The organism is Eikenella sp. NML070372, assembly GCF_001648415.1.
GTDB classification, from domain to species: Bacteria; Pseudomonadota; Gammaproteobacteria; order Burkholderiales; family Neisseriaceae; genus Eikenella; species Eikenella exigua.
In genome coordinates this window covers 167,293-224,507 of the sequence record NZ_LXSN01000003.1, presented here as the reverse complement: position 1 = coordinate 224,507, position 57,215 = coordinate 167,293, and the positions used below count along the sequence as shown (strand labels likewise).

Sequence of the window (57,215 nt, the reverse complement as noted above, 5' to 3'; positions counted from 1 at the left end):
ACCGTTATCGCCATAGCCAACCAAAAAGGCGGCGTGGGCAAAACCACCACCGCCGTCAATCTGGCCGCTTCCCTGGCCGAACGCAAACAGCGCGTGCTGGTGGTCGATCTCGACCCGCAGGGCAACGCCACCACCGGCAGCGGTATCGACAAAAGCAGCCTGCGCAGCGGCACCTATCAAGTGTTGCTCGAGCAGGCCGCAGCCGCCGACTCCCGCCTCAAAAGCCCGCACGGCCGCTACCACATCCTCGGCACCAACCGTTCCTTGGCCGGCGCCGAAGTGGAGCTGATTCAGGAGATCGCCCGCGAGATGCGCCTCAAAACCGCCATCAAGCCGCTTTTACCGGAATACGACTACATCCTCATCGACTGCCCGCCCACCCTCACCCTGCTCACCCTCAACGGCCTCGTGGCCGCCGACCGCCTCATCGTACCCATGGTGTGCGAATACTATGCCCTCGAAGGCATTTCCGACCTCATCGCCACCGTGCGCAAAATCCGCAAAGCCATCAATCCCAAGCTCGACATCCTCGGCATCGTGCGCACCATGTACAACCCGCAAAGCCGCCTGTCGCTGGAAGTGGGCGAGCAGCTGGAAAAACACTTCTCCCGCCTCGTGTTCAACACCATCATCCCACGCAATGTGCGCCTGGCCGAAGCCCCCAGCCACGGCATGCCCGCCCTGGCCTACGACCCCAAAGCCAAAGGCAGCATCGCCTATCTGGAACTGGCCGACGAAGTCATCGCCCGCTGCAAAGCGGCCTAAAGCCAGTGGGAAAGGCTATCTGAAACCCCGTTGGCCGAGTTTGCCACCCCCGACTCTCCCAACAAACCGCTACGCCCGCCACGCCGCTGCGCTGGCCGGCCGCCCATTCCGCCTCACTGCCCGCACCGAACAGCCCTACTACTGCACCATCCTCCTGCTCGACGCCGTGCGCACCCAAGCGCCCGCCTTCAATCCGCCCTGGCAAAATATCGACCTGGCCGTATTTCGCGGCGAATACCTCTTCCCCGAAGCCTTCGCCCAAAGCGACATCGAATGGCTCGCCGTCATCCCCGCCGATGCCAGCTAAAGCAGAAACCTGGCTACCAAATGTTTTCAGGTAGCCTCATCCCTCTTTGAGGCTACCTAAAAAATTGAAATCCGCGCCGCTGCCCTAATCTGCCGCCTATTCCCAACCGTTTCAAAAAGGAAGCACCATGCAGCAATTCGACGGCACCACCATCGTTTCCGTGCGCCGGGGCGGCCAAGTCGCCATCGGCGGCGACGGCCAGGTCAGCCTGGGCAACACCATCATCAAAGCCACCGCGCGCAAAGTGCGCAAACTGTATAACAACACCGTTTTGGCCGGATTTGCCGGCGGTACGGCCGATGCGTTTACCCTGATCGAGCTTTTCGAAGCCAAATTGCAGAAACACCAAGGCCGGCTCACCGTATCCGCCATCGAGCTGGCCAAAGAATGGCGCACCGACCGCGCCCTGCGCCGCCTCGAAGCCATGCTGATTGTGGCCGACAAAGACAACACCCTCATCATCACCGGCAACGGCGACGTGCTCGAACCGGAAGGCGGCATCGCCGCCATCGGCAGCGGCGGCTCCTATGCCCAGGCCGCCGCCCGCGCACTGGTGGAAAACACCGAGCTGCCGCCCGAAACCGTGGTGAAGAAAGCATTGGAAATCGCCGGCAGTATCTGCATCTACACTAACGACCAGCACACGGTGGAAACGCTCTAAGCACCGGCCGAATGTAAGAAAGGCTACCTGAAAACGGTTCAAACCGGTTTTCAGGTAGCCTTTGCCGCCAGACCAACTATTTACTTTCCTTTTTTCCTTTTCTCTGGCTCGTTGCTCCACCAGCGCCATAGCAGGCGGCCGAATTTGGGCAGCAGTTGGCGTTGTTTGGGAGCGGGCAGAACGGCGGCTTGCCACAACAGCATGGCCAAGGGCAGGCTGTCGGCCAGTTTGAACCAGTCGATGGGCTTGTTGGCGCGGTTTCGGCCTTGTTGGCGCAGCTGTTCGCTGCGGATTTTCAGGCGGGCGAGTTCGGCCTGCAGAGCGAGCAGTTCGCGCTGCTGCGCCTTGCTGAGCGGCTGCTGGGGCTGAGGCTGGGCGTTCATTCGGGCTGCTCCGGCGTGATGTTGGCAGGCCGGGTGCTTGCACTGGCGGTATGGCCGCGCAGGGTATCGAGGTCGCGGCGCATATCGGCGAGGGTGGAGGCTACCTGAACGCCGGCCTGCCGCCAGCCGGACAGGGCGCGGGCGAGCAAGAACCAAGCGATAAGCAGGAGCAACACGGGCAGGCCGAAAAACACCCAGATTTTGATGTGTACGGGCAAGACGGCATCGAGGCCGAAGAAGAGGCTGACCAGGGCGGCGAGCAGCAACACGCTGCCCGCGAACAGGGCGGCGGTGATTTTGATGAAGCTGGTGGCTTGGCCGGAAAGGTCGATACCGAGGATTTGCAGGCGCAGCAGCAAGAGGTCCGCGCCTTGGTTGATGAGGAAGCGGATGTGGTTGATGTTGTGTTTGAGGCTCATGCGGCGCTCCCGTTCGGATGGGGATAGAGGTGCCAAATAGGCGGGTAACGCTATGCCCTGCCTATTTGGCGCAACGATCAAACGCCCGCCTGCACAGGGCGGGGCGGGCGGCCGGGTGGCAAGCATTAACGGCGGTTAAGCAGCACGCCCACGACCAAACCGGCGAGGGCGGCGAAGCCCATGGCGTAGTAGGGTTTGTCTTGCACCAGTTGGTCGGCCTGGCGGGCGGTGTGTTTCACGCGCTCGGCAGCCACTTCTTCAAAATCACCCAATTTGCGCCGGGCAACCTGCAATTTGCGCTGCAGCTTGCCGCGCAGCTGCTCAGCTTCTTTGCTGCCTTCTTCAACGCCGCTGTGGTACAGCTCTTCCACGTCGTCGAGCACGGCGCGCACTTCTTGCAAGAGTTCTTCTTTCTGCTGGTCAAAATCTTTACTCATGTTTTAATCTCCTGATTGGGTTGGGGGAGAGCGGCATTCTGTCTGCCGCTTGGGTTTATATAAGGCGGAAGGTCGGCTTATCAAGGCTGAAACCTTTACAAAATTCCATCTTCAAGTACATTTCTTCGCGCCTCGCTTCTCGAATGCCTGAAAATATTCCAATCTTATCTGCGTATTCCGTAAGCCAATAGAGTGGATTGATTTCAATTTTGCCACAACTTTGCCACAACGTTGGGCTGCAGTTCGCCGATTGGTATCGATAGGGTAGTTAATTCATTATATAATCACACTTTTCTGTATTCACTCCCCGGGTGTTTGTGTCTGACTTGAGCAAAGGCGTGGTGTTGTGGCTGCTGTCGCAGTTGCTGTTTAGCGTGCTGTATCTCTGTTTAGCCATTGGATGCAGCCGATTAGCGGCACGGATGTGTCTGCGCTGCGCATGGTGATGACAGCGGCAGGGTTGTGGCTGATAATGACGTGGACGCTCGGTCTGGCGGCAATGCCGCGTTTTGTGCAACAGTTTCTCACCAGCCCGCGCCGTTGGCTGCTGTTGCCGCTGTTGGGCGGATTGAGCGCGGTATCGATGTCGCTGAACATGAAATCGGGGCTGCTGCCAGTCAACCTGTTTGGCATGTTCAGCTATGTGGAACCGGCTTTGCTGTTTTTGCTGGCGGTGTTGGTGTTGAAAACGCCGGTGCAGCCCTCGGCCTACATCACCTACGGCCTGATTTGGGCGGGGCTGCTGCTTTTGGTGGCCAACGGCTGGCGGGGCATGCAGAAATCGCACCATAAACAAGTTTAATCAAACCATGCTGCATGAATAGCATAAAATAATTCTTTTATCTCACACACCGAGGAATACCATGACCGAATCCCACACTCGCCAGCTGCCCGCGCACGAATTGGTGATGTCTGAACTGATGATGCCCAACGCTGCCAATTTCAGCGGCAATGTACACGGCGGCGAGCTTTTGCGCCTGCTCGACCAGGTGGCATATTCCTGCGCCAGCCGCTATAGCGGGCACTACTGCGTTACCCTGTCTGTGGACAAAGTATTGTTTAAAGAGCCGATTCATGTGGGCGAACTGGTTACGTTATACGCCAGCGTCAACTACACCGGCCGCACTTCTATGGAAATCGGCATCCGCGTGGAAGCACAAAACATCCGCACCGGCCAAGTACGCCACACCAACAGCTGCTATTTCACCATGGTGGCCATGGAAAACGGCAAACCCGTGCCCGTGCCGCCGCTGCAAATCACCGGCGAACGCCAGCGCTGCCGCCACGAAAAAGCGCTGCAGCGTAAACAACTCAGCCTGCAAGCTTCTGCTTCCCTGCCCTGCGGCTGCGGAGCAGAATAAGGCTGCCTGAAACTTGCAGGCCGGGCAGAAATGCCCGGCAAACCGGCATGAGCGGAAAGAGGCTACCTGAAAATAACCGGCAGCCTTCAGCCCGCGCACCGCTTGCGATAAAATACCGCTTTTTTCCAGGATTCCCGATATGTTCCGAACTTTGCTGGGCGGCAAAATCCACCGCGCCACCGTTACCCGCGCCGATTTAAACTACGTAGGCAGCATCACTGTGGATTTGGATCTGCTTGATGCGGCTGGCATCTGCGTAAACGAGAAAGTGCAGATTGTGAACAACAACAACGGCGAGCGGCTGGAAACCTACACTATCGCCGGCGAGCGCGGCAGCGGCGAAATCTGCCTCAACGGCGCGGCGGCACGGCTGGTGCAGCCGGGCGACGTGGTAATCATCATGTCGTACGTTTTGCTCTCCGAGCCGGAAATCGCCGCACACCGGCCGAAAGTGGTGCTGGTGGACGCGCAAAACAAAATCCGCGACGTAATCGACTATGAGCCGGCCAATACTGTTTTGTAAACACTAAAGGCTACCTGAAAGCGATGCCTTGGCGCAGCCAAGGTTGAATTATTGTGTAGCCAAAGCGGCCGCTTCAACAGAGCCCAAATCCCAAACCGAGTTTCAGGTAGCCCGCTGCCCCGTTGGCAGGCTACCTGAAACCCCAAACCACCCTTTCTCAGGCAGCCACAAGCCAACCATGAATATCCTCATCAGCAACGACGACGGCTACCAAGCCGAAGGCCTCGCCATCCTCGCCCGGGTGGCCGCCGAATTTGCCAACGTGCGCGTGGTCGCCCCCGAGCGCAACCGCAGCGGCGCCAGCAATTCGCTTACGCTCGACCGCCCGCTGCGCATTCAGGAAGCCGCCAACGGCTTCTATTTTGTGGACGGCACGCCCACCGACTGCATCCACCTCGCCCTGCACAGCCTGCCCGATTTCCAGCCCGACTGGGTATTTTCCGGCATCAACCACGGCGCCAATATGGGCGACGACACTCTCTACTCCGGCACCGTAGCCGCCGCCACTGAAGCCTATCTGCTCGGCATTCCCGCGATTGCTTTTTCGCTCAACGACAAAAGCGGCCGCTATTGGCGCACCGCCGAACAGGCCGTGTGGCGGCTGCTCACCCATCTGTTCGCCGCGCCTAAGCCCGCCGCGCCCGTACTGTGGAACGTCAACATCCCCGCCGTGCCGGAAAACCAAATCCAAGGCATCACCACCGTGCGCCTGGGGCGGCGTCATCATCAGCAAAGCGTGGTGGCCGCCCGCAGCCCGCGCGGTGAGAATGTGTATTGGATTGGCGCAGCCGGCGAAGTGCTTGGCCGCGAAGAAGACACCGATTTCGCGCAAAACGAAGCCGGCATGATTACGGTTACCCCGCTCTCCGTGGATCTAACCGACCACGCGGGTTTAGGCGGCGTGGCGCAATTCTGGCAGGATACCGCACTATGAACGCAGCACACTCTAGCGGCAGCTTCGATTGGCGGCGGCGCAATATGGTGCAGCGGTTGGCCAAAATGGGCATCAGCCGCGCCGACGTGCTCGCCGCCATGGGCAACGTGCCGCGCCATGTGTTTGTGGAAGAAGCACTGCGCTCGCGCGCCTATGACGATATGTCGCTGCCCTTGGGGCTGGGGCAAACCATTTCCCAGCCTTACACCGTGGCCGTGATGACCCAGCTCATGCTCGGCAACGAAACAACGGAAAACTTCGGCCCGGCGCTGGAAATCGGCACTGGCTGCGGCTACCAAACCGCCGTGCTGCAAGCCGTGGGGCTCAAGCAGATTTATTCGGTGGAGCGGCTGCAGGCACTGCACGAAAAAGCCAAACACAACCTGCGCACCGCCCGTTTGCTCGGCGGCACGCGGCTGGTGTGCGGCGACGGCTATCTCGGCCTGCCCGAAGTTGCCCCCTTCCGGGGCATCATCGTGACTGCCGCGCCCGCCGAAGTGCCGCTGCCCCTGCTGCAACAGCTCGCCGTGGGCGGCCGTATGGTGATTCCGCTGGATGAAGGCGGGCAGCAATACCTGTGGCTCATCGAAAAAACCGCCCACGGCTTCCACGAAACCTGCGTGCATGAAGCCCGCTTTGTACCGCTGATTAACGGAACTTAACCGCGATAAACGCCGCCCAACCTTGCATGAAACCGCACGGATTGCTTATGATTGCGCTGTTTCCGTGCACAGAAAGCCCGCATCCCCATGAATCAATTGTTTACCTTCCGCACCCTCCCCCTCGCCCTCACCGCTTTCCTCGGCGCTTGCGCCCTCACCCAGCCGCCCGCCCCGGTGGTGTCCGGCAACGGTGCCGGCTACGGCAACAACTACGGCGGCAACACCGCCGCGGCCGACAACAATCCCTATGGCGCGCAGCCCTACAGCCCGCCTGCCGCCACCCAAGCCGCTAATACCACCCCCTACTCTCCTCCGGCTGCTGCGCCCGCTCCCTATACCCCGCCCGCAGCCAGCACCGCTCCTGCCGGCGGCAGCGGCTACACTCCGTCTTACGCCCCGGTGGACGTAAACGCCGCCCAGCACACCGTAGTGCGCGGTGACACCGTGTATAACATCGCCCTGCGCTACCGCATCAGCCAAGACAATCTGCGCGCTTGGAACAATCTGTCCGACAACAACATCAGCGTCGGCCAAGTGTTGCGCGTGAAACCCGCAGGCTATACTCCGCCCGCCACCGCGCAAACCCCGCCGCCCGCCACCGCGCAAACCCCGCCGCCAGCCACCCCGCCACGCACCACCCCAACACCCACGCCCGCCCCGTCGTCCAACACCGCGGCCACCCCAGCCGCCACGCCTTCCGTATCCGGCAGCACCCGCAGCACCGCCGGCATCACCTGGCAGCGCCCCACCGCTGGCAACATCCTCACCCGCTTCGGCGGCAGTGAAAAAGGCATCAACATCGGCGGCACCGCCGGCCAGCCCGTTGTGGCCGCTGCCGACGGCAAAGTGGTGTACAGCGGTTCCGGCCTACGCGGCTACGGCAACCTCATCATCGTGCAGCACAACCAAACCTACCTCACCGCCTACGGCCACAACCAGCGCCTGCTCGTGCGCGAAGGCCAAACCGTGCGGCGCGGCCAAAGCATCGCCACCATGGGCAACAGCGACAGCCAGCGCGTGCAGCTGCACTTCGAGCTGCGCAAAAACGGCCAGCCGGTAGACCCGCTGCAATATATTCCGAACTAATCCCTCGGGTGAAACAAAGGCTACCTGAAAACCACAAGCCGGTTTTCAGGTAGCCTTTTGAGTGCGCCGACAAAATAAAGCCGTTTATCTCCGTGTATAGCGGAACACTGCCCAAACCAAGGGCAAGCCAAGACCGTCAAAGCGTGTTGGCTATACCGCCTTCCGCCCGATGCTTACCCTATCCAGCCCGGCCAAATCGCGCAGGGTTTCCACCTGCTGCCAGCCGTGTTCGGCCAACATGCCGCGCACAGCTTCGCCTTGGTTCCAGCCGTGTTCCAGCAGCAGCCAGCCGCCGGGTTTCAGGTAGCCTTGGGCTTGGGCGGCGAGGGTGCGGATATGGCTGAGGCCGTCGGCAAAATCGGTGAGCGCGGCGGCGGGCTCGAAGCGCAGGTCGCCTTGCTGCAAATGCTCGTCTCCGGCTTCGATGTAGGGCGGATTGCTGGCGATGATGTCGAACAGGCCTTCTGCCGCAGGCCGGGCCGCAAACCATGAGCCTTGCGCCCATTCAATACTTGCGCCCAGCGCGGCGGCATTGGCTTGCGCCACGGCCAGCGCATCGGGGCTGATGTCGGAAGCACGCACGGCGGCATCGGGGCGCTCCAGCGCCACGGTGATGCCGATGATGCCGCTGCCGCAGCCCAAATCCCACAGCCGCCCGCCCGGGGGCAGGCGTGCAAGCGCGGCTTCCACCAAAAGCTCGGTTTCGGGGCGCGGAATCAGCACGGCGGGCGACACACGGAAACTTCTGCCGTAAAACTCGCGGCTGCCAAGCAAATAAGCCATCGGCTCGCCCCGGCGGCGGCGCGCCGCCAGCATATCGAGCACGGCACGTTGCGGCTGCGGCATCTCGCCGCCGCCGCGGCTGATGAGCCGCACATGAGTGATGCGGCACACAGCCTCCACCAGCAGCCGCGCCTCCAGGCGGGGAAGGCGGCAGGTATCCAGCCATTGTTGGAAAGTCATGATTGCTTCTTTGTTAAATCAAACGGCGGCTATGGTAGCCGAAACGACGGCGCGGCAAAAGGCTACCTGAAAGCATCGGCTCGGATGCAGTTTCTAGCCAAGCTATAGTGAATTAACAAAACCAGTACAGCGTTGGCCCGCCTTGCCGTAACGTGTGTACTGTCTGCGGCTCGCCGCCTCGTCCTGATTTTTGTTAATCCACTATAAAAATGATGATCGCCATTGCAGCGGCATTTTCAGGTAGCCTCCTGCCCTGCCCAACAGGCCATTTTTGCCGTCGTCATTGAGTGGTGCAGCAATGCGGAAGGCTACCTGAAACTTGCTCGGCTGCTCGTGCGGGAACAGCATCGCCTCCAAGCTGTCCGCCCATCTGCCGCAGGCAATAATCTGCCAAAAAAACGCGGCTATCGCAGCTTTATTCCTTACCCACAAAAGCTGTGGAAAACTTTGTGGAAAACCCTGTTGGAAGCGTAAGATTTCCTGATAAATCAGGCCTTGGCTTAGGTTGCATAAAAAATGGCCAATTTTTTAAAATTTATAAATATCATCGTGTTATATGAAAGCAAAACTTGTCAAGCGGTAAATTCGAGCCTTCATACCACTCTGCAAGCGGTACTTTTAGCCCCTTGTGGGAAAACCAAAAAAATTTCCGCTAAAACGCTTGACAGGGCGCATAGCTAACGTAAATTGCCGTCCTGTCTGAAAATTTGCCCAGCGAAAGATTTATCGTGCCATCCAACCCATTTTTTCCACCCAAACATACCGACACCCCGCCCGCCGCCTGGTTATTTTGCCGCGTGATCGACAACTACGGCGACATCGGCGTTTCCCTGCGGCTGGCACGCCGGCTGAACGAAGCCGGTTTTCAGGTAGCCCTCTGGCACGACAATCCCGCCACACTGGCCAAACTGCTCGGTGATGCCCCGCCGCCTGCCGCGATTCGGGCGCACCATTGGCAGGGCGATGCGGCCGAAAGCATCGCGGCCGAATTGGCCGCAGTTGCGCCCGCCGTGGTGATCGAAACCTTCGGCTGCGATTTGCCTCCCGCCGCGCTTGCCGCTGTCCGCACACACCGCCCGCTGTGGCTCAATTGGGAATATCTCAGCGCCGAGCCTTGGGCGGAAGCCATGCACGGCAAGCCTTCGCTGCAAGCCGACGGCACGGAAAAATATTTTTGGCTGATGGGTTTTAGCGAAACCAGTGGCGGCCTCCTGCACGAAGCAGGCTACCTGAAAAAACAGCAGGCTTTTCTTGCCAACCCCGCCGCCCAAGCCGCCTTACGCCGCCGCTTGGGGCTACCTGAAACCCCGCGCCGCGCCGTGCAATGTTTCTGCTTCGGCTATGCCGGCGCACAATGGGCAGATTGGCTCGCCGCCTGGCAGGCAGCGGGCGAAGCCTTAGACGTATGGCTGGCCGACCGGCAAATTATCCGCAGCCTGCACCAAGCCGGCGCGATTCCCGAACATGCCCTGCATGAGCCCGGCAGCGTGTGGCAGGCCGGTGCGGTACGGCTTATCCGAATTGGTTTTGTGCTGCAGGCCAAATTTGATGCCGTGCTGTGGCTGGCCGATATGGCCATCGTGCGCGGCGAAGACAGCTTCGTGCGCGCCCAGCTCGCCGGCAAACCCCTGCTGTGGCACATCTATCCGCAGGCCGAGCAGGCACACCTGCCCAAGCTGCACGCCTTCTGGCGTAAAGCCGCCGCGTTTACCCCGCTGCCCGTTGCCCACCAAGCCCTTTCCGACGACTTGAACCACGCCGCCGTGCTCACTCCAGCCGCCCGCACAGAAAGCTGGCGGCAGTTGCTGCAACAGCTGCCGCAATGGCGGCAGGCTGCGGAAAAATGGCAGGGTAAATTGCTGCGCCAATCCGATGCTGTAGAGCGCGTATTGGCACGCTGGCCGGGGCTGTTGGGCTGAAAAATACATTGCTGCTGCCCAAACAGTTTCAGGTAGCCTTTACAAAGGCTACCTGAAAGCCAATCCGGACGATAAATGACATTTACACGCCACAAAAGCCCGCCTGCACAGATTTCGGTATAATGCGCCCCTGTTTTTAACCATCTTAATGAGAACAAACAAATGAAGCACACCCTCTCCGCTATCTTGCTGGCCGCACTGCTGCCCCTAGCTGCCTGCAATGCCCAGCCCGCCGTGCAGCAAAACGCCTCCGGGGCTGCCGCTGCGGCCGCCTCCGCGCCTGCCGGCAGCCCCGAAGCCGTTATCCGCAGCAAGCTCACCCAAACCTACGGCAACCAAGGCCTGGAAGTGCTGAGCGTTACCCCTGCTCCCGTAGGCAACCTATATGAAGTGTTCCTTTCCGGCAATCAGCTGGTGTACATGACTGGCGACGGCAACTATATGTTTACCGGCGATTTGATCGATGTGAACAAACGCAGCAACCTTTCCGAAACCCGCCGCGAAGAGCTCAACCGCATCGACTTCGCCGCCCTGCCGCTTGATTCCGCCATTAAAGAAGTGCGCGGCAACGGCAGGCTGAAAGTGGCCGTGTTCTCCGACCCCGACTGCCCCTTCTGCCGCCGTTTGGAAAAAGAATTCGAACAGATGACCGACATCACCATCTACAATTTCATGATGCCCATCCCCGATCTGCACCCCGCTGCAGAAGCCAAAGCTGTGCGCATTTGGTGCAGCTCCGACCGCACCGCCGCCTGGATCAATTGGATGCGCAAAGGTACCGTGCCGCCCGAATCCGCCGGCTGCGCAAACCCGGTGAAAGAAACCATGGCGCTGGGCAACCGCTACGGCTTCAACGGCACCCCCACCATAGTGTTCCCCAACGGCAAAGTGGTGCCCGGCTATATGCCGAAAGATGCTTTGCAGCAAGCGTTGGAAGCCAACCAGAAATAAGGCATATGCCCAAACAAAGGCTACCTGAAACTTTCAGGTAGCCTTTGTTTATTCATCGGTTGCTGCCAGGTCGAAACGAAAGCGGTTTTGCGGATCGAGCTCGTGGGTGGCGGCGCGCAGCCAGATCCAGGATAGGTCGTATTGCTGCTGGAAGGCATTCCACAGGGCGTCTTCGCTCATGATGCTGTATTCGCCTTCGGTGGCCAGGGAAACGGGCAGGCCGTTTTCGATGGCTTGGTGCAGCGACATGTATTCGCGGTCGTAAAAATCGGACATTTCGCGCATCAGCTGCATGGCGTGTTGCCATTGCTCCTGGGCAGCCTCCAGCTCGGGCAGCAGGCGCTCCCATTCGCGGTAGAGGGCTTGGATGCGGTTGATGCGCTCTTGGGCGGCTTCGGGAGTGATGGGGTGCGACATATGGCCTCCGGTGTGGGATGGAGTGATGGGTGGTGGTGTGTGGCTGATATGGGCGGTTAGCGGGCAGAAGCGTTGAGGCTACCTGAAAGCGTCAGCTTCAACGCAGTTAAAATGAGCGAAGCAAATTTCTGCGCAGCTAAAGCGTAAGCTGCAACGAAGTAGCCCTACAGCCCGAATTCTTGCAGGAAGCGGGCATCGTCTGCCCAGCCGGATTTCACTTTCACCCAAACTTTGAGGAATACTTTGGTTTCAAACAGTTTTTCCATATCCAGCCGGGCTTCGGTGGAGATTTTTTTCAGTTTTTCGCCGCCTTTGCCGATGATGATGGCTTTTTGGCCGTCTTTGTCTACCAACACGGCGATGTAGATGCGGTATAGCCCATCTTCTTCTTCAAACTGCTCCACTGCCACGTTGGCGGCATAGGGCAGCTCTTCGCCGAGGTGGCGAAACAATTTTTCGCGCACGATTTCGGCGGCGAGGAAGCGGGCGGAGCGGTCGGTGACCGCGTCTTCGGGATAGAGCGGCACACCCTCGGGCAGATGGGGGCGCAGCCGGGCGAGCAGCTCGCCGATGCGCAGCCCATGTTTGGCACTCACAGCCTCTACGCCGGCAAAATTAAATTCTTGCTGCAGCTGTTGGATAAAGTCGTCGAGCTCGGCTTTGCTTTTGGCGCGGTCGATTTTGTTTACCACAAGGATGACGGGCAGGTGTTTGGGCAGCAGGCGGATCACGGCGCGGTCGGCTTCGCTGAAACGCATGGCTTCCACCACGAAAGCCACCACATCTACGCCGCCGATGGCTTCGGTAACGTTTTGGTTGAGCCGGTCATTGAGTGCGTTGCGGTGGCGGGTTTGGAAGCCGGGGGTGTCCACGAACACGAATTGGGTGTCGGTATCGGTGTAGATGCCGGTGATTCTGTGGCGGGTGGTTTGGGCCTTTTTGCTGGTGATGCTGATTTTCTGGCCGATGAGGTGGTTCATCAGCGTGGATTTGCCTACGTTTGGCCGGCCAACGATGGCCACGAAGCCGCAGCGGAAGGCGGTTGGGTGTTTGGTGTTGGAATAATTCATGTTGTTCATATGGATATATTTTCAGGTAGCCTGTGCGGGATGCTCAATAGGCTACCTGAAAACGTGGGCTTCAACAAAGCTAAAATATAGCGGCTTAGTTTTTAATGCGAACTTTGTCTTCTGGGTTGCCGAACACGATTTCGGGCAGATTCCACTGTGCCATGAGTTTGTTCAGCGCTTTGATTTTCACCATGCGCACGGGTTTGCCGGCCAGAATGGGGGCGTTGATGGCGAAGCGGTTGATACCGAGCAGGAAGTTGATGCACTCCTGCACCAACATATCGTTGCCTTCAAAGCGGATTTCGGTGGCGCTGGTGAGCATGCCGGTGCCTTTGGCCCACACGCCTTTGTCGTTCAGTTTATAGCCGTTCTCCTGTGCCCAAGCCTGCCATTCGGGTGAGTTTTCCGCACCTTCTGGCACATGGATGCGCAGCTCGGGATAGTCTTTTACCGCGTTTTTGGAGGAGAACCATAAGAAGAAGATGCCGATAAATGCGCCGAATAAGACGCTGAACACAAAAACCATGATTGAATCCTTTATTAAGTTGAAAATGAGTGGCTAATATATAGCATGCCGTTTTCTGTCGGTAAATCCTGCCTGCAAGGCTTGTTTGCATTAGCTCAAACATTATTGGCCTGAATGATGGCGGCATCAGCAGCGATTCAGGCACGGGATTTGCGGTGTTTTTTGTTTTTGCCGGGCAGCGGATGCTGCTCTTGCAGCCAATCCAGCGCCTCTTTGGCCGCAACCTGTTCGGCGGCGCGGCGGCTGGCGGCTTGGGCGCGGGTGATGTGGGCGAGTTCGCCCAGGTCGCAGGCGATGTCGAAACGGGCATCGCAGCCTTCGCCGGATTGGTGTTCGATGCGGTATTTGGGTAGTGGCAGGCGGCGGGCTTGCAGGGCTTCTTGAAGCAGGGTTTTCGGGTCTTTGCCCTGGTTGCTCAAGTCGATGTTGGCGATGCGCTGGGCAAACAGGCGGCGCACGGTTTGCTCGGCGACGGCAAAATCGGCATCGAAGCTGATGGCGGCTAATAGGGCTTCCACGGCATCGGCCAGGATGGAGGGGCGGTCGAAACCGCCGCTTTTGAGCTCGCCCACGCCCAAATACAGCGCGTCGCCCACGCCCATGCTGCGGGCGATTTCGGCGAGCACGTCTTGGTTGACCAAATTGGCGCGCAGGCGGGAGAGTTCGCCTTCGCTATAGCCGGGGAAGGCATCGAACAGCATTTTGGCCACGCTGTAATCGAGAATGGCGTCGCCGACAAACTCGAAGCGTTCGTTGTTTTGGGCGCTGTAGCTGCGGTGGGTAAGCGCCTGCTCGAAGAGGCGTGGATTCTGGAAGCTGTGGCCGAGGTGGCGTTGCAGTTCTTCGCCGGCCCGGGCACGGCGCGGATCGGGCTTCGGGAGCTTGCGGGGTTTGGCGGTGGGTTTGCTCATGATGGCGGGATTATATCGGGTTTGGCGGCGCGGCGCAGGCAATAGATGGTTTTCAGGTAGCCTCTATGTGGTTTGCGGAAGGCTACCTGAAAAGTGGCGGATTATGGTGTATTAAAAAGAATGCCTCTGCATTGGCTCGCCTTGCCATATCGGCTGGCTTGCCTGCGGCTCGCTGCTTAGCCCATTCGTTTTTATCCATTCTGTTTTGCCTGCCTGGCGGCTTGTGCTTTCAGGTAGCCTTTGTTTGCCGGATAAAGGCTACCTGAAACCTTGTTTACACGGTTTGCAAATACTTGGCGGCTGTGTCGCGGGAGCGCAGATGGCGATTGAACATCATGGCGATGTTGCAGATGAGGAAATGGTCTTTTGGGGTAACGCTCAGGCTGGTTTCATTTAGCTCAACCAAGCCTTCGGCGACAAAGTACTGGGACAGAGAGCTGTCGACATTCGGCGGAGCAGCAAGTCATTTTCGTTGAGCAAGTAGCCTCGGAAGAAGGAGCATACAACCTTCACGCAAGATTATAGAGAGTTCGTCTTTAGGTTTGGCAAAGTGGTGTGTCCACGCCGATAAAAATGTAGTCTTCACTGGCCAGTGCTGCACGATTTGCTGGAACATGTCTAGCTTGGTGTTGCTATCGGGCACGATGTTGGTGTCAATGCGGCATTGGTGGCAGATGGTGTCGCGGAAGGGAATGTGGATTAATAGAGCGAGAGGAGGCTAGGGGAAACTTTGCACGGCTCGGATGTAGTATTAGCAGTGAAGCTGTTGTAGAGGTGGTCAGCGGTGGAGATAGGGATGTAGTATGAATCATTGGCGGGTAGGGGGTGATAAGCTAGCGGTCGAAGATAATTTCTTGAGTGTGGTCGGTAAGCATGGTTGTATTTATGTTGCTGTTACTATTTGATAAATATGCAGTATAGGTTTTGTTTGTGAAATCGGGTAAAATGCCAGTGTTCGGCAATCTGCCCCAAATATTGCAAGGTGGCAAGTATAAACGATAATTGCCGCCGCTTCATAGGCTCTTCTTGCTTAGAAAGTTAGCACACACATGAAAGCCATGCCCCACTCCACAACTTGCTCGCGGTGCGTTTTTAAAGAACTATGCCAGCCCAATGCCGCGATTGCGGTGGCAGTGGAACGTGTTGATGCGGTTATCAAACGCAGCCGTCGCCTGAAAAAAGGTGATTTCCTGTTCCGTAATGGTGACGGGTTCGATTCGCTGTTTGTGGTACGCACCGGTTTCCTGAAAACGGTTATAGCCAACCAAGACGGGCGGGATCAAGTTACTGGTTTTTTTATGTCGGGCGAACTGGTGGGCATGGACGGCATCTGTAACCAAATACACTACTGCGATACGGTGGCGCTGGAAGATACGGAAGTGTGCGAGTTGCCCTATGCTAATATGGAAGAACTGTGCGCGGCGGTACCCGAATTGCAGTTGCATTTCTACCGCCTGTTCAGCCAAGAAATCGTGCGTGACCAAAATGTGATGCTGCTTTTGGGCAATATGCGTGCCGAAGAGCGGCTGGCGGCATTTTTGCTGAATTTGTCACAACGATTGAAAAAACGTGGCCTATCGGCCAACGATTTTATTTTGCGTATGTCGCGCGAGGAAATCGGCAGCTATTTGGGGCTGAAGCTGGAAACAGTGAGCCGAACACTCTCCAAATTCAGCCAAGAAGGGCTGATTGAAGTGGAATACAAACACATCCGCTTGCTCAAACCTGAGCGGCTCAAGCAACTAGTTTCTGGCATTCAGCCCGCTATGGTTTAAAGCGGCCTATCGCATTTACCTTTACTTCTTAACCCTTTGGCAGGCTACCTGAAACTTTAGCCGCCAAGTCTAATCTTCCAATATGAAAATCCTCATCTTAGGTAGCGGCCAAGTAGGCACTGCCGTAGCACAGAATCTGGTGGAAATCCCCAACCACGACGTTACCATCATCGACAATGATCCCGAAGCCCTGCACAACATTGGCAGTAAGCTCGATGTGCAAACCCTGCTGGGCAACGGCTCCTCACCAGCCATGATGGCCGAAGGCGGCGCCTACGACACTGATCTGCTGCTTGCTCTCACCCGCCACGATGAAACCAATCTAGCCGCCTGCAAACTGGCTTCCAGCCTGTTCAACATTCCTAACCGCATCGCCCGCGTGCGCCTTTCCGATTATTTGGAATTCACCGGCTGCGATGCCGAAGAAGATAACGCTGGCCGCGGCACGCTCGATTTATTCGGCGTGAGCGAATCCATCTGCCCCGAACAGCTGGTTACCGAGCGGCTGGCCGATTTGCTCTGCCACCCCAGCGCCCTGCAGGTGCTCACCTTTGCCGAAGATAAAGTGCGCATGCTCGTGGTGCGTGCGCAAAGCGGCGGCCGGCTGTTGGGACAGCCGATCCACACCATCCACGAACACCTGCCCGAAGGCACCGACTGTCAAATCTGCGCCATCTACCGCAACAACAAGCTGATTATGCCCACGCCGCAAACCGTAATTCAGCCGGGCGACGAAGTATTCGTGGCCGCCGCCACTTCTCAAGTGACCGAAGTATTGCGCGAATTACGCCCGCAGCAGCAGCCCACACGGCGTGTGATGATCGCCGGCGGCGGCCAAATCGGCTTCCGCCTCAGCCGCCAGCTGGAAGACCGCTTCGATGTGAAAATCATCGAAATCAACGAAAAACGTGCCGAATGGCTTTCTGAAAACCTCAACAGCACTCTCGTGCTACACGGTTCTGCCGCAGACGAAAGCCTGCTTGAAGGCGAATACATCGACGAAATCGATGTGTTCTGCGCACTCACCAACGATGACGAAAACAACATCATGGCCGGTATGCTGGCCAAAAGCCTCGGTGCCAAACGCGTTATCGCCATCGTCAACCGCTCCAGCTACGTGGATTTGCTGCAAGGTAACACCATCGACATCGCCGTGTCGCCCCACTTGGTGACCATCGGTTCAATTTTGGCGCATATCCGGCGCGGCGACGTGGAAGCTGTACACCCCCTGCGCGGCGGCAATTCCGAAGCCATCGAAATCGTGGCGCACGGCGACAAAGACACTTCCAAGCTGGTCGGTCGCCGCGTGAGCGCCGTGCGCTGGCCCAACGGCTGCCACGTTGCTGCCGTAGTGCGCGATGAAGAAGTGTTTATGGGACACCAAGACGTGCAGCTGGCCGACGGCGACCACATCATCTTGTTCGTGGCCCGCCGCCGCGTGGTGAGCGAATTGGAGAAACTGATTCAAGTGCGCATGGGTTTCTTTGGCTAGCAACAACAGCCTGGATTTACAAAAAGGCTACCTGAAAAATTTAGCTTCGCAGAAACTTTGCTGTGCTGCGTTTTAACTGCATTGAAGCTTCGCTTTCAGGTAGCCTTTTCATCATTCGCTAAAGCGGACAATACTTATTTGTCATCTTTCACTTCTTCAAACTCGGCATCTACCACATCATCGCCTTTTTTCGGCTGCTCGCTATCGGCAGACTGACCAGTTTGGGCTTCCTGAGCCTGTTTCTGGGCATCGGCATACAGCATTTCGCCCAGTTTCTGGCTGGCTTTGCCCAGCTCTTCGGCTTTGGCATCGATAGCGGCTTTGTCGTCGCCTTTCACGGCTTCTTCGGCTTCTTTCAGCGCGGCTTCGATTTTTTCTTTCTCGGCTGCGTCGAGTTTGTCGCCGTAGTCGGCCAGTGATTTTTTCACGGAGTGAATCAAGGCTTCGGCCTGGTTGCGGCTCTGCACCAGTTCGTGCAGTTTTTTATCCTCTTCGGCGTTGGCTTCGGCGTCTTTCACCATGCGTTCGATTTCTTCCTCGCTCAAGCCGGAAGAGCCTTGGATGGTGATGTTGGCAGCTTTGCCGGTACCTTTGTCTTTGGCAGACACGTGCAGGATGCCGTTGGCGTCGATATCGAAGGCAACTTCAATCTGCGGCATGCCACGCGGAGCGGGGGCAATATCGCCGAGGTTGAATTGGCCGAGTGATTTGTTGGCAGAAGCGCGTTCGCGTTCGCCCTGCAACACATGGATGGTTACGGCGCTCTGGTTGTCTTCGGCGGTGGAGAACACTTGCGAAGCCTTGGTGGGGATAGTGGTGTTTTTGTTGATGAGTTTGGTCATCACACCGCCCATGGTTTCGATGCCCAAAGACAGCGGGGTAACGTCGAGCAGCAATACGTCGCTGCGGCCGCCACCCAACACTTCGCCCTGAATGGCGGCACCCAAGGCCACGGCTTCATCGGGGTTCACGTCTTTGCGCGGTTCTTTGCCGAAGAATTCTTTCACGGTTTCCTGAACTTTGGGCATACGGCTCTGGCCGCCCACCAAAATCACGTCGTCGATGTCGTTCACGCTCAAGCCGGCATCTTTGATGGCAGTGCGGCAGGGAACGATAGAACGCTCGATCAGGTCTTCCACCAGGCTTTCAAACTTGGCGCGGGTAATCTTCATGGCCAAGTGTTTGGGGCCGGTGGCGTCCATGGTGATGTAGGGCAGGTTCACTTCGGTCTGCTGGCTGCTGGAAAGCTCGATTTTGGCTTTTTCGGCGGCTTCTTTCAGGCGCTGCAAAGCCATCACATCGGTTTTCAGGTCGATGCCCTGGTCTTTTTTGAATTCAGAAATGATGTAGTCGATCAGGCGTTGGTCGAAGTCTTCGCCGCCGAGGAAGGTGTCGCCGTTGGTGGAGAGCACTTCAAACTGTTTTTCGCCGTCCAAATCGGCAATTTCGATGATGGAAATATCGAATGTACCGCCGCCCAAGTCGTACACGGCGATTTTGCGGTCGCCTTTGCTGCCTTTGTCCATGCCGAAAGCCAGTGCGGCCGCGGTGGGCTCGTTGATGATGCGTTTCACATCCAAACCGGCGATGCGGCCGGCGTCTTTAGTGGCCTGGCGCTGGCTATCGTTGAAATAGGCCGGCACGGTAATCACCGCTTCGGTTACTTTTTCGCCCAAATAGGCTTCGGCGGCTTCTTTCATTTTGCGCAGCACTTCGGCGGAAATCTGCGGCGGAGAAAGCTCTTTGCCCTGCGCCTCTACCCAAGCGTCGCCGTTTTTGGCTTTCACTATTTTAAAAGGCATCAGGTCAATGTCTTTCTGCACTTCTTTATCTTCAAATTTGTGACCGATCAGGCGCTTTACCGCGTAGATGGTGTTTTTCGCGTTGGTAACCGCTTGGCGTTTGGCCGGTGCACCCACAAGGATTTCGCCGCCGTCCAGATAGGCGATAACAGAAGGGGTAGTGCGTGCGCCTTCAGTGTTTTCGATCACTTTGGTCTGACCGTTTTCGGAAATGGCCAGGCAGGAATTGGTGGTACCCAAATCGATACCGATAACTTTTGCCATAATGGATTGCTCCTTGAGATTAGTAGAATTCAGGCAGCGCCTTGCTGGCGCTTTAACTTGCTCAGTAAATGGGTTTGCCTGTTTTTTTTTCAAGGGAAAAGGCTATTTTCATTTTAATAGATTGATTTTTATTGAATTAAATAGTTTCAGGTAGCCTTTGGCAACAAATTTCCGCCAAGCCTATTGAATTTTTGCCGCCAGCCCTAATAAGAATAAATGTTGTTTCCCATATATATGCACCACTAGGCGTAAGCGAGATATTTATAGCTCAAAGCAATTCGTATTATTTGAACTATAAATTATACAAATCGCCTGGCGGCAGCTAGAATGCCGCCCTGTCGATACACCGTATCTCGCAAATTCATCCGCATTATTTTTGACACCCTAGATATAAGGAGCCCGATATGTCCATCAACATCAAAAACCGCGACCAACTGGTTGGCCAGCAAGTTCCGAAAGTAACCTTCCACACCCGCGTGGCCGACTCTTGGAAAGACGTCACCACCGACGACTTGTTCAAAGGCAAAAAAGTAGTGGTATTCGCCCTGCCCGGCGCATTCACCCCCACCTGCTCTTCCAGCCACCTGCCGCGCTACAACGAGCTGGCTCCTGCATTTAAAGAAAACGGTATCAACGACATCCTGTGCGTATCCGTAAACGACACCTTCGTGATGAATGCCTGGGCGGCCGACGAAGAAGCCCACAACATCACCATGGTTCCCGACGGCAACGGCGAATTCACCCGCGGCATGGGCATGGAAGTGAGCGATGAAGACATCGGCTTCGGCAAACGCTCTTGGCGCTACTCCATGCTGGTGGACGATGGCAAAATCGTAGAAGCCTTCATCGAGCCGATCAAAGAAGGCGACCCCTTTGAAGTTTCCGATGCCGACACCATGCTGAAATTCGTGGCTCCGAACTGGAAACCGCAAGAATCCATCGCCATCTTCACCAAACCCGGCTGCCCCTTCTGCGCCAAAGCCAAAGCCGCTTTGAAAGAAAAAGGCTTGGCCTACGAAGAAATCGTGTTGGGCAAAGACGCCAGCATCGTTTCCGTACGCGCCATCACCGGCAAAGTAACCGCCCCGCAAGTGTTCATCGGCGGCAAATACATCGGCGGCAGCGAAGACTTGGACGCATACTTGGCCAAACGCGCCTAATTTTCCAGCTATCCAGTTGCCAATACAGTAGATAGCTTTGCGAGCCGCCCGAATAGGGCGGCTCTTTTCCCAAGACCTTTCAGGTAACCTGTTACCCCACAGCAGCCGATATTTTTCAGGTAGCCTTTTGCCAACCATACAGGCTACCTGAAAGGTCTTCCCACATAAGGAAAGCAAACATGAAACACCTCACCGCAGACGTTGTCGTTATCGGCGGCGGCACCGCCGGCATGGGCGCCTTCCGCAATGCCCGCCTCTACACCGAAAACGTTTATCTCATCGAAAGCCACGTTTTCGGCACCACCTGCGCCCGCGTCGGCTGCATGCCCTCCAAGCTCTTGATTGCCGCCGCAGAAGCCCGCCACCACGCCCTGCACACCGATCCCTTCGGCGTGCATCTGGATAAATCCAGCATCAGTGTAAACGGCGAAGAAGTAATGAGCCGCGTCAAATCCGAGCGCGACCGCTTCGTCGGCTTCGTGCTGGAGGACGTAGAAGCCTGGCCCGCCGAGCGCCGCATCATGGGGCAGGCCAAATTCATCGACGAGCACACCGTGCAAATCGACGACCACACCCAAATCCGCGCCGAACGCATCGTAATCGCCACTGGCTCCCGCCCCATCGTACTGCCGCAATGGCAGACACTGGGCGACCGTCTCGTCATCAATGATGACGTATTCTCATGGGACACCCTGCCCGAGAGCGTGGCCGTATTCGGTACCGGCGTGATCGGCCTCGAGCTTGGCCAAGCCTTGAGCCGCCTCGGCGTACGCGTGGAAATGTTCGGCCTGGGCGGCCTCATCGGCGGTATTTCCGACCCTGTGGTGCTGGAAGATGCCAGAGCCATCTTCGGCCAGGAAATTCCGCTCCACCTCAACGCCCAAACCGAAACCCGGCTCAACGATAAAGGCCAAGTAGAAGTGGCATGGACGCAAGACGGCGAAAGCGGCGTATTCACCGCCGACTGCTTGCTCGCCGCCATCGGTCGCCGCCCCAATGTGGACAACATCGGGCTGGAAAACCTCAATATCGAGAAAGATGCACGTGGCGTGCCCGTAGCCAACCCGCGCACCATGCAAACCAGCATCCCGCACATCTTCATCGCCGGCGACGCCTCCAACCAGCTGCCCTTGCTACACGAAGCCGCCGACCAAGGCAAAATCGCCGGTGAAAACGCCGGCCGCTACCCCGATGTACGGGACGGCCTGCGCCGCAGCATGATCGGCGTAGTATTCTCCAATCCGCAGATCATCAGCGTGGGTGCCCGCTTTACCCAGCTGGAAAAAGAATACGGCAGTAAGCTCGTGGCTGGCCAAGTATCCTTCCGCAACCAAGGCCGCAGCCGCGTGATGCTGGTAAACCAAGGCAGCCTGCGGGTGTATGCCGACCGCGAAACCGGCCGCTTCCTCGGCGCCGAAGGCATCGGCCCCGCACTGGAACACATCGCCCACCTCCTCGCCTGGGCGCACCAGCAGCACATGACTGTGCCGCAAATGCTAAACATGCCCTTCTACCACCCCGTAATCGAAGAAGGCCTGCGCACTGCCCTGCGCGACGTAGCTGCCAAACTGGCCTAAAGGCTACAGAAAAACATTTTCAGGTAGCCTACCTAGTAACGTGAGGCTACCTGAAAAGGGAATTTGAATCATTTGGGTGTTGGATAATTCATATAGGTTGAGTTAAATTGAAATTCATAACCCAATCTTACGCTAAATAACTTAATTTTATACAACGCTATTCAATTCTTTTAAATCTTTCGCCTGTATTACGAAGAATCATTTCTCCAGTAGTTTGGTCAATAGCAAATTCAGTATTTCATTTACTATTCAGTGTGTCATTCAGCAATTTGCCCTCTAGTGTATGAGTATCTAAAGGATTACTCCCCTGTGATTTAACAACTAAAGGCATCTTCATTTTGTTTAATTTCATATTGATAGTTATTTAATTGGGCTCTGCTACTTTCCCACAAACTCTGCCCCCGGCTTGTCACCACAACCGGCCAGCAGTAAGGTCAGCTCCAATACCAATACGGAAAACAGTTTTTCATCGCTTGCTCCCCTCATCCAAAAACTATCGGTCAAATTGAGCTGCCCGCCTCGTTCACCACTCGCGCCGCTGTGCAGCATATACGAGCAAGAGAAGACGGTAGCACACATATGGCAAGGTAAAGGCTACCTGAAACTGAAGACAAACGGTTTCAGGTAGCCTTTACCTTGCTTCAACAGTGATTTGGTTTATTCGATGCTGGCTAGATGGGCGGTATCTTGGGCAATCATCAACTCTTCATTGGTGGGGATAACCATGACTAGCGAGGTGCTGCCAGCTTGACTAATGATACCACCTTCGCCGAACCGGGCGGCAAGATTGGCTTTCTCATCTACGGTGAGGCCAAGGAAGCCCAGGTAGCCGATGGTTTTACTGCGGATGGTACTGGAATTTTCGCCGATACCACCAGTAAAAACGAGTGCGTCCAGGCCGCCTGCAGCTACACTCATGGAGGCAACGTATTTAGCCAAACGGTAGGAAAATACTTCCAACGCAAGCTTGGCGCCTTCGTGTCCTTTGCCGGCAGCTTCTTCTATTTCGCGGCAGTCGTTGGAAAGCTCGGAAATGCCAAGCAGGCCGCTTTGTTTATGCAGCAAGTCGGTGATCTGCTCAATATTCAGGCCGACGTTGTTGTGTAGAAAGGGGAACACGTTGGCGTCGATATCACCGCTGCGGGTGCCCATCACTAGGCCTTCAAGCGGGGTGAGTCCCATGCTGGTATCGCAGCATTTACCGCTATTGGAAGCAGCAATAGAAGCACCGTTACCAAGGTGGGCAATCACGAGGCGCAGGCCTTCTTCGCTACGGCCGAGCAAGCGGGCAGCTTCGATGGCCACGAAGCGATAGCTGGTGCCGTGGGCTCCGTAGCGGCGCAAGCCGTATTGGCGATAAAGCTCGCGCGGCACGGCGTAGGTGTAGGCGTACTCGGGCATAGATTGGTGGAAGGCAGTATCAAACACAACAGCATGCGGCACGTGACTGAAAATACTCATGGCAGCACGGATACCGAGCAGGTTGGCAGGATTGTGTAGCGGGGCAAGCATGATGCACTCTTCAATGCCTTTAATCACTTCATCGTTAATCAGGCAAGATTCTTTGAAGCGTTCACCACCATGTACCACGCGGTGACCGACTGCGCCAATGCGTTTGTCAAGCTTACGTGCTTCCAATTCACTCATCAAGGCTTCAACAGCGCCGGTGTGATCGGGCTTCCCAGCGAGGCTTACGGTACGTTTTTCACCGTTTGCTTTAAAAATAATGCGCGCGTCGGACAGGTGGAGTTTTTCGGCCAGGCAGCTCAGCAGAACTTCGCCGTTGGTGCTGTCTAATACGGCGCCTTTAACAGAGGAGCTGCCACAGTTTAATACCAGAATCAGTTTATCAGACATGATGTCCCTTTATATGTAAATTATACAAAAACGGCGGTGCCGCCGGCTGCTTGTTTTTTCTTGCGAATACAATGAAATTGCTAAGAAAACCAGCGGCTATTGTAACAAAACTACTCTATCTTCTCCATGCCTGCAGCCAATCTTGTACGGGCAGGGCATAAACTATGCTTTCAGGTAGCCTTCAGATATTGGCAGGCTGCCTGAAACTCGCCGCGCACAGCTTAATTCACCTATCTAACAAAAACGTGATTCCAGTTGGAACCACGTTTTTGTTTCAATATTTAGTCGTTTCAAATAGGCATGAAACAATGCCTTGGGGCGATTATATCTCAGCGCAAAGCCTTATCGGCAATATCATGGCGATACTGCACGCCGGGAAAATTAATCTCGGACACGGCTTGGTAGGCCTGCTGCTTGGCGGCCGCCATATTATCGCCCAAGCCTACCACACACAAGACACGACCGCCGTTGGTAACGGTGTGACCAGCCTCTGTGGCTGTACCGGCATGAAAAACTTTACTGATGCGGTTAGCCGCTTCGATGCCTTCGATGATGCCACCTTTGCTGGAGCGTTCGGGATAACCTGCGGAAGCCAGCACCACGCCCACGGCGCTTTGCGCTTTCCATTCGGCTTTAACCGTATCCAGTTTCCGATCCAACGCAGCTTGGATCAAATCCACCAAATCACTGTCCAAACGGCTCATAATCGGCTGGGTTTCCGGGTCGCCGAAACGGCAGTTGAATTCCACGGTATAAGGCGCACCATCGGCACCAATCATTAGGCCGGCATAGAGGAACCCTGTGAATTCATGACCTTCTTCGCGCATGCCGCGCACGGTGGGCAGGATGATTTCTTCCATGGCACGCTGATACACCTCGGGCGTAACGATGGGCGCGGGGCTGTATGCACCCATGCCGCCGGTATTCGGGCCAAGGTCGCCGTCGAGCAGGCGTTTATGGTCTTGGCTGGTGGCCATCGGCAGCACGTTTGCGCCGTCCACCATCACGATAAAGCTGGCTTCCTCACCCTGCAAAAAGTCTTCAATCACCACGCGCGCGCCGGCATTGCCCATCTTATTGTCGAGCAGCATTTGGTCGATGGCTTGATGTGCCTGTTCTTCGGTTTGTGCCACCACTACGCCTTTACCAGCAGCCAAACCGTCTGCCTTAATCACAATCGGCGCACCTTTGGCAGCCACATAATTATGTGCGGCGTCGGCATCGGCAAAGGTTTGATATTGCGCGGTGGGAATACCGTGCCGTGCCATAAAGGCCTTGGCGAAATCTTTGGAACTTTCCAGCTGAGCGGCAGTGCGGGTAGGGCCGAACACGGGCAGACCGGCGGCGCGGAAATCGTCCACTATGCCAGCTGCCAGCGGCGCTTCGGGGCCGACCACAGTGAAGACAATCTGCTCATGGCGGCAAAAATCAATCAGTTCCTGATGTGTTTTCAAAGGCAGGTTTTGCAGCCTAGGTTCCTGCGCCGTACCGGCATTACCCGGCGCAACAAATACGGTTTGCACTTTGGGTGACTGCGCCAGCTTCCACGCCAGCGCGTGTTCACGCCCACCGCTGCCGATAACGAGTAATTTCATTAGAGTGTCCTTTTAAAGTAAGGTGTAATTTGTAATAAAGGCTACCTGAAACTCAGAAACGGGTTTTCAGGTAGCCTCTTCGTTGCTTTGCGTATCTTCTAAAATTTCCACCGCACGTGTTTTCTGCCAGGCATCAATACAAGCAGCATAATTGGCCAGCGGCACGGCGCAATGCAGACAGCAATCCAGTTGCAAATCCTGCTGCAACACTTCCACGCCGTGTTGTTTGGCCAGCCGTAAAACCTCGCTCAAATGCGGGTAGTCGCAGCGCAGGGTTGCCCTTTTTTCAATATTTTTTTCCACCTGCGCGGTTTGCTGTAATACCATTTGGGTGGCGGTTTTGTAGGCATGAATCAGGCCGGGCACGCCCAGCAGCGTGCCGCCGAAATAGCGCACCACTACTACCAAAACATCGGTCAGCCCAGTCGAATCAATCTGGCCCAAAATCGGCCGGCCGGCGCTGCCGGAAGGCTCGCCGTCGTCGTTGGCGCGAAACCGCAGACCGTCCGTACCCAAACGGTAGGCATAGCACCAATGCCGCGCCTTGTGGTGTTCCTGCCGTAGTGCGTCCACATGGTTTTTCACTTCTGCTGTCGTACGCACGGGATAGGTAAAGGCGATAAAGCGGCTGCCTTTGTCTTTAAACTCGGCCTGGCCGGGTTCGGCCAAGGTGCGGTAGGTGCAGGGAATATCAGAAGTTGACATAGCAATGGTGGTATCAGGAAATAAGCTGATTATATAAGAAACAGGCTACCTGAAAGCAAATTGTTTTCAGGTAGCCTGCTGTGTTTCACGTGAAACACAAACACATGAAACGCTTAATTACCCAATGCCGCAGTCAGCTCAGGCACGGCTTCAAACAGGTCGGCCACCAAGCCGTAGTCGGCAATATTGAAAATCGCCGCTTCCGGATCTTTGTTGATGGCCACAATCACCTTGCTGTCCTGCATGCCGGCGGTGTGCTGGATGGCGCCGGAAATGCCGATGGCAATATACAGCTCCGGTGCCACCACTTTGCCGGTTTGGCCCACTTGGTAATCATTGGGCACATAGTCGGCATCCACCGCCGCGCGTGAAGCACCAATAGCGGCGCCGAGTTTGTCGGCCAGAGGCAGCAGCAATTCGTTGAACTGCTCCACGCTGCCCAAGGCACGACCACCGGATACCACCACTCTAGCCTGCGTGAGCTCTGGACGGTCAGATTTTACCAACTCGCGGCTGATAAAACGGCTTAAACCCTGAGCCGGTGTGGCTTCTGCCTGCACCACTTCAGCCTGCCCGCCGCTGGCAGCAGCTTCGGCAAAGGCAGTGGTTCGGAAGGTAAGCACCAAAGTTTCCGCATCGCTGGAAACGGTGGCGAAGGCGTTACCAGCATGAATTGGACGCACAAAAGTTTTGCCGTCTACGATTTCGGTTAAATCGGAAACCTGCGGGCAATCCAGCAGGGCGGCCACACGCGGCAGCAGGTTTTTGCCGAAGGTGCTGGCGGCGGCGGCAACGTAGCGGTAATCCGCCGCCAGTTTCACCACCAAAGGCGCCAGTTCTTCGGCCAGCCCGCCAGCATAATGTTCGGCATCGGCCAGCAATACTTTGGCCACCCCGGCCACTTGTTTGGCCTGCTCGGCCACCGCTGCCGCGCCGCTACCGGCCACCAATACATGCACTTCGCCCAGCTTGCTGCCGGCAGTAACGGCATGCCGCGTGGCAGCGGCCAAATGTTGGTTGTCATGTTCGGCAATAATCAATACAGTCATGGCATTATCCTCAAATTACTTTGGCTTCGTTTTTCAATTTGGCTACCAGTTCGGCCACGCTTTGCACCTTCACGCCGCCGCTGCGCGGTTTGGGCTCGGCCACTTTCAGCCGCTGCAATTTGGGCGCGATGTCCACGCCCAATTCTTCCACCGTAAGCTTTTCCAGTGGTTTTTTCTTGGCCTGCATAATGTTTGGCAGCTTCACATAACGCGGCTCGTTCAAACGCAAATCGGCGCTGACCACTGCCGGCAGCTTCAGGGCCACGGTTTCCAAACCGCCATCCACTTCGCGCACCACGGTTACTTCGTTTTCACCCAATTCCACCTTGCTGGCAAACGTACCCTGCGGCGCATTGAGCAAGGCAGCCAGCATTTGCGCGGTTTGGTTGGCATCATCATCAATCGCCTGTTTACCCAGCAAAATCAGCTGCGGCTGCTCGCGCTCGGCGATTTTTCGCAATAGCTTGGCTACGGCCAAAGGCTCTAAACAATCATCGGTTTGCACATGAATAGCGCGATCACCACCCATGGCCAGCGCAGTACGCAGCGTTTCTTCGCACTGCTTCACGCCCAGCGATACCACCACGATTTCGCTGATCTTTCCGGCTTCTTTCAGGCGCACCGCCTCTTCCACGGCAATTTCGTCAAACGGGTTCATCGACATTTTCACATTGCCGATGTCCACATCCGAACCGTCGGCCTTCACCCGCACCTTCACGTTGTAATCCACCACCCGCTTTACGGCAACCAGTGCTTTCATGAAATTTCCTTTTCCTTCTATCTGTTTAGTGATTCACTTATCCAGCAAAACGGACTGATTGTGCCGATTTGGCGGAAATAATGCAAGTATGACCCAGACCCAGCTGCAAACGCTTGAGGTTACCCGAAAACCTTCCGCCTATTTTGATATAGCAAATCAACACGCTTTCGATACAAAGCGGCGAGCCAACTTCGTAGCAAAAGTTAAGTTAATTGGCCATAGGCCTGCTCCAGCAGAAGCAACCGTTTCAACACTTCATCCGGCTGCGGCGGGCAACCGATACCGCCCATATTTTCCGCCCAAGCGGAGGGTTGCACGCCGGTTTTTACTGGATCGCTGTCGGTATAAATGCCGATCAGCGGCTTATCCAGCGCATTAGCCAAATGCAGCAAGCCGGTATCCACGCCGATAACACTGCGTGCACCGCGCAACACATAGGCTGCCTGCAACAGGCTGAGCTTTTCGTCTGGCACCTGCGCCGCCTCTATCTGATCCGCCAACGTCAATGCGCGCTGCCGTTCCGCATCGCTGCCCCACGGCAGCCACACCGCTGCACCATCTACTGCATGCAGCCGATTCAACAATTCCACCCAATATTCGTCCGGCCACAATTTGCTCTCATGGCTGGTGGCGTGCAAAGCCACACGGTAGTTTTCAGGTAGCCCCTGCACCGCCGCATCTTCCGGCACACGCACGCCGAAATCCGCCGTGCCGTCAAACCGATAACCGAACACTTGGGCAAACAGCTCGCGGTTGCGCCACACCGCATCACGCCCTTTGGCTACCTGAAAACCTTGTGCATAAAACGCCGCCGCCCAGCCCTCGCGCGCACTGTGTTTGTCCAAACCCTTCACTGGCACGCCCGCCTGACGGGCAAACCACGCACTTTTTATCAGGCCTTGGCTGTCGAGCACGAAATCATAGCCGCCACCAGCCAACTCCTGCTTCAGCGCGCGCATCTGCCGCTGCGTATCCGCCGCAAACAGCCGCTTGCGCCACTGCCGCCAGCGCATCGGAATCACCTTGGCCACAAACGGATGCAGCCGCGCAATATCGGCAAACCCGGCCTCGGCCAGCCAATGCAGCTCCAACTGCGGGCAATGCCGTGCCAAATCCTGCACCGCCGGCAGGGTGTGGATAAGATCGCCCATGCTGGAAAGGCGCACCAGTAAAATCTTCATCGGAAGGAAAACCTGTGGTTGGAATGGGTGGAATTATAGTGGATTAAAATAAAATGATACCAGGCGGCGAGCCGCAGACAGTACAAGGTAGTACATCAAAGCGAGCCAACGCCGTAGCATGGCGATTTTAATCCACTATACAAGATGAAGCTTGGTAAATAGGCCACATTACGTTTTCAGGTGGCTCCAAGGGAAAAGGCTACCTGAAAACAAACCATAGCCGAATTTAATCGGAAAGACAGGCAAACATATTTCCCGTATGATGGCGGTTGCCTTATGCAGATTTTCCGGAGTTTTTATGAAACAGCGCACCCTAGCCCAATCCGTTCAAGCCACTGGCGTCGGCCTGCATTCCGGCGAGCGGGTTTTGCTCACCCTGTATCCGGCTGCCGAAAACAGCGGCATCGTATTCCGCCGCACCGATTTGGTCGGCGAACAGAGCCGCCCGATCAAGCTCGTGCCCGAACTGATCAACGACACCCGCCTCTCCTCCACCATCGTTACCGAAGACGGCGTGCGGGTGGGCACGATCGAGCATTTAATGTCGGCACTGGCTGCCTACGGCATCGATAACGTGCTGATTGAATTGAATGCACCGGAAATCCCGATTATGGACGGCTCCAGCCTGCCTTTTTTGTATCTGTTGCAGGATGCGGGCATCGTGGATCAAAAAGCCGAAAAACGCTTCCTGCGTATTTTGAAGCCGGTGGAAGTGCAGGAGCCAGGCAAATGGGTGCGCTTCACCCCGTATGACGGCTTTAAAGTCAGCCTCACCATCAATTTCAACCACCCCGTGTTCAACCGCAGCAACCCCACCTTTGAAATCGATTTTGCCAGCGCATCGTATGTGGAAGAAATCGCCCGCGCCCGCACCTTCGGCTTCATGCAGGAAGTGGAAATGATGCGCGCACACGGCCTGGGTTTGGGCGGCAACTTGAGCAATGCCGTGGTGATTGACGACAACGACGTGCTCAATCCGGAAGGCCTGCGCTACCCCGACGAATTCGTACGCCACAAAATCCTTGATGCCGTGGGCGATTTATATGTCATCGGCGCGCCGATAATCGGCGCATTCGAAGGCCACAAATCCGGCCACGCTATCAATAACGCCTTATTACGCGCCATTCTCGCCGACCCGGGAAGCTACGAATGGGCCACCTTCCCGCACAACCAAAACCTGCCCGCCGCTTTCCACGCCCTGCTGGCTGCAGCATAAACCGGCAAGCAGATATAGTGGATTAAAATCGCCATGCTACGGCGTTGGTTCGCCTTGACGTACTACCTGTACGCTTTGCGGCTCGCCGCCTTGCCTCATTTTTATTTTAATCCAAAATTAAAGGCTACCTGAAAACCAACAAACAGTTTTCAGGTAGCCTCAAACATTGTAGGCGGTGGAAGCCGTATCGCCGCCGGTGCCTGTCCAGTTGGTGTGGAAAAACTCGCCTCCCGGCCGATCGATGCGCTCATAGGTGCGGGCGCCGAAGTAGTCGCGTTGCGCCTGCAACAGGTTGGCGGGCAAGCGGCCGCAGGTGTAGCTGTCGAGGAAGGAGAGGGCGGATACGGTGCAGGGCATCGGCAAACCGTGCTGCATCGCAGCAGCGGCTACTTTACGCCAGCCCGGCAGGGCCTGCTGCAACAGGTTTTTGAAATAGGCATCGCTGCCAAGGAACACCAAATCCGGATTGGCGGCGTAGGCGTCGCGGATGTTGCCTAAAAACGCGCTGCGGATGATGCAGCCTTCGCGCCATAACAAAGCGGTATTCCCGTAATCCAAATCCCAGCCGTAATGCTCGCTGGCCTGACGCATCAGCATAAAGCCTTGGGCATAAGAAATAATTTTGGAAGCCAGCAATGTTTGGCGCAAAGCAGTCAGCCATTTTTCCCGATTTCTGGCCACCGGCTCAATTTTATGCCCAAAAGCTGTTTCAGCTTGCATCTGTTGGGTTTTTAGGGCGGAAATACAGCGGGCAAATACCGCTTCGGTAATCAACGTGAGCGGCGTGCCGTCTGCGTCGTTTGTGCCCAAAATATCGGCAGTGATTTAAACCAGATAGCTGTTGAGCTCGGTCTTGTTCCATTCGGCAAAGGCGGCTCGCATTTCGGCATGGCTCAGCCGTCTTTCATACACTGGTAAGCTTCGCAGATAAACTGCATATCGCCGTATTCGATGCCGTTGTGCACCATTTTCACAAAATGGCCGGCGCCATTTTTTCTCACCCAGTGGCAACATACCTCATCACTGGTCGTTTTAGCGACTACTGCCTGCAAAATCGGCTTTACTGCCGGCCACGCTTCCAGATTGCCGCTGGGCATAATAGACGGCCCATGGCGCGCACCTTCTTCACCGCTGGAAATACCGGTGCCAATAAATAAAATACTTTGTGCAGCCAGCTCGGCGGTACGCCGTTCGGTATCGGGATAATGGGCATTGCCGCCATCAATAATAATGTCTCCCTTATCCAAGAGCGGCACCAGCTGCGCAATCAACTCATCTACCGCCTGCCCAGCCTGTACCATCAGCATCACCTTGCGCGGCTGCTTTAATTGACCGATTAGTTCTTCCAAATTGTAAGCGCCGATAATTTTTGTGCCTTTGGCCAGGCCGTTAAGAAATTGCTCGGTTTTGGCCGCCGTGCGGTTGTAGGCGCTCACTTGGAAGCCGTGATCGTTCATGTTCAGAATCAGGTTCTGCCCCATAACAGCAATGTCGCTTTTATTGTGAGTAGAGTTTCACATGATATTTTTAGATTACGAAGTTTAAGATTTAGTATTGGGTTAGATTGAACTATTGAACTAAGTAGGTTTTTTATATCTGGTTTTCTAATTTATTTTTGTTGTTTATGTTGAAGCGGTACAGAAATAGTGGATTATCCAGAAAATTCATTAAAACTATTTAGATAGGCTAAGTAAACCTTGTTGTTTGGTTGTCGTTCAATTGTGGATTGTTGTGGAATAATGGCTGGGTTAATTGCCTGTTTGTGGATAAATCGATTATTTGCCTGCTTTGTCCGCAGAGAATAGTGAAAATAAGCCGTTGTTGTACTGAGCCAGTACCCTATCATTTAGGCAGCTGGTTCAGCCGGCAATACATTTAAATATTTCAAAGACAATAGCTGCTGCTCGGCATCCAACTGAGTAATGGCCAGTTTCATGCGGGTTTTAGGCTGAATATCAATCGGTATACCGTGCACGCGGTTGACCAGTGGCAAACCATCAATACGCACCAGATCTTCTTTCAGCAATACAGCGGTCAGCTCGCAGCATTGTTCTTGTTCCAGATATATTAAGCTCCAGTAAGCTTCCATTTGGCGTTGGAAGTCAGCATAAGCAGTATAGGTTGCGTCGAAGTCGCGCAGGGCGGCAAGCAGGTTGCTATCGTTTTTTTGGAAACGCGGCGATAGGTTGGGATCAATCAGGCTGAGCAGTTGGAGTTGGTTGATGCAGTCGGCGGCACGACGCAACGGCGAGGTGAACCAGCCATAATGCGCCACGCCCATGCCGATGTGCGGCTCGGATTGGGTACTCATGCGTACTTTGCCGCTGGTTTGTACACGAAATAAACCGGGCAGGCTGTTTTCATCCAGCATTTGCGCCCAGGTACTGTTGGCCAGAATCATCATTTCAGACACCAACGTATCTATGGGTGAACCGCGCTCGCGGCGGTTGATGCGCACGCTGCTGTCGGGATTGAATTCAATGCCGTAATCGTATTGCGGAGCGCGGTTTTCTTCGTAACGGTCACGCTGTTTTTGGCGTTCGACGGCGAAGCGGTACAGCCAGCGCAGTTGCGCTTGGCAGGGGAATTGTATTGGATCGTTCTCGGAAAGGCCGATATTGGCATTAAAATGTGGCTCGATGTCTTGAATGCGCAGGTTATGTTTGATAGTTAAGTTTTCGAGGTGGGTTTGCGGTGTGGAGACTACCTGAAAATTGGCGTCTACTTCTACATATAGGCTCAATACTGGTCGTTTGCCCTCATCTAGGCTGAAGGTTTGAATCCAGTCGTCCGGCAGCATGATGATTTTGCCGCCGGGGTAGTAGGCGGTGCTTTGCCGTTGTTTAATAAGGGTTTCAATCGGGCTGCCGTTGGCAATGGCCAGTGTGGGTATGGCGATGTGAATACCGACACGTTTGCCGCCGTTGGGCAAATCTTGCACCGATAAGGCATCGTCGATTTCGCTGGTTTCGGCATCATCAATGGAGAATGTGAGCAAATCAGCGGCATCTGGCAGTTCGGGGATAGCAGGTACGGCGATTTCCGGTGCGGCGGTGCCTTGCGGGAAGTGTTTGCAGCAGAAACCATCAAGCAGGTATTGCGGCAATGAGTTGACACCGCCGGTTTGCCGAGCCAGCTGATAGGCGGAAATTTTCAGTTCGGCAGCGGCTTTGGTGAAAGCTTTGTAGGTGAGTGATTGTTTGTCTGGGTTGTGCAGGATGGTGCGCAAATCGGCGGCAATTTCGGCAGGTAGGAGGCCTTGTGCCAATTCTTCCGTCCAAGCGGCTATTTGTGCATCTTGCTGTTTTTTGCGCTCGATGGCGGCCAGTGCCTGCTTCAGGGTGTCTTCCGGTGCTGCTTTAAATACGCCTTTGCCTTTTTTATAGAAATACATTGGTGCGGCATAGAGCGCAATCAGGGTGGCGGCCAGTTCGTGCTGGCTTGGGGTATGGCCGAAGTAGTCGGCGGCGATGTTTTGGACGGTGAATTCGTCTTCGCCGCAAAATTCCCACAATAAGTCGGTATCAATTTGTGCGGCTTCGGCTTGGGCGCGTTCGAGGAAAGCGTCCATCGGCTCGGTGAATTCCACGAAAACGTTGTTGGCTTTGATTTTGGTGCGTTTACCATGCTGGGTGGTAGCCTGATAAGTGCTATTGTTTTTCTGCACCACGGCGGCCACTTTGAATTGGCCACTTTTTTCGTAGAATATATTCATTTAAAAGGGGAAACCGCTTTGTAGGGTTGAAATATTGAGGGGGGCGGATTTTAACATAGAAACAGGCAGTTTCTCAGGAAGGCTACCTGAAAGCGAAGTGAGAACGTAGCGGAGTTTCCGCAAAGCCAAAACTTTAACTTTTCAGGTAGCCTTTTCTGTTCAGCCGAACAACATGCCGATGGCGGCATATACGCTCAACACGGCTATCAGTGAATCCACACGGTCGAACACGCCCCCGTGACCAGGAAGCAAGTTGCTGCTGTCTTTCACGCCGGCAGCCCGTTTAAACCAGCTCTCCAGAAGGTCGCCGCCGATGCCTACGAAGGTAAGTACAGTGGCAGTGAGCATGATGCCGAGCCAGGATATATTGAAGCCAAACCAGCTGGCAGCGCGCGCCAATGAGGCGTACACCAGTACGCACAACAGCCCGCCAAACACGCCTTCCCAACTTTTACCGGGGCTGATGGTGGGTGCTAGTTTGTGTTTGCCCCATAGCCGGCCGAATACATAGGCAAACACATCGGCAATCCACACTAGCATCATCACGGCCAAGAGATGGGGCGCGGATTGGCTGTTGGGGCGCAGTTCCAGCAGGGCAAACCAGAAAGGCAGCATCAGCAGCCAGCCGGCGGCCATGCTTTTCCAATCGGCCTGCAAGCGCCATTTGAAACACAGCCAAGCAGGCATGCCGAGCAACCAGAAGGCGAGTACGATTGCCCACGCCGCTGCAGGCAGCTGCCAACCGCCGCTCCATGCCAGCGTCATAAACAGCGCGGTGCCGGCCAAATAGGGCTGCTGCACTTGTTCCGGCATACTGCACAGCTGGCTGTATTCCCACAGAGCGAGCAGAGCAATTAAGCCGGAAAACAGTGCCCACAGCCCGCTGTTGGCGATAAATAGCATACCGAGCATCATTGGTAGTAAAACCAAGGCGGTGAGGATTCGTTGTTTGAGCATGGTTGGGTTCTTTCAGGTAGCCTTTGGCATATTTGTTTTGACTGCAGGATTATAAGCGAAACTGCTGTACATATAGCTAAGAAGTAAGCCAACGTAGTAGGAAGTGAAGACTTTAGTCATAGAAAAAGGCTACCTGAAAAACCGGATAAAGGTTTCAGGTAGCCTTTACGTAATGCGGCAAGGCCTTACATCCGTGCCATAGTGGCTACATGGATAGCAGCTATTTGGTTTAGCAATTCGTGCAACTGTTCCAGGTTTTCTTTGGAAAGCTGGGTTTCGATGTCGTCGTAGCAGGCATCGATTTTACCGACAAAGTTGTTGAAGGTACGCTCGCCTTCTTCGGTGAGTTTGAGGTAAACACGGCGGTGGTCATTGGCTGGGCGCAGACGCACCACCAGTTTCATTTTTTCCAAGCGGGTGAGAATGCCGGTGAGGCTGGGGCGCAGGATGCAGGCACTGCGGGCTAAGTCTTGGAAATCCATCGTACCGTTTTCGGCCAAAAGGCGCAGGATACGCCATTGCTGGTCGGTGAGGCCGATTTCGTTGAGTAGTGGGCGAAAATGTGTCATCAATGCTTCGCGTGCCTGTATCAGCGCAATATTTAGCGAAGAATATTTGGAATATTTGATCATTGTGATCTCCCTTGGTTTAAATGAAGTAATGAAATAGTTGGAAACTTTTTCGTGTGGTTTTTATAATTGATTCTCTATTAACAATCAGAGTATTGTTTTAGTTTATTATATAACTCAATCCAATAGTTATAGTGTGCGGATAATTGATTTTCTTGATTAAAGTCAAAATATTGGATACAACCAATCAAGTTATCTGTTCAATAAGGCGCGTATTGCCTACAAAATTAAAATAAATACATCATCTGGTGTATTTTTAAAGAGCTATTGTTACTAGGATAATAGTGGGCTGGGTAATTATCAAGGCTATCTGAAAAAATTGGCAGAAACTTTACAAACGATGTTGTATGTTTTGCCTCATTATTAGGTGAACAGAATCAGATGAACAAATATTGTATGCTGAAGTTGCCGTTTTTTATACCAGAAAAACCCATAATAAAAACAGCCAAACCAGTTTAAGGTTCGGCTGTTTTTAAGTAGGCCTCTACATGCAGCTGAAAATCAGGGTGGCATTGGTGCCGCCGAAGCCGAAGCTGTTCGACATTACGGCGTCAAGCTTTTTGCCGATGTTTCCGCGTACAATCGGCAAATTGGCGGCTTTTTCGTCTAAATTTAGAACATTGGCACTGGCGCATACGAAATCGTTGAGCATCATCAGAATAGAGTAAATTGCCTCATTCGAGCCGGCGGCACCGAGGGCGTGGCCAGAGAGGGATTTGGTGGAGCTGATGAGCGGCACTTTTTTGCCTTCAAAGGTTTCGCGGATGGCGCCGAGTTCTTTGGTGTCGCCCACCGGGGTGGACGTGCCGTGGGCATTGATGTAGTCCACGCTGCCGCCGTGCTGGGCAAGTGCCATCTGCATGCAGCGCACTGCACCTTCGCCGGACGGCTGCACCATATCATGGCCGTCGGAAGTAGCACCGTAGCCGGTAAGTTCGCACAAAATGTTGGCACCGCGCGCTTTGGCGTGTTCGTATTCTTCCATCACCAAAATGCTGCCGCCGCCGGAAATCACGAAGCCGTCGCGGTCGGCATCGTAGGCACGGCTGGCTTGTTCGGGCGTGTCGTTGTATTTGCTCGATAACGCGCCCATTGCATCAAACAGGGAACTCATCTGCCAAGATACTTCTTCGCCGCCGCCGGCAAACACGATGTCTTGTTTGCCAAGTTGAATTAGTTCTGCGGCGTGGCCGATACAGTGGGCAGAAGTTGAGCAAGCAGAGCTGATGGAATAGTTCACGCCTTTGATTTTAAACGGGGTAGCCAAGCAGGCGGCCACGGTGGAAGCCATGGTTTTGGTTACGCCGTAGGGGCCGATGCGCTTCACGCCGCTCTCGCGCAAGGTGTCGGCAGCTTCCACTTGCGAGGCGGAAGAGGCACCGCCGCTGCCGGCCACGATGCCGGTGCGTATGTTCGATACTTGCTCTTCAGTAAGCCCGGCGTGGGCGATGGCTTCTTTCATGGCGATATAGGCATAGGCTGCAGCGTTGCCCATAAAGCGCAGGATTTTGCGGTCGATGTGCTCTTTGGTATCGATATTGATGTTGCCGGCCACGTGTGAGCGCAAGCCCATTTCGCGGTAGCTTTCATCAAAAGCGATGCCGGATTTGAGCTGGCGCAGCGATTCGAGCACTTCGCGGCAGTTGTTGCCCAAGCTGGACACGATGCCGATACCGGTTACGACTACTCGTTTCATAATAATGAACTCCGTTAGGAAAGTAGGTTACCTGAAAAGTAAATGCAGAAGCTTTTGTTGAATTAAAGCCAGCGTTTTCAGGTAGCCCGTTGGCTAGAAATCGTCTGTGCTGGTAAACAAACCTACGCGCAGGCCGTTTCCTTCGTAAATCTTATGGCCGTCCACGCTCATTTCCGCGTCGGCAATGCCCAACACCAGCTTGCTGTTCATCACGCGTTTCATGTGAATGTGGTAAGTGATTTTCTTGTGTTTGGGCAATACTTGGCCGGTGAATTTCACTTCGGCGCAGCCCAAGGCGCGGCCGCGGCCGGGCGCACCCGTCCAGCCCAGGAAGAAGCCCACTAATTGCCACATGGCGTCCAAACCCAAGCAGCCGGGCATCACCGGATCGCCGATGAAGTGGCAGCCGAAGAACCACAAATCGGGGTGGATATCCAATTCGGCGATGATTTCGCCCTTGCCGTATTTGCCGCCGGTGGAGTTGATTTCAACAATGCGGTCGATCATCAACATATTGGGCACCGGCAGCTGCGCGTTGCCGGCGCCGAAAAGTTCGCCGCGGCCGCAGGCCAAGAGTTCTTCTTTGGAGTAGCTGTTTTGTGGAACGAAATTGCTCATGGGTATCCTTAATGCTGCCAAAGGCAGCTTGATATAGTGGGAGAAAAACCAGAATTGTTGGTTAGCGAAGCGCTTACGGCACAATTTAGGTTTTAGCTCTAGATTAAGCATTCTATTTGATTATGCCGTGCCGCGCAATCTGGCCGATATCTTTGCTAGCGGCATTTTAATCCTATCGGAGCAGCTTGTATAACAGAGGGCTACCTGAAATGGTTTTTTAGGTAGCCTTCTTCAAGCACAGGAGAAGTTTACTCTTTCAACTTCGCCAAAGCGTTTTGCAGCTTGGCCATCTTCTCTTCCAACTCCGCCAAATCGGCTTTGTCTTTTTCCACCAGATGTGCGGGGGCTTTTTCGGTGTAGCCAGGTTTGGAGAGTTTGGCGTTGAGTTTGTCCAAGGCTTTTTGCAGCTTCTCGGCTTCTTTGCTCAAGCGGGCGGTTTCGGCGGCTTTGTCGATTTCGACTTTCAGCATCAGGCGTGCGCCGTTGCAGACGGCGACGGGCGCATCTTCGCTTTCGGGCAGCGCGGCGACTTGCTGTGCTTCGGTCAGTCGGGTCATCATCGGCAGGTATTTGAGGTAGTCCGCCAAGTCGTCCGCGCTTTCGACAAACAGCGGGGCTTTCACGTTGGGCTGGATGCCCATTTCGCCGCGCAGGTTGCGGACGGCGCCAATCAAATCCTGCAACACGGTCATTTGCTCGAAGGTCGTCTGAACGATTTGTTCGCGGTCGGCTTCGGGGAAGCGGGCGAGCATGATGCTGTCGGCGGTTTTGGCGTCGCACATGGGGGCGACGGTTTGCCACAATTCTTCGGTGATGAAGGGGATAATCGGATGCAGCAGGCGCAGGGCGGCTTCGAGTACGCGCAATAAGGTATGGCGTGTGGCGCGTTGGCGGCTAGCGCAGCCGGTTTGAAGCTGTACTTTGGCGAGTTCCAAATACCAGTCGCAATAGTCGTTCCATACGAAGCTGTACATGGTTTCCGCAGCCAAATCAAAGCGGTAGGTTTCGTAGGCTTGCGTTACTTGCTCGATGGTCTGATTCAGACGACCTATGATCCACATATCGGGGAAGGAGTAGCCGCGCGGTTCGGTGGCGGTTGTACTGTAGCCGCAGTCTTGATTTTTGGTGTTCGTCAAGACGAAATTGGTGGCGTTCCAGATTTTGTTGCAGAAGTTGCGGTAGCCTTCAGCGCGTTTGAAGTCGAAGTTGACCGAACGACCCAAGCTGGCGTAGCTCGCCATAGTGAAACGCAATGCGTCCGCGCCCATGCCGGGGATGCCTTCGGGGAAGAGTTTGCATGTCGCCTCTTCCACTTTCGGCGCGGTTTCGGGTTTGCGCAGACCGGTCGTGCGTTTCACCAACAGCTTGTCCAAGTCGATGCCGTCAATCAAATCCACGGGGTCGATGACGTTGCCTTCGGATTTGGACATTTTTTTGCCTTCGTGATCGCGCACGATGCCGTGGATGTACACGTCTTTAAATGGTACTTTGCCGGTGAAGTGGGTGGTCATCATAATCATGCGTGCCACCCAGAAGAAGATGATTTCGTATCCGGTGACCAAGACGTTGGACGGCAGGAAGGCTTTGAGTTCGTCGGTTTCAGACGGCCAGCCGAGCGTGGAGAACGGCACGAGCGCGGAGGAGAACCATGTGTCCAATACGTCTTCTTCGCGGGTCAAGCCTGTTTTGCCGGCTTGTTTTTCGGCTTCCGCCTGATTGCGGGCGACGTAAACATTGCCTGCTTCGTCGTACCACGCGGGGATTTGATGACCCCACCACAGTTGGCGTGAGATACACCAGTCTTGGATGTTATTCATCCATTGGTTGTAGGTGTTGACCCAGTTTTCAGGGATGAAGCGCACTGCGCCGCTATCGACGGCTTTTTTGGCTTTGTCGGCGAGGCTCAAGCCTTTGTATTCGCTGTCAGGCTCGCCGTCGTTTGGCGTCGCGGACATGGCGACAAACCATTGGCTGGTCAGCATCGGTTCAATCACCGAACCTGTGCGGTCGCCTTTCGGCGTCATCAGCGTGTGCGCTTTGATTTCGACCAACAAGCCTTGTTCCTGCAAATCGGCAACCATTTGTTTGCGCGCGGCAAAGCGGTCTAAGCCTGCGTATTTTTCAGGCAGGGCAAAGCCTTGTTGCGCTTCGCCTTTGAAGTTGAACACTTCGGCGTTTGCCAGCACTTTGGCTTCCAAATCGAACACATTAACCAGGCGCGTGTCGTGGCGTTTGCCGACTTCGTAGTCGTTGAAGTCGTGCGCAGGCGTGATTTTCACGCAGCCGGTACCGAAGTCTTTTTCGACGTATTCGTCAGCAATCACGGGAATGGTGCGGCCGGTCAGCGGCAGGATTAATTCTTTGCCAATCAAATGAGTATAACGTTCGTCTTCGGGATTGACGGCAACGGCCACGTCGCCCAGCAGCGTTTCAGGGCGGGTAGTCGCCACGATAACGGCTTCGGCGGGATTGTCCGCCAGCGGATAGCGGATGTGCCACATAGAGCCTTGTTCTTCCACGCTTTCCACTTCCAAATCCGATACCGCCGTGCCAAGCACGGGATCCCAGTTCACCAAGCGTTTGCCGCGGTAAATTAAGCCTTGTTCAAACAGGCGCACGAACACTTCGGTCACGGTTTCGGCACGCACGTCGTCCATCGTGAAATACTCGCGCGTCCAGTCGGCAGAGCAGCCCATGCGGCGCATCTGCTGCGTAATCGTGCCGCCGGAAACTTCTTTCCATTCCCACACTTTTTCCAAAAATTTTTCACGACCCAAGTCATGACGGGAAACATTTTGCGCGGCAAGCTGACGCTCGACCACGATTTGCGTGGCGATGCCGGCATGGTCGGTGCCGGGAATCCAAGCGGTGTTGCAGCCTTTCATGCGGTAGTAGCGGGTCAGGCCGTCCATGATGGTTTGGTTGAAGGCATGACCCATGTGCAGCGTGCCAGTTACGTTGGGCGGCGGCAGTTGGATGGAAAAAGACGGTTTGGTCAAATCCATATCGGGCTGGAAATAACCTTGGGTTTCCCAGTTTTGATAGTGTCTGGATTCGATTTCAGCGGGATTGTATTTGTCGAGCATCGGAGGCTACCTGAAAATTATTGGCGTAAAGAGCGAATTATAGTGGAAGCAGATGGTTTTCAGGTAGCCTGATGCGGGGATGAAGGCTAGCTGAAAACATAAACACCCAATAAAGCTAAAGCTATCTATTTTGACTTCCACTCCACGCCGCCGCTATCCTTTGTTTTTTCCCACACCTTTATTCAGGAGACCGCCATGCCCCACACCAAACAAACCGTCCTCAAAGCCTTTCACCGCCGCTATGCCTGCAAAAAATATGACCCGGCTAAAAAAAATCAGCCGAAAAGATTTTGAATTTATTTTGGAAACCGGCCGCCTTTCGCCTAGTTCCTTCGGGCTGGAGCCGTGGCGTTTTCTCGTGATCCAAAACCTTGCGCTGCGTGCCGAGCTCAAACCGCTGGCTTGGGGTACGGCGGATAAAATCATGGATTGCAGTCACTTTGTTGTGATCCTTGCCCGCACCCAGGCCGCGATGCAGTCGGATTACCGGCACAAAATGTGGAGCGGGGTGCACCACATCCCGCCGCATATCGTGGAAATACGCGAAGGTTTCTTCAAGCAGTTTGCCGAACACAACTTCTGTATCACCGAAAGCCCGCGCGCCTTCTACGATTGGGCCAGCAAACAAACCTATATCGCCCTGGCCAATATGATGACCGCCGCCGCCTTTATCGGCATCGACTCCACCCCGATCGAGGGCTTCCGGCAGGAAGAAGTTAATGCCTTCTTGGCCGCAAAAGGCCTGTTCAACCCCGCCGAATACCGCGTCAGCATCATGGCCGCCTTCGGCTACCGCGACGAAGAGCCGCGCGCCAAAACCCGCCTGCCGATGGAAGAGATTGTGCAGTGGGTGGAATAAACCTTTGATTATCAAGTTTCAGGTAGCCTGTATCCCGCACAGAGGCTACCCGAAAACCCAGTTTCATCACTATTAAACCAAGCCCCATGTATATCGGACGCTTCGCCCCCAGCCCTACCGGCCTTTTGCACATCGGCTCGCTGCTCACCGCCCTGGCTTCCTACGCCGATGCCCGTGCGCAGGGCGGGCGCTGGCTGGTGCGGATGGAAGACCTCGATCCGCCGCGCGAAATGCCCGGCGCCGCCGCCCATATACTGCGCACCCTCGAAGCATTCGGCTTCGAATGGGACGGCGAAGTGGCCTACCAAAGCCGCCGCCACCATCTCTACCGCGCCGCCCTGCAAAGCCTGCAGCAAAGCGGCCTCGCCTATCCCTGCTATTGCAGCCGCAAACAATGGCACGCCCAAGCGCGGCAGGGCGCGGACGGCTTCGTTTACAACGGTGCCTGCGTACAGCTTGCCGCCCCACCGCCCGAAGCCGCCGGCAGAATGCCCGCCTGGCGGCTGCGTGTGCCCGATGAAACCGTCGCCTTCACCGACGGTATCGTCGGCCGTTATGCGCAAAACCTCGCCCGCGACATCGGCGATTTCGTCCTCCTGCGTGCCGACGGCCTGTGGGCCTACCAGCTCGCCGTGGTGGCCGACGACGCCGAACAGGGCATCACCCACGTTGTGCGCGGACAGGACTTGCTCGTGTCCACCCCGCGCCAAATCTGGCTGCAACGCTGCCTCGGCCTCCCCACCCCGCACTACGCCCACCTGCCCCTGCTCACCAATGCCGAAGGGCAGAAATGGTCGAAACGAACCCTCGCCCCCGCGCTGGATTTACAGCGCAAAGAAGCCCTGCTGCGCCAAGTGATGGATTACCTGAAACTGCCGCCCGCGCCCGAAGTGAGTAAACCGCAAGAGCTGCTCGACTGGGCCGTAAAACATTGGTACCTGCAAGCCGTATCTACCCGGCCAATAGTGGCCGAGGTAAAGGCGGATGGTGCTACCTGAAAATCAAGCAGCGGAGTAGCTATGCTACCGTGTCTTCCGCTGTGGAAGCGCACATCCCAGCCTATCAGTGTTAGATACAGGAAAGGCTACCTGAAATTTTCAGGTAGCCTCTTTTCAAACATCTAAGCCTGCCATCAACCCGCCGCACGTTTTTCCAGCACGGCCACGCCGGGCAGTTGTTTGCCTTCTAGGAACTCCAAGAACGCGCCGCCGCCGGTGGAGATGTAGCTGATTTTGTCGGCGATGCCAAATTTGGCGATGGCGGCCAGGGTGTCGCCGCCGCTGGCGATAGAGAAGGCGCGGCTTTCGGCGATGGCTTCGGCCATCACGCGCGTTCCTTCGGCGAAACGGTCAAACTCAAACACGCCCACCGGGCCGTTCCACACAATCGTGCCGGCTTCGCGCAGCAGGGCGGCAAGCGAGGCGGCAGATTGCGGGCCGATGTCGAGAATCATATCGTCTGCGGCCACCTCGGCCACGGCTTTGGTTGCGGCGGCGGCATCGGCGGCAAAGGCTTTGGCGCACACCACGTCTTGCGGTATCGGCACGGCGTCGCCTTTGGCTGCCATTTTTTCGGCCACGGCGCGGGCTTCGGCTGCCAAGTCGGCTTCGGCCAAGGAGTTGCCGATAGGCTGCCCGGCGGCGAGCAGGAAGGTGTTGGCGATGCCGCCGCCCACGATCAGCTGGTCTACTTTATCGGCCAGGCTGTTGAGAATGGTGAGTTTGGTGGACACTTTGCTGCCGGCCACAATCGCCACCAGCGGGCGGGCGGGGTTTTTCAGTGCCTTGCCCAGCGCGTCCAATTCGGCGGCCAGCAAAATGCCGGCGCAGGCAACGGGTGCGGCTTCGGCCACGGCCACCAGCGAGGCTTCGGCGCGGTGCGCGGTGCCGAAGGCATCGTTCACATAAATATCACACAACGCAGCATAGGCCTGGCCGAGCTCGGCGTTGTTTTTCTTCTCGCCTTTGTTCACGCGCACGTTTTGCAGCATCACCACTTCGCCAGGCTGCGGGCGCGGCGGATTGTGCTGCCAATCGCTGCTCACGGGCACGCTAAGGCCGAGCAGGCTGCCCAAATGCGCGGCCACGGGCGCGAGGTCGTCTTCGGGCTTGAACTCGCCTTCGGTGGGTCGGCCGAGGTGGCTCATCAGGATAACGGCCGCGCCGTTTTCCAGGCAGTAACGTACGGAGGCGAGCGAAGCGCGGATGCGGGTGTCGTCGCCGATTTTGCCGTCTTTAATCGGCACGTTCAGGTCGGCACGGATCAGCACGGTTTTGCCGCGCACGTTTTGTTCGGTGAGCTTGAGGAAAGACATAGTTACCTTTTAGTTTCAGTTATTTGGTTGGAAAAATCGAGCGACTGCGCCAGCCGCGTAAAACGCCGCCATTATCTTATAAACGGTTGGGCGGTGCAAACGGGAAAAATGGTTTGGGCCGCGCTAAAGTTTGCGTTTTCAGGTAGCCTTTCACAAATTCTCCCTTGTAAAAAAGCAGGCTGAAAAGCCTGCTTTATCTATACCCAATCGGGCGGTTCAACGTTTATTCAACACTCAGCTTACCGCTGGGTTCAACGCGGTGCTGCTGTTTTTTCTCTTTGTGTTTGAGTACGGCGCGGTCGAGTTTGTCTACCAAGAGGTCGATGGCGGCATACATGTCTTTGTCGGTTTGATCGAGGTGCAGATCTTTGCCGGCCATATGCCAATCCACTTCTGCTTTCTGTACCAGTTTGTCCACCGACAGGGTAACGGTGGCGGAAATCACGTTGTCGCTGTGGCGGACGATGCGCTCGAGTTTACCGTTGATATAGCCTCTCAGAGCATCGGTCACTTCGATGTTGATTCCGTTGATTTTCAGGTTCATAGCTCACTCCTTTACAGGTGGGTTGGCTGCGCGCGGCAGCAAGCTAGGCTTTCTGCTTGCGTTGGTGCGCAGGCGGGAAATTGAGTTCTTCGCGGTATTTGGCCACGGTGCGCCTGGCGAGTATGATACCTTGCAAAGCGAGCCTCTCGGACATGGCTTGGTCGGAGAGCGGTTTGCGTTTGTCTTCGCCGGCAATCAGGCTCTCAATCAGGGCTTTCACTGCGTTGGCGCTGATGCCGTCGCCGTCTTCTTCGCTGCTGTAGGCGGCTGCCTGGCTGAAAAAATAGCGTAGCGGAAATACGCCTTGCGGGCAAGCCAAATATTTTTGGTTCACGGCGCGGGACACGGTACTCTCGGCCAGGCCGAGGTTGGCGGCGGTTTCTTTAATGGTGAGTGGCACGAGGCCGATGGCGCCGAAGGAGAAAAAATCGGCCTGACGTTCCAAAATGGTTTCGGCCAGCCGCAACACGGTGCTTTTGCGCTGCTCCAGCGAGCTTAGCAATACTTTAGCCTCATTGAGCTTTTGTTTCAACTCCGGCGCTTCGCTACCGTATTCGGCGAGCAGGTCGGAATATTCCTGATTGAGCTGCACCTGCGGCCAGGCCTGGCGGTACATGCCCACCATCCATTTGCCGGTTTCGGGATCGGGGCGGATCCACACGTCGGGATCGACGTATTCGGTGTGGCCGGAGCCGGAAAGGCCGTAGGCGGGGAAGGGATTGAGGGAGGCGACGAGGGCTTGGGCGGCTTCGATGGTGGCGGCGCTGTATTGGGGGAATTTTTTGCGCACTTGCGGCGGCAGGCTGCTTTTGGCGATGTCGGGCAGGAAGTGTTTCACCAGCTGCACGGCGCAGAATACGGTGTCGTCCGGCTGCTGCCGCGCCAGCTGGAGCAATAATGATTCGCCCAAATCACGCGCGCCTACGCCGGGTGGGTCGAACTGCTGCAAATGGCGCAGGGCTTCGGCCATGTCTTCTTCATCGAGCATCCATTCCAGCGGAGAGTTTTCCACGATGTCGGTGAGGCTGTCGTTCAGGTAGCCTTGATCATCAAGGTAGTCGATGAGCAAATGCACGCGGGCGGCCTGGTCTTCGTCTAGCGGGTGTTCGCACACCTGCTCGTGCAACATGCGGCGAAAATCGGCTTCGTCGGCCACGGTTTCCCACACGTCGCTCTCTTCCATGCTGTTGGTTTTGCGGGTAACCGGTATGGCGGCGGAATAATGGGGTTCGGGCTCGCCGCTGTAGGCCAGATCGTGTTCCGGCCGTTCGAGTAGGGGGTTGTCGGCCAGCCAGCTTTCCACTTCTTCGGCCAATTCCAGCGACGACATATGCAAAATGCGCAAAGATTGCTGCTGCTTCTGGTTGAGCTGCTGGGTTTGGCGCAGTTTGAGTTTGACGGATTGCTGGGTCATTTGAGGCTACCTGAAACCTTAGTAATCGAAGTTTTCGCCCAGATACACGGCACGTACTTCTTCGTTGCCCACCAATTCTTCGGGGCGGCCGCTGGCCAGCACGGCGCCGTTGTTGATGATATAGGCCCGGTCGCAGATGCGCAGGGTTTCGCGCACGTTGTGGTCGGTAATCAGCACGCCGATGCCGCGCTGTTTGAGGAAGTTGATGATGTTTTGAATGTCGATAACGGCAATCGGATCAACGCCGGCGAAGGGTTCGTCCAACAGGATGAAACGCGGGCTCATGGCCAGCACACGGGCAATTTCCACGCGGCGCCGTTCGCCGCCGGAGAGGGCGGGAGCGGGGCTTTGCCGCAAGTGGGTGATGTTCAGGTCGGCCAGCAGGTCGTTGAGGTGCGATTCGATGGTATGGCGGTCGGTTTCGTGCAATTGCAGGATGGCACGAATATTTTCTTCTACCGTCATCTTGCGGAAAATCGAGGCTTCCTGCGGCAGATAGCCCAGGCCTAAGCGAGCACGCTGATACACGGTCATGTGGCGCAGCTCGTGCTCGTCCAGCCGGATGGTGCCGTGATCGGCAGCCGCCAGGCCGACAATCATGTAAAAGCTGGTGGTTTTGCCCGCGCCGTTGGGGCCGAGCAGGCCAACTACTTCGCCGCTTTCGATATCGAGCGAGAAATCCTGCACCACTTGGCGCTGTTTGAAGCTTTTGCGCAGCTGTTTAACGCTGAGGCGGCTGTGCGGTGTGGTCATGGTTTGGTTTTCCCTTGTGTTTGTTGGGTATCACGGGCAGCGCTGAGGCTACCTGAAAAATAGGGCTGCCATACGCGGGTTCAATGTGCGGCAGGGTTTTGCAGCTGCATTATTTGGTCGCGCCGCACCTGTAACACGCCTGGTACGCGCTCCAAGCGGCGCACGGTCTGAAGCAGCGGCTCCGAGCCGACGGCGGGGTCGTATAACACAATCAGCACGCGGTTGGCAGCTTGCTGTTCCGGCTGGGCGCCGGACATGCTTGGTGCGGCAGTGGTGGCAGGCTGCGGGGCGGTGCAGGCGGTAAGCATGGCCAAGCAGGCGAGGAGGAGGGCACGGATATTCATGGTTGCTTGGTTTTCGGTTTCAGGTAGCCTGTGCGGTGTGGGGCTACCTTAAACATCCTGTTCAGCGATGCAAAAAGCGTTTTATTTTTTCAGGTAGCCTCAAATGCGGGCTGCCCGAAACCGTTTGAGGCTACCTGAAACCGGTATTGCAGGCTTTCAGGTAGCCTGTTTCCTGATCTTGGCTTTGCCTTGCGTGAGGCGGAAGCTGTCGTCGATCAGTTGGCGGATCAGCGCGTCGTCGGCCTGTTCCAATTCGATGCTCAGCCAGTGTTCTTTGCTCATGTGATAGGCGGGCAGGATGCCGGCTTGGGCGCGCATGGCGCCAATGTGTTCGGGGCGGCATTTCACATTGAGTAGGGGCACGGTACGGCCGGGGGTGCGCCCGAGTTTTTCCGCCGGCACGGGCAGGTACACGCCAAACCATTTGCGGCTGCCGCTGTGGCGGAATACGGCGTATTCGGGGAAGCGGGAAAAGGGATGGTCGGGCACGGCACGATAGCGTTCGGCTATTTCGGCAAACAGGGTTTCGGCCTTCATCCCGCCTCCGTTATTTCTGCTGCGGCTGGATGGTAATGCTCACGCGGCCTTTGTTGGCGTTGCTGCGGCTGCCGCCCAGCACAGTATAAACTTCGGTGCGGGTGTTGTAGGTAATGGTGTCGCCGCTGGCCCGGTCGCCGCCGCGTTCGAGCTTGGCGCCGCCGCTGAGTTTCACGATGCCGGTGGCGGATTGGTATTCCACGCGGGCGGCCTGGCCTTTCACGGTGCCTTGGCGGTCGAGCTGCTGGCCGAAGTGTACGGGGCTGCCGGAGGCGGTCATGGTTTGCGCGCCGTCGGCAGCTTTCACCACACGCACCTTGGCGGCGCGGATATACATGGTGCCCTGCTGGATAACCACGTTGCCGGAAAATTCGGTGCTGCGGTTGCCTTGGTCAAGCGAGCCTTGGTCGGCTTCGATTTGGATGGGCTGGTTGCGGTCGGAGGTGAGCGCAGAAGCCGCGGCGGGCAGCAGCAAAGCAGCAGCAAGAAGGAGGGCGCGGGCGGGTTTAATCTTGTTGTTTGGGATCATAAATCACGGCCTTAATGCGGGAGGAGAGGTTAAGCAATCCTTGTTTGTGGTTGTAGGTCATGCCTTGGGCGGTGCCGTGGGAGGCGCCGTATTGATAGTTCACCAAATCTTGGGTGTGGGCGGTTTGGGTTTGGGTGTTGACGGTGAGGCTGTCGGTTTCGAGGTGGCCGGCAGGCTGGCCGTTGGCGGCAGGTTTGTCGAACACCACGTTTTTCTCAAATACCACTTGGTTTTCGCCGCCGATATAGTGTGCCTGATCGGCGGTGATGCGGTACACCATCTGCCCGCCTTGCGAAAACATCACGTTGGGTTCGGCCAGATAGCCGTCTTGGCGGTTGGGAAACTGCCAGGCGCGGGTGGCGGTGAGCTGCTGGGCCAGACTGCCGTCGGCAGCGAAGCGGCGGCCTCGGATGCCGAAAATCTGGTATTGCGGCTCGTGCGGGTCGAGCAGGGTTTCTTCGGTTTCGAGCTGGCTGATGCGGTCGAGCCAAAAGCTCACGCCGCCGAGCGCGAGTGCCAACACCAGCGGAAACCACCAGCCGCCGAATCGTTTAATCATTCTGTGTATTGCTCCCAAGCGGTTTTCAGGTAGCCTTTGGCCTGCATGATGACTTCGCACAATTCGCGCACGGCGCCTGCACCAGCCGGGCGGCGGGTGATATAGGTAGCGTGCTGCAATACCCATTCGTGCGCTTCAGGCACAGCAGCAGGCAGGCCGCAGCGCACCATCACGGGCAAATCCACCACATCGTCGCCGATGTAGGCGCATTCGTGTTCGGCCACGCCGGCGGTTTTGCGTAATTCGGCGTAGGCCGCGCGTTTGTCGCTGATGCCTTTGAAGTAGTGCCGGATGCCGAGCTGTTTGGCGCGCACGGCCACAGAAGGGGCATCGCGGCCGGTGATGATGGCGGTTTGCACGCCGCATTGATGCAACATTTTGATGCCATGCCCGTCGAGCGTGTGGAAGGCCTTGATTTCTTCGCCGTTGTCGCGGATGAAGATGCGGCCGTCGGTGAGCACGCCGTCCACATCCATAATCAGCAGTTTGATTTCGGCGGCGCGGCGGCGCAGATATTCGGGCATTTCGGGCAGAATAGGGCTCATGCTGGCAATCTCAATTTCAAATTAGACCCATGATAACATGCTCTAGCACAGGCACAAACCCGTTCGGCACGGTTTTTGCTTGGCGGGGCAGGGGAGAGGCTACCTGAAAACGTAAAACAGTTTTCAGGTAGCCTCTCCGGGTTTACATTTTGCCTGTGCGGTTTGTTTCGATGGCAAGTTTTGCGCCTCATCAAAGCTCGCGCTTTAGCCTCGCAGAAACCACTAGCCTTGGCTTAGCCAAGACATCGTTTAAGCTCTTGGAACTGCGCTTTCAGGTAGCCTTATATATCGCGCCGTCGGGGGGCTAGTCCTGACGGTATCTTTGCCAAACAGGCATTATTTTCACAATAAGGCCGGACTAGCTCTCTCTGATCAAGCTAACTCAAGGGAGCTTTTTTCATGTCTTATCAACTTCCAACCTATCCTAATATCACCGCCTACTTAGGCCAGCAATCAGGCGATCTTTCTCATTCTTAAATTGCATTTATCCTACTTTCCTATTGCAAGTTTTTTATACATATTGACTGCTTTTGTTGTTTCTCAGTATAAGCGAAACCAAGCCGCTTACTTTTGCAACAGGCAGCCACATTTCAAGTTGCCTCGGGGGAAATCAAAGATAACAACAAGGAGCAGCTCATGAACCCGATGTATATCACCTTCGGCATCTATTTGGTTGCCGTTCTGTTAATCGGCCTCGCGGCCTATTTCTCCACCCGCAATTTCGACGACTATATCCTCGGCGGCCGCAGCCTTGGCCCGTTTGTTACCACCATGTCGGCCGGGGCTTCGGATATGTCCGGCTGGCTGCTGATGGGCCTGCCTGGTGCAGTGTATTTGAGCGGCCTGAGCAAATCTTGGATTGCCATCGGCCTGATTATCGGCGCGTACCTCAACTGGCTCTTGGTGGCCGGGCGGCTGCGCGTGCACACCGAATACAACAACAACGCGCTCACCCTGCCTGATTATTTCCACCACCGCTTCGGTGCGCAGGGGCAGGCAATGAAAGTAATTTCCGCATTCATCATTCTGTTTTTCTTCACCATTTACTGCGCCAGCGGCATTGTAGCCGGTGCACGCCTGTTCCAAAGCCTGTTTACCGACATGAGCTACACCAGCGCCATGTGGCTGGGCGCGGGCGCCACTATTGCCTACACCTTTATCGGCGGCTTCTTGGCGGTGAGCTGGACAGACACTGTGCAGGCCACGCTGATGATTTTCGCCCTGCTGCTCACGCCGGTGATGGTGTATTTGGGTGCGGGCGGCGCAGATGAAGTTTCCGCCATCATTCAAGCCGCTGCTGCTACCAGCGGCAAGGAGTACGGCAGCCTGCTGCACGGCACAACTTTTATCGGCATCATTTCCACCGCCGCTTGGGGCTTGGGCTACTTCGGCCAGCCACACATTCTGGCACGCTTCATGGCCGCCGAAAGCGTGAAATCGCTGGTGGGCGCACGCCGTATCGGCATGACTTGGATGATTTTGTGCTTGGGCGGTGCAGTAGCCGTGGGCTATTTCGGCATTGCCTACTTCGGCGCTCATCCCGAGCAAGCTGCTGCCATGCAGGGCAACCACGAACACGTATTCATCGCCTTGTCCACCCTGTTGTTTAACCCGTGGATTGCCGGCGTGATTTTGAACGCGATTCTGGCTGCCGTGATGTCTACTTTGTCTTGCCAGCTTTTGGTGTGCTCCAGCGCCATCACCGAAGACTTCTATAAAGGCTTCCTGCGCCCGAACGCGCCGCAGAAAGAATTGGTGTGGATTGGCCGCATCATGGTGCTGGCCGTGGCCGTTATCGCCATCCTGATTGCCGCAGACCCCGAAAGCAAAGTGCTGCAACTGGTGGAATTTGCCTGGGCAGGCTTTGGCGCGGCATTCGGCCCCATCGTTATCCTTTCCCTGTTCTGGAAACGCATGACAGCCAATGGCGCATTGGCAGGCATGATTGCCGGTGCTGCGGTGGTGGTGTTGTGGGTGCAGGTGGTGAATCCTGCGCTGGACAACGCCGGCATGGCTACGCTGTATGAAATTATCCCCGGCTTCATCGCCTGCGGCCTGACTGCCGTGGCCGTATCGCTGGTTGGCAAAGCACCTTCCGAGGAAATCTGCCAACGCTTCGAAAAAGCCGATGCGGATTACCGCGCCGCAAAATAAAGGGCGGCAAAAGGCTACCTGAAAAGTTTTCAGGTAGCCTTCAAACTGCCCGTATCAAAAGGCTTCAGGCTAGCTGCAACCGCTTCCGGCCTTTTCAGGTAGCCCTTAACCGATTAACCAACTGCCTCCCCTGCCAAACATTCTTTCACATTATCCGCAGTTTGGTTTATGATGCCGTTTTACCGACGTTCAAACCAAGCAGCCATTCATAACGAAACAGAGGTTACCTGAAAAGCGGTTTATCGGGCAGCCCCACCAACCACGGAGACCAACCATGTTCCAGTTTGCCCACCCCCAACAAACCAGCCTGCGCCAGGCCGTTACCGATGCCTACCGCCGCGACGAAGTTGAAGCCGTGCAGGATATGCTCGAACGCGCCCAGATGAGCCAAGACGAGCGTACCGCCGCCGACCGGCTCGCCCGCCGGCTGGTGAAGCAGGTGCGCGAAGAGCGGCGCCGCGCCAGCGGGGTGGACGCATTGATGCACGAGTTCTCCCTTTCCAGCGAAGAAGGCATCGCCCTGATGTGTTTGGCCGAAGCCCTGCTGCGTATTCCCGATAAAGCCACCCGCAACAAACTCATCCACGACAAAATCTCCGGCGGCGACTGGAAAAGCCACCTCGGCAACAGCTCCTCTCTATTTGTAAATGCTGCCGCCTGGGGTTTGCTGGTAACCGGCAAACTTGCTGCTGCTCCCAGCGGCCAAAGCCTCGGCAACGCACTTACCCGCATCGTGAGCAAAGGCGGCGAGCCGCTCATCCTCAAAGGCGTGGACTACGCCATGCGTATGCTCGGCAAACAGTTCGTTACCGGCCAAACCATCGAAGAAGCCCTGAAAAACGGCAAAGAACGCGAAAAACTCGGCTATCTCTATTCCTTCGATATGCTCGGCGAAGCCGCCATGACCGAAGCCGATGCCGAACGCTACTATCAAGACTACGTCAACGCCATCCACGCCATCGGCCAAGATGCCGCCGGCAAAGGCATTTATGAAGGCAACGGCATTTCCGTCAAACTCTCCGCCATCCACCCGCGTTATTCCCGCGCCCAGCACGACCGCGTGATGAACGAGCTGCTGCCGCGCCTGAAAGAATTGTTCCTGCTCGGCAAAAAATACGATATCGGCATCAACATCGACGCCGAAGAAGCCAACCGCCTCGAACTCTCGCTCGATTTGATGGAAGCCCTGGTTTCCGACCCCGACCTGGCCGGCTACCACGGCATCGGCTTCGTGGTGCAGGCTTATCAGAAACGCTGCCCCTTCGTAATCGATTATTTAATCGACCTTGCTCGCCGCAACAATCAGAAGCTGATGATCCGCCTGGTGAAAGGCGCATATTGGGACAGCGAAATCAAATGGGCGCAAGTGGACGGTATGAATGGCTACCCCACCTACACCCGCAAAGTCCACACCGACATTTCCTACCTGGCCTGCGCACGCAAACTGCTCGACGCGCAAGACGCGGTGTTCCCGCAATTCGCTACCCACAACGCCTACACTCTGGCCGCCATTTACCAAATGGGTAAAGGCAAACAGTTCGAACACCAATGCCTGCACGGCATGGGCGAAACCTTGTACGACCAAGTGGTCGGCCCACAAAACTTGGGACGGCGTGTGCGCGTGTATGCGCCGGTGGGCACGCATGAAACCCTGCTGGCCTACTTGGTGCGCCGCCTGCTGGAAAACGGCGCGAATACCTCGTTTGTCAACCAGATTGTGGATGAAAACATCAGCATCGACACCCTCATCCGCAGCCCCTTCGACACCTTGGCCGAACAAGGCATTCATCCCAACAACAGTCTGCCGCTGCCGCGCAATCTGTATGGCAACGAACGCCTCAATTCGCAAGGCCTCGACCTAAGCAACGAAAGCACGCTGCAAGAACTGCAAACCGTTATGAACAATGCCGCTGCCACGCCCTTGCATGCCGTGCCGCTTTTGGCCGTAGCCGCCTCAACCCAGGCCGCACATGAAGTGCGCAATCCGGCCGACCACAGCGAAGTGGTGGGCAGCGCAGCCTTCGTAGAGGCCGCCGCCGTGCCGGAAATCATCGCCGCCGCCAAAGCCGCCGAAAGCAGCTGGGCTGCCGTTTCCGCCGCCGAACGCGCCAATATGCTGCGCCGCCTGGCCGACCTGATGGAAGCGCATATGCCCGAGCTGATGGCCTTGGCCGTGCGCGAAGCCGGCAAAACGCTGAACAACGCCATCGCCGAAGTGCGCGAAGCCGTGGATTTCTGCCGCTACTACGCCGACGAAGCCGAACACACGCTACCTGAAAACAGCCAGGGCGTGGGTACCATCGTTACCATCAGCCCGTGGAACTTCCCGCTGGCCATCTTCACCGGCGAAGTGGTGGCCGCATTGGCCGCAGGCAACACCGTGGTGGCCAAACCCGCCGAACAAACCAGCCTGATCGCCTACCGCGCCGTGCAGCTGATGCACGAAGCCGGTATTCCGCGCAACGTGCTGCAGCTCGTGCTCGGCGCGGGCGATGTGGGTGCCGCCCTCACGCAAGACGAACGCATCAACGGCGTGGTGTTTACCGGCTCCACCGAAGTGGCCCGACTCATCAACCAATCGCTCGCCCGCCGCAGCGGCCAGCCCGTGCTGATTGCCGAAACCGGCGGCCAAAACGCCATGATTGTGGACAGTACCGCGCTGGCCGAGCAGGTATGCGTTGACGTACTTGCCTCCGCCTTCGACAGCGCCGGCCAGCGTTGCTCCTCCCTGCGTATTTTGTGCGTGCAGGAAGACGTGGCCGACCGCATGGTGAACATGATTCGCGGCGCAATGGACGAATTGCGCGTGGGCAACCCCGCCGAACTGAGCACCGACATCGGCCCGGTTATCGACGCCGAAGCGCAGGCCAATCTGCAAAGCCACATCGACCGCATGAAAGGCATCGCCAAATCCAGCCACCAAATCAGGCTACCTGAAAATGCCGATAACGCCACCTTCATCGCGCCCACCCTGTTTGAATTGAACAATTTGAACGACTTGCAGCGCGAAGTGTTCGGCCCGATCCTGCACGTTATCCGCTACCGCGCCGACGAGCTCGACCAGCTCATCGACCAAATCAACGCCAAAGGCTACGCCCTCACCGGCGGTATCCACAGCCGCATCGACGGCACGGTGGAACACATCCGCCGCCGCATCGAAGCAGGCAACCTTTATGTGAACCGCAACATCGTCGGCGCCGTGGTAGGCGTGCAGCCCTTCGGCGGCCACGGCCTTTCCGGCACCGGCCCCAAAGCCGGCGGCCCCTTCTACCTGCAACGCCTCAGCCGCCTCGACAGCTGGCGCACGCCCCCGCTCACCCGCAGTGGCCAAGCCGACGAAGACGCGCTCAACCGCCTGCAAACACTGCTGCAAAGCCTGCCGCTCACCCAAGAGCAGAAGCTGGACTTGGCCGGCAGCCTCGGCCGCGCCCGCGTACACACCCTGCGCCAAGCCGAACAAGTGTTGCGCGGCCCCACCGGCGAACACAACGTGTTGAGCTGGCAGGCGCCCAAACGCGTATGGCTCTATGGCGGCAGCCTGCCGCAAGCCTTCGCCGCCTGGATTGAGCTCGCCGGCTCCGGTATCACCGCCCTCGTGTCCGACCAGCATCCATTGGCCGCCTACGCCGAACAGGCTCCCGACCTGCTGGAAACCTCAGCCACTCCGGCTTCCGCCAGCATCAGCCACGTGGTTGCCCTGGAAGAATTGCCAGTGGAACTCAAACAGACACTGGCCGGCAGCGACGGTGCACTGGTGCGCATCATCAACGCCCAACACGGCGTGGACGTGCTGCAGCTGTTTGAAGAAACCTCCTGCAGCATCAACACCACCGCCGCCGGCGGTAACGCCCACCTGATGGCCGCAGGCGATTAAACCAGCGTTTGTGTAAGTTAGAAAAAGGCTACCTGAAACTTTCAGGTAGCCTTTATTCCTGTTCAAATGGGAATGGGGCAAGGCGGCAAGCCGCAGACAGTAGCGCTGGAATGGCTGGGCGAGCCAATGCAGCAGCATTCTTGTTTGCATTCACTATATTGAGAGTATCAAATGCTTTGCTCGATGTTAAGTATCCGGCCTATCGTGTAGATAAGAAAAAGGCTACCTGAAACTTTTAGCTTCGCAGGAACTTTGCTACGTTGCGTTTTAACTGCATTGAAGCTGCGTTTTCAGGTAGCCTTTCGTTGCGCTATGCGCCGCTCAATCTTGCCGCCGCTTTTCCCACAGTTTCATCAGCGGCAATACCACCGCGCAGGCAACCGCGCCCACGACGAGGCCGGTGATTAGGTAGGAGAGTGTGCTGGTGAGGCCGCTGTCCCAGTGGTGTTCGTGCAGCCAATGGTGCAGTGCGCCCCAATTATGGGCAAAAATGCCGCCGCCCACGAGGAACATGGCCAGCGTGCCAACGATGCTGCCGCCGCGCATAAACCACGGCATAAACAAAATAAGGGCTTTACCAACCGCAGCGGTAGCCGGGCGGCGCATCAGGGCGAAGCCGAAGTCGTCGGCTTTCACGATCAACGCCACGATGCCATACACAAACACAGTAAGTCCGATGCCGATAAGCAGCAGGCTGATGATTTGGGTGGTGAGGCTGGATTCGGCCACCACGCCCAGGGCGATGATGACGATTTCGGCGGAGAGGATGAAGTCGGTGCGGATGGCGCCTTTGATTTTGGCGTTTTCGTCGATCAATTCGTCGGGCACGCTGTGTGTGCTGCCGTCGCGGCGGTGCATCAGCTTGTGCAGCAGTTTTTCCACGCCTTCAAAGCACAAATAGCCGCCGCCGAGCATTAAGAGCGGCGTAATCAGCGCGGGCGCGAATACGGAAAGCAGCAGGGCGGCGGGAATCAGAATCAGCTTGTTCACCAGCGAGCCCTTGGCCACCGCCCACACGATGGGCAGCTCGCGGTCGGCGCGCACGCCGGTTACTTGGTTGGCATTGAGCGCCAAATCGTCGCCCACCACGCCGGCAGTTTTTTTGGCGGCCACTTTAGTCATCAAGGCCACGTCATCGAGCACGGAGGCGATGTCGTCGAGCAGGGTGAGGAGGGAGGAGAAAACCATATAGAAGTATCTTTGGGAAGAATGCTGCGGCATTATACGGGCGTGCCCGTGCCAAAGGCTACCTGAAAGGCATCAATCATGATTTCAGGCCGTCTGCCCAAAACAGATTGCAACAAACATGGGATGGCCGGGTTGGCTACCCGCCCGCAGCCATATAGCCAACCAACTGAAC

At 56.2% G+C, this 57,215-nt stretch carries 53 protein-coding genes and 1 pseudogene (1 of these 54 running past the window's edge); 20 read left to right on the top strand and 34 right to left on the bottom strand.

All coding sequences use genetic code 11. The annotated features are described in order from the left end of the window. The 3 genes from A7P97_RS01325 to hslV form a co-directional block, all read left to right on the top strand. Positions 1-765 carry the 3' portion of a ParA family protein gene (locus A7P97_RS01325; RefSeq protein WP_067530082.1) on the top strand. 9 nt of this gene lie to the left of the window's left edge, so the window shows 765 of its 774 coding nt (coding positions 10-774); its start codon lies off the left edge, out of view; it ends in the stop codon at positions 763-765. 40 nt (positions 766-805) lie between these two features. Beyond that, positions 806-1,072: a hypothetical protein gene (locus tag A7P97_RS01320; RefSeq protein ID WP_067530003.1), complete on the top strand. Its 267-nt coding sequence runs from the start codon at positions 806-808 to the stop codon at positions 1,070-1,072. Between the two features lie 127 nt (positions 1,073-1,199). Then, positions 1,200-1,733, top strand: coding sequence for an ATP-dependent protease subunit HslV (hslV, locus tag A7P97_RS01315; RefSeq protein ID WP_064106263.1), 534 nt, complete (start codon positions 1,200-1,202; stop codon positions 1,731-1,733). An 80-nt stretch (positions 1,734-1,813) separates the two neighbouring features. Here hslV and A7P97_RS01310 read toward each other — a convergent pair whose 3' ends face one another. The 3 genes from A7P97_RS01310 to A7P97_RS01300 all read right to left on the bottom strand — a co-directional run bounded on the left by A7P97_RS01310 (position 1,814) and on the right by A7P97_RS01300 (position 2,972). Then, positions 1,814-2,116, bottom strand: a complete 303-nt coding sequence (locus A7P97_RS01310) for a hypothetical protein (protein WP_067530002.1) — start codon at positions 2,114-2,116, stop codon at positions 1,814-1,816. Beyond that, on the bottom strand, positions 2,113-2,535 hold the full coding sequence (locus A7P97_RS01305; RefSeq protein WP_067530001.1) for a phage holin family protein: 423 nt from the start codon (positions 2,533-2,535) through the stop codon (positions 2,113-2,115). Before A7P97_RS01305 ends, A7P97_RS01310 begins: the two co-directional genes overlap by 4 nt. A 125-nt stretch (positions 2,536-2,660) precedes the next feature. Further along, positions 2,661-2,972 carry a YqjD family protein gene (locus A7P97_RS01300; protein WP_067530000.1) on the bottom strand — a complete coding sequence of 104 codons (312 nt, stop codon included), beginning with the start codon at positions 2,970-2,972 and terminating at the stop codon, positions 2,661-2,663. 400 nt (positions 2,973-3,372) lie between these two features. Between A7P97_RS01300 and A7P97_RS09535 the strand changes: the two genes are divergently transcribed. From A7P97_RS09535 to A7P97_RS01270, 6 genes are all read left to right on the top strand, one after another. After that, complete coding sequence (locus tag A7P97_RS09535) at positions 3,373-3,774, top strand: hypothetical protein (RefSeq protein WP_231865620.1); 402 nt, start codon at positions 3,373-3,375, stop codon at positions 3,772-3,774. 61 nt (positions 3,775-3,835) lie between these two features. Beyond that, positions 3,836-4,333, top strand: a complete 498-nt coding sequence (locus A7P97_RS01290) for an acyl-CoA thioesterase (protein WP_067529998.1) — start codon at positions 3,836-3,838, stop codon at positions 4,331-4,333. Positions 4,334-4,472: 139 nt separating this feature from the next. Continuing rightward, entirely contained in the window at positions 4,473-4,856 is a 384-nt protein-coding gene (panD, locus tag A7P97_RS01285; RefSeq protein WP_003824535.1) for an aspartate 1-decarboxylase, read from the top strand. Between the two features lie 178 nt (positions 4,857-5,034). Beyond that, the gene (gene surE / locus A7P97_RS01280) at positions 5,035-5,790 is read left to right on the top strand and encodes a 5'/3'-nucleotidase SurE (RefSeq protein WP_067529997.1); all 756 of its coding nucleotides are present in this window, start codon (positions 5,035-5,037) and stop codon (positions 5,788-5,790) included. Continuing rightward, positions 5,787-6,452, top strand: a complete 666-nt coding sequence (locus A7P97_RS01275; protein ID WP_067529996.1) for a protein-L-isoaspartate(D-aspartate) O-methyltransferase — start codon at positions 5,787-5,789, stop codon at positions 6,450-6,452. The genes surE and A7P97_RS01275 overlap by 4 nt, the downstream gene beginning before the upstream one ends. Before the next feature lie 87 nt (positions 6,453-6,539). Further along, complete coding sequence (locus tag A7P97_RS01270) at positions 6,540-7,538, top strand: peptidoglycan DD-metalloendopeptidase family protein (protein WP_067530081.1); 999 nt, start codon at positions 6,540-6,542, stop codon at positions 7,536-7,538. 150 nt (positions 7,539-7,688) lie between these two features. Here the strand turns inward: A7P97_RS01270 and prmC are convergent, their stop codons facing one another. Next, on the bottom strand, positions 7,689-8,501 hold the full coding sequence (gene prmC / locus A7P97_RS01265) for a peptide chain release factor N(5)-glutamine methyltransferase (RefSeq protein WP_067529995.1): 813 nt from the start codon (positions 8,499-8,501) through the stop codon (positions 7,689-7,691). Between the two features lie 201 nt (positions 8,502-8,702). After that, positions 8,703-8,849, bottom strand: a complete 147-nt coding sequence (locus A7P97_RS09935) for a hypothetical protein (RefSeq protein WP_156497460.1) — start codon at positions 8,847-8,849, stop codon at positions 8,703-8,705. A 380-nt stretch (positions 8,850-9,229) separates the two neighbouring features. Between A7P97_RS09935 and earP the strand changes: the two genes are divergently transcribed. Both earP and A7P97_RS01250 read left to right on the top strand, forming a co-directional pair. Next, positions 9,230-10,420, top strand: a complete 1,191-nt coding sequence (gene earP / locus A7P97_RS01255) for an elongation factor P maturation arginine rhamnosyltransferase EarP (RefSeq protein WP_067529993.1) — start codon at positions 9,230-9,232, stop codon at positions 10,418-10,420. Between the two features lie 162 nt (positions 10,421-10,582). Beyond that, complete coding sequence (locus A7P97_RS01250; RefSeq protein ID WP_067529992.1) at positions 10,583-11,371, top strand: DsbC family protein; 789 nt, start codon at positions 10,583-10,585, stop codon at positions 11,369-11,371. A gap of 48 nt (positions 11,372-11,419) precedes the next feature. Here A7P97_RS01250 and A7P97_RS01245 read toward each other — a convergent pair whose 3' ends face one another. The 5 genes from A7P97_RS01245 to A7P97_RS10850 form a co-directional block, all read right to left on the bottom strand. Then, positions 11,420-11,788: a DUF4298 domain-containing protein gene (locus A7P97_RS01245; protein ID WP_067529991.1), complete on the bottom strand. Its 369-nt coding sequence runs from the start codon at positions 11,786-11,788 to the stop codon at positions 11,420-11,422. A gap of 164 nt (positions 11,789-11,952) precedes the next feature. Further along, complete coding sequence (gene era, locus A7P97_RS01240) at positions 11,953-12,867, bottom strand: GTPase Era (RefSeq protein WP_067529990.1); 915 nt, start codon at positions 12,865-12,867, stop codon at positions 11,953-11,955. 85 nt (positions 12,868-12,952) lie between these two features. Next, entirely contained in the window at positions 12,953-13,384 is a 432-nt protein-coding gene (locus tag A7P97_RS01235) for a hypothetical protein (RefSeq protein ID WP_003823646.1), read from the bottom strand. A gap of 137 nt (positions 13,385-13,521) precedes the next feature. Further along, positions 13,522-14,295 carry a ribonuclease III gene (gene rnc / locus A7P97_RS01230; protein WP_231865619.1) on the bottom strand — a complete coding sequence of 258 codons (774 nt, stop codon included), beginning with the start codon at positions 14,293-14,295 and terminating at the stop codon, positions 13,522-13,524. Positions 14,296-14,569: 274 nt separating this feature from the next. Continuing rightward, positions 14,570-14,701 carry a hypothetical protein gene (locus A7P97_RS10850; RefSeq protein WP_255361553.1) on the bottom strand — a complete coding sequence of 44 codons (132 nt, stop codon included), beginning with the start codon at positions 14,699-14,701 and terminating at the stop codon, positions 14,570-14,572. A gap of 643 nt (positions 14,702-15,344) precedes the next feature. Between A7P97_RS10850 and A7P97_RS01225 the strand changes: the two genes are divergently transcribed. Together A7P97_RS01225 and trkA are read left to right on the top strand one after the other, a co-directional pair. Continuing rightward, positions 15,345-16,070, top strand: coding sequence for a helix-turn-helix domain-containing protein (locus A7P97_RS01225; RefSeq protein ID WP_082887553.1), 726 nt, complete (start codon positions 15,345-15,347; stop codon positions 16,068-16,070). An 82-nt stretch (positions 16,071-16,152) separates the two neighbouring features. Then, positions 16,153-17,562, top strand: coding sequence for a Trk system potassium transporter TrkA (gene trkA, locus A7P97_RS01220; protein ID WP_067529989.1), 1,410 nt, complete (start codon positions 16,153-16,155; stop codon positions 17,560-17,562). Positions 17,563-17,696: 134 nt separating this feature from the next. Here the strand turns inward: trkA and dnaK are convergent, their stop codons facing one another. After that, positions 17,697-19,628, bottom strand: coding sequence for a molecular chaperone DnaK (gene dnaK, locus A7P97_RS01215; RefSeq protein ID WP_067529988.1), 1,932 nt, complete (start codon positions 19,626-19,628; stop codon positions 17,697-17,699). 404 nt (positions 19,629-20,032) lie between these two features. Between dnaK and A7P97_RS01210 the strand changes: the two genes are divergently transcribed. Both A7P97_RS01210 and A7P97_RS01205 read left to right on the top strand, forming a co-directional pair. Beyond that, a complete protein-coding gene (locus tag A7P97_RS01210) occupies positions 20,033-20,788 on the top strand; it encodes a glutathione peroxidase (protein ID WP_067529987.1) in 756 nt (251 codons plus the stop codon). 179 nt (positions 20,789-20,967) lie between these two features. Continuing rightward, positions 20,968-22,365 (top strand): dihydrolipoyl dehydrogenase, encoded by a 1,398-nt coding sequence (locus A7P97_RS01205; protein WP_067529986.1) that lies wholly within the window; start codon positions 20,968-20,970, stop codon positions 22,363-22,365. 657 nt (positions 22,366-23,022) lie between these two features. Here A7P97_RS01205 and A7P97_RS01195 read toward each other — a convergent pair. The 6 genes from A7P97_RS01195 to waaC all read right to left on the bottom strand — a co-directional run bounded on the left by A7P97_RS01195 (position 23,023) and on the right by waaC (position 29,512). Continuing rightward, entirely contained in the window at positions 23,023-24,222 is a 1,200-nt protein-coding gene (locus A7P97_RS01195) for an acetate kinase (protein ID WP_067529984.1), read from the bottom strand. A 329-nt stretch (positions 24,223-24,551) separates the two neighbouring features. Further along, on the bottom strand, positions 24,552-25,817 hold the full coding sequence (purD, locus tag A7P97_RS01190) for a phosphoribosylamine--glycine ligase (protein WP_067529983.1): 1,266 nt from the start codon (positions 25,815-25,817) through the stop codon (positions 24,552-24,554). Between the two features lie 66 nt (positions 25,818-25,883). Further along, positions 25,884-26,522, bottom strand: a complete 639-nt coding sequence (locus tag A7P97_RS01185; protein WP_067529982.1) for a YigZ family protein — start codon at positions 26,520-26,522, stop codon at positions 25,884-25,886. A gap of 113 nt (positions 26,523-26,635) precedes the next feature. Continuing rightward, entirely contained in the window at positions 26,636-27,571 is a 936-nt protein-coding gene (locus tag A7P97_RS01180) for an electron transfer flavoprotein subunit alpha/FixB family protein (RefSeq protein WP_067529981.1), read from the bottom strand. A gap of 10 nt (positions 27,572-27,581) precedes the next feature. Next, positions 27,582-28,331: an electron transfer flavoprotein subunit beta/FixA family protein gene (locus A7P97_RS01175; RefSeq protein ID WP_067529980.1), complete on the bottom strand. Its 750-nt coding sequence runs from the start codon at positions 28,329-28,331 to the stop codon at positions 27,582-27,584. 203 nt (positions 28,332-28,534) lie between these two features. Next, on the bottom strand, positions 28,535-29,512 hold the full coding sequence (gene waaC / locus A7P97_RS01170; protein ID WP_067529979.1) for a lipopolysaccharide heptosyltransferase I: 978 nt from the start codon (positions 29,510-29,512) through the stop codon (positions 28,535-28,537). Between the two features lie 298 nt (positions 29,513-29,810). Between waaC and lpxC the strand changes: the two genes are divergently transcribed. Continuing rightward, positions 29,811-30,728, top strand: a complete 918-nt coding sequence (lpxC, locus tag A7P97_RS01165) for a UDP-3-O-acyl-N-acetylglucosamine deacetylase (protein WP_067529978.1) — start codon at positions 29,811-29,813, stop codon at positions 30,726-30,728. Between the two features lie 159 nt (positions 30,729-30,887). Here the strand turns inward: lpxC and A7P97_RS01160 are convergent. The 7 genes and pseudogenes from A7P97_RS01160 to A7P97_RS01130 form a co-directional block, all read right to left on the bottom strand. Then, a pseudogene (locus A7P97_RS01160) lies at positions 30,888-32,209 on the bottom strand (NADP-dependent decarboxylating phosphogluconate dehydrogenase). 365 nt (positions 32,210-32,574) lie between these two features. Beyond that, positions 32,575-34,443: a ribonuclease catalytic domain-containing protein gene (locus A7P97_RS01155; RefSeq protein WP_067529977.1), complete on the bottom strand. Its 1,869-nt coding sequence runs from the start codon at positions 34,441-34,443 to the stop codon at positions 32,575-32,577. 159 nt (positions 34,444-34,602) lie between these two features. Then, on the bottom strand, positions 34,603-35,400 hold the full coding sequence (locus A7P97_RS01150; RefSeq protein WP_067529976.1) for a phosphatidate cytidylyltransferase: 798 nt from the start codon (positions 35,398-35,400) through the stop codon (positions 34,603-34,605). Positions 35,401-35,585: 185 nt separating this feature from the next. Continuing rightward, on the bottom strand, positions 35,586-36,032 hold the full coding sequence (gene hpaR, locus A7P97_RS01145; protein ID WP_067529975.1) for a homoprotocatechuate degradation operon regulator HpaR: 447 nt from the start codon (positions 36,030-36,032) through the stop codon (positions 35,586-35,588). A 481-nt stretch (positions 36,033-36,513) separates the two neighbouring features. Further along, on the bottom strand, positions 36,514-37,725 hold the full coding sequence (fabB, locus tag A7P97_RS01140; RefSeq protein WP_067529974.1) for a beta-ketoacyl-ACP synthase I: 1,212 nt from the start codon (positions 37,723-37,725) through the stop codon (positions 36,514-36,516). Between the two features lie 93 nt (positions 37,726-37,818). Beyond that, a complete protein-coding gene (fabA, locus tag A7P97_RS01135) occupies positions 37,819-38,343 on the bottom strand; it encodes a 3-hydroxyacyl-[acyl-carrier-protein] dehydratase FabA (RefSeq protein ID WP_067439957.1) in 525 nt (174 codons plus the stop codon). Between the two features lie 248 nt (positions 38,344-38,591). Then, positions 38,592-41,429 (bottom strand): valine--tRNA ligase, encoded by a 2,838-nt coding sequence (locus tag A7P97_RS01130; RefSeq protein WP_067529973.1) that lies wholly within the window; start codon positions 41,427-41,429, stop codon positions 38,592-38,594. A 256-nt stretch (positions 41,430-41,685) separates the two neighbouring features. On the opposite strand from A7P97_RS01130, the gene A7P97_RS01125 reads away from it, so the two are divergent. Together A7P97_RS01125 and gluQRS are read left to right on the top strand one after the other, a co-directional pair. After that, positions 41,686-42,288, top strand: a complete 603-nt coding sequence (locus tag A7P97_RS01125) for an NAD(P)H-dependent oxidoreductase (protein ID WP_231865618.1) — start codon at positions 41,686-41,688, stop codon at positions 42,286-42,288. An 86-nt stretch (positions 42,289-42,374) separates the two neighbouring features. Next, positions 42,375-43,286 (top strand): tRNA glutamyl-Q(34) synthetase GluQRS, encoded by a 912-nt coding sequence (gene gluQRS / locus A7P97_RS01120; protein ID WP_067529972.1) that lies wholly within the window; start codon positions 42,375-42,377, stop codon positions 43,284-43,286. Between the two features lie 134 nt (positions 43,287-43,420). Here the strand turns inward: gluQRS and A7P97_RS01115 are convergent, their stop codons facing one another. From A7P97_RS01115 to A7P97_RS01075, 9 genes are all read right to left on the bottom strand, one after another. Then, a complete protein-coding gene (locus tag A7P97_RS01115) occupies positions 43,421-44,602 on the bottom strand; it encodes a phosphoglycerate kinase (protein WP_067529971.1) in 1,182 nt (393 codons plus the stop codon). A 223-nt stretch (positions 44,603-44,825) separates the two neighbouring features. Beyond that, positions 44,826-45,146, bottom strand: a complete 321-nt coding sequence (gene hpf, locus A7P97_RS01110; protein ID WP_067448823.1) for a ribosome hibernation-promoting factor, HPF/YfiA family — start codon at positions 45,144-45,146, stop codon at positions 44,826-44,828. 43 nt (positions 45,147-45,189) lie between these two features. Beyond that, positions 45,190-46,560 (bottom strand): RNA polymerase factor sigma-54, encoded by a 1,371-nt coding sequence (gene rpoN / locus A7P97_RS01105; protein WP_067596292.1) that lies wholly within the window; start codon positions 46,558-46,560, stop codon positions 45,190-45,192. 18 nt (positions 46,561-46,578) lie between these two features. Beyond that, entirely contained in the window at positions 46,579-47,313 is a 735-nt protein-coding gene (lptB, locus tag A7P97_RS01100; RefSeq protein WP_067529969.1) for an LPS export ABC transporter ATP-binding protein, read from the bottom strand. A gap of 80 nt (positions 47,314-47,393) precedes the next feature. After that, positions 47,394-47,657: a hypothetical protein gene (locus A7P97_RS01095; protein WP_067524457.1), complete on the bottom strand. Its 264-nt coding sequence runs from the start codon at positions 47,655-47,657 to the stop codon at positions 47,394-47,396. 156 nt (positions 47,658-47,813) lie between these two features. Further along, on the bottom strand, positions 47,814-48,194 hold the full coding sequence (locus A7P97_RS01090) for an MmcQ/YjbR family DNA-binding protein (RefSeq protein ID WP_067529968.1): 381 nt from the start codon (positions 48,192-48,194) through the stop codon (positions 47,814-47,816). A 10-nt stretch (positions 48,195-48,204) separates the two neighbouring features. Continuing rightward, positions 48,205-48,723: a lipopolysaccharide transport periplasmic protein LptA gene (gene lptA, locus A7P97_RS01085; RefSeq protein ID WP_185737538.1), complete on the bottom strand. Its 519-nt coding sequence runs from the start codon at positions 48,721-48,723 to the stop codon at positions 48,205-48,207. Next, positions 48,701-49,282, bottom strand: coding sequence for an LPS export ABC transporter periplasmic protein LptC (lptC, locus tag A7P97_RS01080; RefSeq protein ID WP_067529967.1), 582 nt, complete (start codon positions 49,280-49,282; stop codon positions 48,701-48,703). Before lptC ends, lptA begins: the two co-directional genes overlap by 23 nt. Beyond that, complete coding sequence (locus A7P97_RS01075) at positions 49,279-49,827, bottom strand: HAD family hydrolase (protein WP_067529966.1); 549 nt, start codon at positions 49,825-49,827, stop codon at positions 49,279-49,281. Before A7P97_RS01075 ends, lptC begins: the two co-directional genes overlap by 4 nt. A gap of 636 nt (positions 49,828-50,463) precedes the next feature. Here A7P97_RS01075 and putP point away from each other — a divergent pair. After that, a complete protein-coding gene (gene putP / locus A7P97_RS01070) occupies positions 50,464-51,981 on the top strand; it encodes a sodium/proline symporter PutP (protein WP_067529965.1) in 1,518 nt (505 codons plus the stop codon). A gap of 274 nt (positions 51,982-52,255) precedes the next feature. After that, entirely contained in the window at positions 52,256-55,855 is a 3,600-nt protein-coding gene (putA, locus tag A7P97_RS01065) for a bifunctional proline dehydrogenase/L-glutamate gamma-semialdehyde dehydrogenase PutA (protein WP_067529964.1), read from the top strand. A 321-nt stretch (positions 55,856-56,176) separates the two neighbouring features. On the opposite strand, the gene A7P97_RS01060 is transcribed toward putA, so the two are convergent. After that, positions 56,177-57,043, bottom strand: coding sequence for a DUF808 domain-containing protein (locus A7P97_RS01060; RefSeq protein WP_067529963.1), 867 nt, complete (start codon positions 57,041-57,043; stop codon positions 56,177-56,179). Positions 57,044-57,215 lie beyond the last annotated feature (172 nt).

Coding starts and splice junctions, on each gene's coding strand:
- A7P97_RS01150 (WP_067529976.1), bottom strand. CDS start 35,400: ATGCTCAAACAACGAATCCTCACCGCCTTGGTTTTACTACCAATGATG.
- rnc (WP_231865619.1), bottom strand. CDS start 14,295: ATGAGCAAACCCACCGCCAAACCCCGCAAGCTCCCGAAGCCCGATCCG.
- lpxC (WP_067529978.1), top strand. CDS start 29,811: ATGAAACAGCGCACCCTAGCCCAATCCGTTCAAGCCACTGGCGTCGGC.
- A7P97_RS01290 (WP_067529998.1), top strand. CDS start 3,836: ATGACCGAATCCCACACTCGCCAGCTGCCCGCGCACGAATTGGTGATG.
- era (WP_067529990.1), bottom strand. CDS start 12,867: ATGAACAACATGAATTATTCCAACACCAAACACCCAACCGCCTTCCGC.
- A7P97_RS01250 (WP_067529992.1), top strand. CDS start 10,583: ATGAAGCACACCCTCTCCGCTATCTTGCTGGCCGCACTGCTGCCCCTA.
- lptA (WP_185737538.1), bottom strand. CDS start 48,723: ATGATCCCAAACAACAAGATTAAACCCGCCCGCGCCCTCCTTCTTGCT.
- putA (WP_067529964.1), top strand. CDS start 52,256: ATGTTCCAGTTTGCCCACCCCCAACAAACCAGCCTGCGCCAGGCCGTT.
- dnaK (WP_067529988.1), bottom strand. CDS start 19,628: ATGGCAAAAGTTATCGGTATCGATTTGGGTACCACCAATTCCTGCCTG.
- A7P97_RS01300 (WP_067530000.1), bottom strand. CDS start 2,972: ATGAGTAAAGATTTTGACCAGCAGAAAGAAGAACTCTTGCAAGAAGTG.
- A7P97_RS01270 (WP_067530081.1), top strand. CDS start 6,540: ATGAATCAATTGTTTACCTTCCGCACCCTCCCCCTCGCCCTCACCGCT.
- hpf (WP_067448823.1), bottom strand. CDS start 45,146: ATGAACCTGAAAATCAACGGAATCAACATCGAAGTGACCGATGCTCTG.
- A7P97_RS01060 (WP_067529963.1), bottom strand. CDS start 57,043: ATGGTTTTCTCCTCCCTCCTCACCCTGCTCGACGACATCGCCTCCGTG.
- hpaR (WP_067529975.1), bottom strand. CDS start 36,032: ATGATCAAATATTCCAAATATTCTTCGCTAAATATTGCGCTGATACAG.
- A7P97_RS01130 (WP_067529973.1), bottom strand. CDS start 41,429: ATGCTCGACAAATACAATCCCGCTGAAATCGAATCCAGACACTATCAA.
- A7P97_RS01205 (WP_067529986.1), top strand. CDS start 20,968: ATGAAACACCTCACCGCAGACGTTGTCGTTATCGGCGGCGGCACCGCC.
- A7P97_RS01225 (WP_082887553.1), top strand. CDS start 15,345: ATGAAAGCCATGCCCCACTCCACAACTTGCTCGCGGTGCGTTTTTAAA.
- A7P97_RS01115 (WP_067529971.1), bottom strand. CDS start 44,602: ATGTCTTTCCTCAAGCTCACCGAACAAAACGTGCGCGGCAAAACCGTG.
- surE (WP_067529997.1), top strand. CDS start 5,035: ATGAATATCCTCATCAGCAACGACGACGGCTACCAAGCCGAAGGCCTC.
- purD (WP_067529983.1), bottom strand. CDS start 25,817: ATGAAATTACTCGTTATCGGCAGCGGTGGGCGTGAACACGCGCTGGCG.
- fabB (WP_067529974.1), bottom strand. CDS start 37,725: ATGAAACGAGTAGTCGTAACCGGTATCGGCATCGTGTCCAGCTTGGGC.
- fabA (WP_067439957.1), bottom strand. CDS start 38,343: ATGAGCAATTTCGTTCCACAAAACAGCTACTCCAAAGAAGAACTCTTG.
- A7P97_RS01125 (WP_231865618.1), top strand. CDS start 41,686: ATGACCCGGCTAAAAAAAATCAGCCGAAAAGATTTTGAATTTATTTTG.
- lptB (WP_067529969.1), bottom strand. CDS start 47,313: ATGACCACACCGCACAGCCGCCTCAGCGTTAAACAGCTGCGCAAAAGC.
- A7P97_RS01155 (WP_067529977.1), bottom strand. CDS start 34,443: ATGAATATATTCTACGAAAAAAGTGGCCAATTCAAAGTGGCCGCCGTG.
- A7P97_RS01275 (WP_067529996.1), top strand. CDS start 5,787: ATGAACGCAGCACACTCTAGCGGCAGCTTCGATTGGCGGCGGCGCAAT.
- A7P97_RS01095 (WP_067524457.1), bottom strand. CDS start 47,657: ATGAATATCCGTGCCCTCCTCCTCGCCTGCTTGGCCATGCTTACCGCC.
- A7P97_RS01090 (WP_067529968.1), bottom strand. CDS start 48,194: ATGAAGGCCGAAACCCTGTTTGCCGAAATAGCCGAACGCTATCGTGCC.
- panD (WP_003824535.1), top strand. CDS start 4,473: ATGTTCCGAACTTTGCTGGGCGGCAAAATCCACCGCGCCACCGTTACC.
- A7P97_RS01210 (WP_067529987.1), top strand. CDS start 20,033: ATGTCCATCAACATCAAAAACCGCGACCAACTGGTTGGCCAGCAAGTT.
- rpoN (WP_067596292.1), bottom strand. CDS start 46,560: ATGACCCAGCAATCCGTCAAACTCAAACTGCGCCAAACCCAGCAGCTC.
- hslV (WP_064106263.1), top strand. CDS start 1,200: ATGCAGCAATTCGACGGCACCACCATCGTTTCCGTGCGCCGGGGCGGC.
- lptC (WP_067529967.1), bottom strand. CDS start 49,282: ATGATTAAACGATTCGGCGGCTGGTGGTTTCCGCTGGTGTTGGCACTC.
- gluQRS (WP_067529972.1), top strand. CDS start 42,375: ATGTATATCGGACGCTTCGCCCCCAGCCCTACCGGCCTTTTGCACATC.
- A7P97_RS01075 (WP_067529966.1), bottom strand. CDS start 49,827: ATGAGCCCTATTCTGCCCGAAATGCCCGAATATCTGCGCCGCCGCGCC.
- A7P97_RS01185 (WP_067529982.1), bottom strand. CDS start 26,522: ATGTCAACTTCTGATATTCCCTGCACCTACCGCACCTTGGCCGAACCC.
- A7P97_RS01195 (WP_067529984.1), bottom strand. CDS start 24,222: ATGTCTGATAAACTGATTCTGGTATTAAACTGTGGCAGCTCCTCTGTT.
- prmC (WP_067529995.1), bottom strand. CDS start 8,501: ATGACTTTCCAACAATGGCTGGATACCTGCCGCCTTCCCCGCCTGGAG.
- trkA (WP_067529989.1), top strand. CDS start 16,153: ATGAAAATCCTCATCTTAGGTAGCGGCCAAGTAGGCACTGCCGTAGCA.
- A7P97_RS01180 (WP_067529981.1), bottom strand. CDS start 27,571: ATGACTGTATTGATTATTGCCGAACATGACAACCAACATTTGGCCGCT.
- A7P97_RS01235 (WP_003823646.1), bottom strand. CDS start 13,384: ATGGTTTTTGTGTTCAGCGTCTTATTCGGCGCATTTATCGGCATCTTC.
- A7P97_RS01245 (WP_067529991.1), bottom strand. CDS start 11,788: ATGTCGCACCCCATCACTCCCGAAGCCGCCCAAGAGCGCATCAACCGC.
- putP (WP_067529965.1), top strand. CDS start 50,464: ATGAACCCGATGTATATCACCTTCGGCATCTATTTGGTTGCCGTTCTG.
- A7P97_RS01175 (WP_067529980.1), bottom strand. CDS start 28,331: ATGAAAGCACTGGTTGCCGTAAAGCGGGTGGTGGATTACAACGTGAAG.
- A7P97_RS09535 (WP_231865620.1), top strand. CDS start 3,373: ATGCAGCCGATTAGCGGCACGGATGTGTCTGCGCTGCGCATGGTGATG.
- A7P97_RS09935 (WP_156497460.1), bottom strand. CDS start 8,849: ATGCTGTTCCCGCACGAGCAGCCGAGCAAGTTTCAGGTAGCCTTCCGC.
- A7P97_RS01310 (WP_067530002.1), bottom strand. CDS start 2,116: ATGAACGCCCAGCCTCAGCCCCAGCAGCCGCTCAGCAAGGCGCAGCAG.
- A7P97_RS01305 (WP_067530001.1), bottom strand. CDS start 2,535: ATGAGCCTCAAACACAACATCAACCACATCCGCTTCCTCATCAACCAA.
- waaC (WP_067529979.1), bottom strand. CDS start 29,512: ATGAAGATTTTACTGGTGCGCCTTTCCAGCATGGGCGATCTTATCCAC.